A 48,273-nucleotide genomic window follows, 5' to 3' on the forward strand; every position below is an offset into this window, starting at 1 on the left:
TGGCGTCTTCCGAATCGCAGCGCTGCAACGCGGCGCCCAATTCTGCCGCCATCGTCGGGGTGAAGGCGTTCTGCTGGGCGGGCCGGTTGAGCGTGAGCACGGCGACGCCCCGGGAGACGTCGACGTGCAGTTCCGAACTCATGCCACAGGATGTTAGCCGACGCGCGCTGACCTGACCCGGGGCCGAAAGTCCTCCGCTATCCGCGCAGCACCTTGCGTCCGATGGCGTACTTGTGCACTTCGGTCGGCCCGTCGTAGAGACGGAAGGCGCGCATGTCGCGGAAGATCATCTCGACCACCGTCTCGTCGCTGATGCCGATGCCGCCGAGCACCTGCACGCACCGGTCGGCGACCTTGAACAGTTCCTCCGAGACGAACGATTTGGCGATCGAACTCTCGTGCCGCGCCTTCTCGCCGTTGTCCATCAGCCAGCACGCGTGCCAGATGGTCAGCCTGCACTGGTGCAGGGCGATCTCGTTGTCGGCCAGCATGAACGACACGCCTTCGTGCTCGCCGATCGGCTTGCCGAACGCGGTGCGGGTGCGCGCGTGCTCGACAGCGATGCTCTGGGCCCGCTCTGCCGCCCCGAGCCAGCGCATGCAGTGGGTGAGGCGGGCCGGAGCGAGCCGGAGCTGGGCGTAGCGCAACGCCTGGCCCGCCTCACCGAGCAGCGCCTCCCTGGGCAGGACCAGGTTGTCGAAGCGGACCACACCGTGTCCGGCGACGTAATTGCGGTCCATCGTGTTCATCGTGCGTTCGATGACGATGCCGGGCTGGTCGCCGTCGGCCAGGAACAGCGTGGGGCCTTCGGGCAGGTGCGGGTTGGCGGCAAGGCGCGCCATGATGATCCAGGTCTTCGCGCCGTTCGCCCCGGTGATCAGCCACTTGCGCCCGTTGATGGTGAAGTTCTCGCCGTCGAAGGTGGCGCCGGTGGACAGCTGGGCGGGGTCGGAGCCCGCGCCGTCGGGCTCGGTCATGGCGAAGACCGAGCGCTGATGGCCAGCGACCACGGGGGCCAGGTAACGCTGGACCTGGTCGGGATCGGCCACCTTGGACAGCAGGAACATGTTGCCCTCGTCGGGCGCCGCGCAGTTCATCGCGACCGGGCCGAGCGTGGACCAGCCCGCGGCCTCGTAGATCACCGCTTGCTCGATGTGGGTCAGCCCGCGTCCGCCGAGCGACTCGGGGGCCTGCACGGTGAGCAGCTTCTCGGCGCGTGCGAGTTCGACGAGTTCCTGCCGCAGCTCGTCGGTGGGGCCGTGCGCGGTCAGGCGCGGGTCGCGCTCGTAGGGGACGATCTTGTCGATGACGAAGCGGCGCACTCGGTCGCGTTCGGCGGCGAGGTCGGCGGGAATCGCGAAGTCGATCATCGTTGGTCACCATTCGTTCGGGGGCGCGATGGGTCGAGCATACGAAAGCATCCTGGTATGACTGAAGGCGGCTGCCATCACTGGCTCGGTGAAACCGGGGTGAGTCCTGAGCTGGGCCGACATCCGCTGGTCTCGGCGTCGCCGGAGAGGGTGTAAGGGCCGCCGCGAGAATTTCCCCTCACACTGAAGGATTCCCCCTGGGGCACTGTCCGCCGGATACCCAGGAGTGCGGGACGTGGCCAGCCCCCAGCCGAGGGGTGCGCGCCGACTCTCAGGACGACTCTCCATAGCGGGCGGCGATCGCGGCGGCGCGATCTCGGAGGGAGGTGCGCAACCACTGTGGGGCCAGGGCTTCCGCATCCGTGGCGAGCTCCCAGAGCGCCCATTCGGCATGTCGCGCATCCTGGAAGGTCACCTCCAGCCGCAGTCGGCCGTCGGCGTCGGATTCTTCGGCACGGACGGTGAGCGCGGTGCTCACCAGCGCATCGCGCCGAGCCGGGTCGACCCGTACCAGCACCGTGACTTGGTCGCCGCCCATCCGGAACCGCGTGCTGTGTTCCTGCCAGGCCCGGTCCAAGTCGACCCGGTCCGGTCGCTGCGCGGGTTCGGGGAGTTCCTCGGCGGCCAGCACCCGCGACAGCCGGTAGGTGCGGTCGGCGCCGGATCTCATGGCCAGCAAGTAGCCCTGGCCGCGCGCGGTGACCAGGCCGATCGGATCCACCGTGCGCCACATCGGGGTCTGGTCCACAGCCGCGTAGTGGATGCGCAGCTTGTGGCCGGCGAACACCGCGCGCCGGATCTCGGTCACGATGGCGTCGGGCACCTCCTCGGCAACCAGCCGGCGCGACAGGAGGTCGGTCTCGGGGTCGATGAGCAACCGCTGCGCCGCGTCGCTCGCGATGGCCCGATGGCTTTCGGGCAGTGCGTCGACCACCTTCAGCATGGCCGAGGCGAGCGCCGAGCCGAGGCCGAATGTCCGCGCGCCGCGCCGTGTTCCGGCGATCAGCAGGGCGAGGGCCTCGTCGTGGTTCAGGCCGGTGAGTTCGGTCTGGAACCCGGGCAACAACGCGAAGCCGCCGTGCCGCCCGCGTTCGGCGTAGACCGGGACGCCGGCAGCGGACAGGGCTTCGATGTCGCGCAGCACCGTGCGGGTGGATACCTCCAGCTCGTGGGCGAGCGCGTCCGCGGTCAACCGACCGCGTTGACGCAGCAGCAGCACCAGCGAGACCAAGCGGTCGGCGCGCATGCGAAAAACCTACCGGAATACCTGACCGAGGATGTCGTGATTTGTTGGGAGGCTCAGGGGCGTACGAATTCGCGATGGATCGATGGGAGCTGATGTGGCAGTGGAACGAACGGCGGTCAACCCGGTGACGTGGGCGGCGGAGATGGGTTTCCACCAGGGTGAGGTCGTCTCCGGGCACACCCGGACGCTGTACTGCTCCGGGCAGACCGCGATGAGCCGCGACGGCAAGCCCCAGCACGACGGTGACATGGCGGCGCAGTTGGCCCTGAGCCTCGACAACTTGGAGGCCGTGCTCGCCGAGGCGGGCATGTCGCTGGCGAATCTCGTTCGGCTCAACGTCTACACCACCGACGTCGATCTGCTGTTCCCGCACTACGGTGTGCTGGCGTCGCGGCTGGGCGCCGCCGGAGTGGCACCGCCCACCACGATGCTCGGGGTGACGCGGCTGGCGATCCCCGGCCAGATGGTCGAACTCGAGGGCACCGCCGTCGCGTGACGCGGCCTCGCCGCTCCTCGTGCCGAGCGGACCGGCACGAGGGGCGGGAAGGTGGATGTTGCCAGGTGACCTGGTGTCACGACCCGGACGATGGGTATGTGGCGCTCAGCGGACGCGGGCGAGTTCGCGATTGCGGGTGCCGAGCAGGCGGCAGGCGAGGTAGATCAGGAACGAGATCGTGGTGACGAACGTCGAGACGGGGACGCCCGGCGCGAGCGACAACAGGATGCCGCCCACGGCGGCGAGTTCGGCGAACACCACCGCGAGCACGGTCGCCCGGATCGGGTCCGCGGTGAGCTGTGCGGCCGCGGCGGCCGGGGTGATCAGCAGGGCGAGGACCAGCAGGGCGCCGACGATCTGCACGCCGAACGCCGCCGTGATGCCGAGCAGGACGGCGAACACGATGGACAGCGCCCGCACCGGAACACCGCGGGCCACGGCCACTTCCGGATCGGAACTGGCGAACAGCAGCGGCCGGTAGACGAAGGCGAGCACCGCGATCACCCCGGCGGTGCAGACGGCGAGCAGGCCGAGCCCGTTGTTGCCGACGCTGACCACCTGACCGGTCAGCAGCGAGAATTTCGATCCGGCGCGATCCGGGCCCAGCCACAGGAAAAGCACCGAGAGTCCCAAACCGAACGAGAGCACCACGGCGATCACGGAATCGCGTTCGCGCGCCCGGGCCCCGAGCAGGCCGAACAACACCGCCGCCACCACCGACCCCGCGATGGCGCCGAGGCCGACGCCGACACCGGCCAGCAGCGCGGCGGCGGCGCCGGTCAGCGAAAGCTCGCTGGTGCCGTGCACGGCGAACGACATCTGCCTGCTGATGATCAGTGGGCCGATCACACCGGACAGCAGCCCCAGCAGAGCCGCGGCGAGCAACGCCTGCTGGACGAAACCGTAGGACAGCAGGTTCGCCGTGGTGCCGAAGTCCAGCATCTTGCCGAGGACGCCGGTGAGCTTGTCGGTCACGAAGGCACTCCGCTCTGCTCGGGCTCCGTGGACGGCCGGTCGCCGTCGCCCTGCGCATGGTCCCCCGAAGCATGGGATGCCGAGGCCGTGCCCTTGCCGTGGATCGAGCGGTCGGACACCACATCGCCGGTGGCAGTGTCGCCGTTCGCCGAGATGGCCGATGTCTCCGCGGCGGCTGCCAGGCTGCTGGGTGTCGGCTCAGGCGAAGCAGCCTCATGCGTCGCCGGTTCGAGCAGCGGCGAGTCGTGGCCGGTCACATTGGCGTGAGAGGAGCGGCGCATGGCGGTCGTCGAGGCCGTCGGGGTCGGTTCGGCTGGCGCGTCGTCGTTGCCTATCGGGGGGCGGCGCGTGCTGGCTTCCGACTTGCCGTTCGCCGGGATGGCCGGTGGCGGCTCGGGCGAGGGCGCTTCATGCGTCGTCGGTTCGAGGGGCGAGTCGTGGCTCGGCACGTCGGGGTCGGAGGACTGGCCGGTCGCGGTTGGCGACGCTGCCGGTGTCGGTTCGGCCGGTGCGTCGCCGTTGCGTGCCGGGTGAGCTGTCGACCGGTCGCTCTGAGTGCTGGTTCCCGAGGCGGAGGAGGTCGCGGGGGGAGTGGTGAGGTCGGTATGCGCCGAGGTCGGTGCGGCGGGGAGCGGCTCCGCCGCGGATGTGGCGGACGAGGTGGCTGCGTCGTCCACCGTTGCCGGGTCGCCGTGGGGGAACTCGTCGCCGGCCGGGCCGTGGCAGTGGCCGCCCGCTGTGCCCAGCGCGTCCATGGTGTCGCCGGTGCCGACGACCACCAGGCGCCCGCGGACCCGCAGCACATCCACCTGGGTGCGGTACAGCTCCGACAGCACCGCCGAGGTCATCACCTCTTCCGGTGTCCCGATCCGGAACCGGCCGTCGACCAGGTACAGCACGCGGTCCACCAAGGGCAGGATCGGGTTGATCTCGTGCGTCACGAAGAGCACCGCGGTGTCGTGGGTGCGCCTGCGGCGATCGATGAGCTCGGCGACCAGCCGTTGATTCGCCAGGTCCAGGCTCAGCAACGGTTCGTCGCACAGCAAGACCTTCGGATCACCGACCAGCGCCTGCGCCACCCGCAGGCGCTGCTGCTCGCCGCCGGACATGGACTCCAGCGGCGCGTGGGCGAAACGCTCCGCGCCCACGTCGGCGATGGCGGCGGCCACCTTGCGCTTGCGTTCGGCGCGGGAGCGCAGCCCGAGCCCCCAGCGATGCCCGTCGACGCCGAGCCCGACCAGGTCGACGCCGCGCAACTGCACCCCGGCGTCGATCGTCTTCTGCTGCGGTATGTAGCCGATGTCGTGATTGCCCGCGCGGGCGGGAGAGCCCGCGATCCGCGCCGTGCCCGCCGTCAGGCCGACCTGGCCCAGCAGCACCTTCAGCAGCGAGGTCTTGCCCGATCCGTTCGGCCCGAGGACCGCGACGAATTCACCGGGCGCGACGGTGAGATCCAGTCCCTCCCAGAGCGTTCGGTCGCCGAACGACAAGCGGGCGTCCGCCAGGCGCACCGCGGCCGCGTCGTCGCCGATGGTCGATCGCCGTTCCACCCCGTCGGCGTGCTCGGTCAGCGCGGCTCCCTTGTTCATCTGCTCAGCCCAGCGCGGCGGCCAGCGCCTGCGCGTTCTTCGTCTGCCACTGAATGTAATCCACGCCGTCGGGCAGGGTCTCGGTCACCTCGACGACGGCGACGCCCGCGTGCTGCGCGGTGCCGCGCAGGTCCTTGGTGATCTTGTCCTCGGTCTGCACGTTGTAGATCAGGGCGCGGACCCGCTTGCCGGTGAGCAGGTCCTGAGTCGCCGCGACGGCCGCGGGGGCCGGGTCGGTTTCCTGCTCGATGGCTTCCTGGAACTCGTGCGGCGTCAGGTCGTCGGCTCCGGCGGCGGCCACGAGGTAGTGCGCCAGGGGTTCGGTCTGCAGCACCGGCGTTCTCGGGTGCTCGGCGGCGAGCTTGCCGGTGATGGCGGTGACCGCGGCGAGCCGGTTCTTGAACGTCGTCGCGCGTTCGGCGTAGGCCGCGGCCTTGTCCGGGTCCAGTTCGCCGAGCTGGGCGGCGATCCGGTCGGCGACCACGTCGACGGTGCGCACGTCGTACCAGACGTGTTCGTTGTCGTCGCCTTGGTCCGCTCGCAGGGCGAACGCGTCCACGGTGCGCTTGCCGGTGCCCGCCACCGCCTTCTCGGCGAACTCGTCGTAACCGCCGCCGTTGTAGACCACTAGGTCGGCATCGCTGAGCGCGGCCGATTCGACGGCGGAGGTCTCGTGCGAGTGCGGGTCGGCGGAGGGGTCGGTGATCAGCGCGCGAACGGCGGCGTCGGGTCCCGCGACGGCGGCGGCGATATCGCCCCAGACGTCGGTGGACGCGACGACCGAAGGCCGCCCGTCGTCGTTCGAGCCGGAGCAGGCGCTCAGCGTCAGGGCGGAGACGACCCCCACGGCGATGCCTGCGCAACTGATGGCGAATCGGGTTCTCACGTGGGGGTACTCCTGGCCGTGCTCTAGATCATAATGGAAATCGTTCCCGTTTAACTCTAGCAGGGCCCGTCAAACGACCGGATGCGACGCTCGCGCGGGAGCCGAACGCGAAGGGCCCGTGAACGATTCCTCGTTCGCGGGCCCTCGCCTTGCGTGCGGTCAGACCAGCGCGGCTTCCACCGGCTGTCCGAGCAGCTGCGCGCAGCGCAACAGACCGAGATGGCTGTAGGCCTGCGGGTGGTTGCCCAGCGACCGTTCGGCCACCGGGTCGTACTCCTCGCTGAGCAGCCCGGTGGGGCCGGCCACGTCGACCAGCTGGGCGAACAGCGCCTCGGCGTCGGAGCGCTTCCCGATCAGCAGGTACGCCTCCACCAGCCAGGCCGCGCAGAGGTGGAACCCGCCTTCGCCGCCGGGCAGGCCGTCGTCGTGGTGGTAGCGGTACACCGTCGAGCCGCTGCGCAGCTCGGCCTCGGTCGCCACGACCGTCGCCGCGAAGCGCGGGTCGGACGGGTCGATCAGCCCGCTCAGCCCGATGTGCAGCGTCGCCGCGTCCAGGTCGGTGCCGTCGTAGGCCGCGGTGTAGGACTGCACCTCGTCGTTCCAGCCCTTGGCCTTCACCTCGTCGGCGATGGTGTCGCGCAGCAGCGGCCAGGACGGGTCGGCCTCGCGATCGAACTTCTGCGCCAGGGTGAGCGCCCGGTCGACGGTCAGCCAGCCCATCACCTTGGAGTACACGTGGTGGCGCGGGTTGCCGCGGATCTCCCAGATGCCGTGGTCGGGCTCCTGCCAGCGCCGCTGCACCGCCGAGACCATGGCGCACACCAGCTCCCAGTCGGCGTCGGGCAGCACGTCGGCCGGATCGGTGACGCCGCGCAGTTCCCTCGCGTGCGCCAGGGTGGCGATGAGGTCGACGATCGGACCGAAGACGTCCAGTTGGACCTGCATGTTGGCCGCGTTGCCGACGCGCACCGGGCGGGAGCCCGCGTAGCCGGGTAGCTGGTCGATCGAGGCCTCCGGCGGCAGCGTCTCGCCGTACAGCGTGTACAGCGGGTGCAGCCGCTCGGGGCCGGGCAACGTCTCCAGCACCCGGTGCACCCAGCCGAGGTAGTTCTCGGCCTCGTCGAGCGAGCCCAGCGAGACCAGCGACTGCGCGGTCAGCGCCGCGTCGCGCAGCCAGCAGTAGCGGTAGTCCCAGTTGCGCACGCCGCCGATGTCCTCGGGCAGCGAGGTGGTGGCGGCCGCGAGGATCGAGCCGGACGGCGCGTGCACCAGTCCGCGCAGGGTCAGCGCGGAGCGCTTCATCAGGTCGGGCTTGAGCGGCGGCAGCGTGAGCGTGCTCGCCCAGTCCGACCAGTACCGCTCCGCCTCCCGGCGCCGGTCCGCCTCACTGGTCGGGGAGGGGTCGAGATCAGCGGTGCCGCAGCGCAACTCGAGCACGACCGGACCCTTGGACGGATCGACGACGGCCCGTGCCGACTCGTGGGTGCCATCCGAGACGATCTCCCACCGCACGCCGGGGGAGCGCAGCACGATCGGGTCGTTGGTGCCGTACACCCGCAGCCCGCCCTCTTGGGCTTCGAGGTTCACCGGCACTTGGCCGAACTCGGGACGGGGGGCGAAGGTGACCACGGCCTTCGCGTCGCCGGTGATCACCCGGGTGAGGTCGGTGCGGGTGGGGGCCACGTCGTGCGGCAGGTAGTCGGTGACTTGCAGCTTCGCCCAACGGGTTTCGACGGTCATCGTGCCGTCGACGTAGCGCTGCGACAGCGGCAGGCCCGGTCGCTCCGGCTCGATGGTGAAGTGCCCGCCCTGCGGACCGCCGAGCAGGTGCGCGAACACCGCGGCCGAATCGGGCTCGGGGTGGCAGAACCAGGTCACCGTGGCGTCCGGGGTGAGTAGCGCGACCGAGCGCGGGCTGGCCAGCATGGTCAGCCGCTCGATGCGCGGCGCGCTCGCGCCGGCCAGCCAGGTGCGGCGCTCCTCCAGCAGGTAGGCCAGCGCGCAGGCGACGGCCTCGGTGCTGTCCACCCGGAACTTGGCCAGGCTCTCGCCGTCGCCGACCTTGATGCCGACGTCAGGGCCCGACAGCACGCGGAACGCCTTCTCGTCGGTGACGTCGTCACCGAAGAACACCGCCGCCGAGGCCCCCGCCTGATGCCGGACGGTGTCGAGCGCGGTGCCCTTGTCGGTCTGCACCACGGCCAGTTCGATGACGGCCTTGCCCTCGGTGACCTGCACGCCGAACCAGCACGCCGGACCGAGCCGGACCTGCGACAGCGCGCGATGACCGATCTCGGGGCTGGCGTTGCGCACGTGCAACGCGACGCTGGCCGGTTTGATCTCGACGGTGACGCCGGGGTTGTCCGCGGCGATCTGATTCAGCGACGTCTGCACCTCTTGGAGCAGATGCTTGGCGTCGTTGTCGATCGCGTGCACGAAGCCCACGTCGAATTCCGAGCCGTGGCTGCCGATCAGTTGCACCTCGACGGGCAGACGGGACAGCGCCGCGAGATCTCGCAGCGCGCGGCCGGAGATCACGGCGGCAGTGGTCCCGGTCAGGCCGGCGAGGGCTCGTAACGCGCTCACCGATTCCCGATGGGGGAAGGCTTTGGTCGGGTCGGACACGATGGGCGCGAGTGTCCCGTCGTAGTCCGATGCGACCAGCAGCCGTGGCACGCGCGCGACCGTCGACAGTGCACGGCGAAGTTCCAGTGGCAGATCCTGTGCGCTCACGCATCCAACCTAGTGATCGGAGGAGTTTTTTCAGGGGGCGGGCAAAACAATACTGTGTTGAATTTGCCGCACAGAAGCGCGCCGGTTCGCGTGCGAACGATAACGCACGACCTGAACCGGTGTCCGGTAGATCTGCCCAGCTAACGGCAACGGTATCCGAGCGGGTGAGCTTCGTCGCAGCCCAGCGGGCCTTTCGCGCCCGGTTGGTGGCCGGGCGCGCAAGAGTCTACTGGTTGCGTTCGCCCAGCAGGAGGTCGACGGTCAGTTCCAGGCGTTCGGTGACGTCGGTGGCCGACGCGCGCCGGGTCAGCCAGGCGACCAGGTTCGACAGCCAGACGTCGCTGATCACCCGGGCGATGGCCAGCTGGCGTTCGGTGGGCTCGCCGTCGTTCATGGCGCGGGCGAAGACCCGGTCCATCACCTTGCCGACGCGGTCGACCTCGGCGGCGGCCGAGGCGTCGGCGAACATGAACGCCCTGGTCATGGCCTCGGTGAGCAGCGGGTCGCGCTGCATCATCCGGGTGATCTGGGTGAGCAGCAGGTGCATGCGCTCCTGCGGGGACTGCCCGGCAAGCGGCTTGCGTTTGCCCTCGATCTGCTCGAACTCGCGCGAGAGCGCGGAGACCAGGAGGTGGACCTTCGACGGGAAGTAGCGGTACAGCGTGCCGACCGCGACGTCGGCGCGTTCGGCCACCGCCCGCATCTGCACCGCGTCGTAACCGCCTTTGGACGCGAGCGCCAAGGTGGCGTCCAAGATCCGCTTACGCCGTTCGCGCTGCGCCGCCGAACTCAGCTCGTCCTCGCTGAGCGTGGTGACCGGCCTGGCCGCGCTCGGGTCGGCTGGCTGCGATCGGGACGGACTGGCCATTGATGAAAGTCCTTTCCGGAAACGTCGTTTGGTCGGCTACGTGCGCGGTGCGGCCGCGGCGGCGATGGTGTCTTGACTTCCGCCCGGCTAGGATATTAGAACATGTTCTAGGTGTGGGAGTCACGCCGGAAAGGCGGTATGGAGTGTGACCATCGCCACCACTGACGAGCATAAAGCCGTTCAGGAGTCGATGCGCGGGTGGGCCGCCTCGGTCCGTCCGATTGCAACAATGCGGGCCGGCGCGGCCGACTTCTGGCGCGCCTACTGGCCCGCGCTCGCCGAGATCGGGATCTTCCGGGTAGCGGTGGACGAGGACGCGGGCGGCGCGGGCGGGTCGGTCTCCGATCTGGCCGTGCTGGTGGAGCAGGCGGCGCACGATCTGGTCGGCGGCCCTGTGCTCGCGACGGCTCTGGCCAATCTGATCACCGCGGGACAGCTCGACGAGGACCTGCCGTGCGGTGTCGCGCTCGACTTCGTCGTCGGTTCGACGGTGAGCGTACCCGCCGCAAGCGACGGCGTGTTGCTCACGGGTACCTGGGATTCCGTCCTCGGCGCAGCCCCCGGCACCGCCGTGCTGCTGCCGATCGACCAACCGCAGGGGCAGCGGTGGTGCCTGGTCCCGCCCGACGCCGATGGCCTGCGAGTGGAAGCGCTCGCGCCGCTCGACCCGAGCACGCCGCTGGCGCGGGTGCACTGCGCCGACCTGCGCGTGCCCGCAGAACGCGTCTTCGTCGCGCCGCATGCGGCGGCGGACCTGCTCGTCGCGCTGGTCACCGCCGAACTGTCCGGCCTCGCGGGCTGGTGCCTGGAGACCGCCGTCGAGTACGCAAAGGTGCGCGAGCAGTTCGGCCGCAAAATCGGTTCGTTCCAGGCGGTCAAGCACATCTGCGCGTGGATGCTGTGCCGCACCGAACTCATCCGCGCGGTGGCGGCCGACACCGCCGCTGCCGTGGACGACGGCGGCGCCGAACTGCCGATCGCCGCCGCCATCGCGGCCGCCATCGCCCTGGACGCGGCGGTGGAGACCGCCAAGGACTGCATCCAGGTGCTCGGCGGCATCGGCTTCACCTGGGAGCACGACGCGCACCTGTATCTGCGCCGCGCCACGGCCTTGCGCCAACTGCTCGGCGGTTCGGCGCGCTGGCGGGCCAGGGTCACCGAGCTGACCCGCAGGGGCCTGCGGCGGACCACCGGCGCCGACCGGGTCTTCGCCGAGGAGGGCGTGGCCGCCGTGGACGGCGACAGCGCGCACGAACTGGCCGCCGAGGTCGCGCGGATCGCGGCGCTGCCCGCCGATCGCCAGCGCGCCGCGCTGGTCGACGCGGGCCTGGTCATGCCGCATTGGCCCCGGCCGTACGGACGCGCCGCCGACCCGATGACCGGCCTGATGATCTCCGAGGAGTTGCGCCGCGCCGGGCTCACCGCGCCGGACCTGGCCATCGGCGGCTGGGCGATCCCCACGCTGTTGCAGCACGGGACGCGGGAGCAGATCGAGCGCTTCGCCTGGCCGACCTTGCGCGGCGAGGTGGTCTGGTGCCAGCTGTTCAGCGAACCGGAGGCGGGCTCCGACCTGGCTGCGCTGCGCACCACCGCGAAAAGAGCCGACGGCGGCTGGGTGCTGCGCGGGCAGAAGGTGTGGACTTCCCTTGGCGACAAGGCGAACTGGGCGATCTGCCTGGCGCGCACCGATCCGGACGCGCCCAAACATCGCGGCATCACGTACTTCTTGGTCGACATGCGCAGCGCCGGGCTCGAGGTGCGCCCGCTGGTGCAGATCACCGGTGAGGCGCGGTTCAGCGAGGTCTTCCTCGACGATGTGTTCGTGCCGGACGACTGCGTGGTCGGCGCGCTGAACAACGGATGGAAGATCGCCCGCTCCACCTTGTCGACGGAGCGGGTCGCCATGGGCGGCAACGGCATCGGTCCCGTGCTCGAAGAGCTGATCGCGAAATCGCCCGCCACCGGCCCCGGCACGGAGCTGGTGAACGACCGGCTCGGTGGCTTCGTGGCCGAGGCGATCGCGGGCCTGCTGCTCGAGCAGCGCGCCGCGGTGAAGATGCTCGCGGGCGGGGATCCCGGCGCGCAGAGCAGCGTGCGCAAGCTGGTCGGCGTGCGCCACCGACAGGCGGTCGCGGAATTCGCCGCGGAGGCGGCGGGCCCGCTCGGCGCGCAGGACTGCGAGGTGACCACGGAGTTCCTGCTCACCCGCTGCCTGTCGATCGCGGGCGGAACCGAGCAGATCCTGCTCACCGTGGCCGCTGAGCGCATTCTGGGGCTGCCGCGTGACGCGAACAGCTAGCCCTACAGTCGATCGGGAGACGAGCGTGGACTTCACCAGGGACGAGGGCCAGGACGCGGTGGCCGAGGTCGTCGTGAGCTTGCTGGAGCGCGAACCGGCGCGCGACATGGGATTGTGGCCGAAGCTGGCCGACTCCGGCCTGCTCGTGGTCGCGTTGCCGGAACAGTTCGGCGGCGACGGCATGGGGCTGCTCGAGGTGTCGGCGCTGCTCACCGAGCTGGCCACCGACGCGGTCGCGGTGCCCGCGCTGCCGACGCTCGGTTTCGGTGTGCTGCCGCTGGTGGCCTGCGCGCCGGAGCACGTGCAGTCGCTCGTGCTGCCGGGCGTCGCCGAGGGTGCGGTGCTCACCGCGGCGCTGAGCGAACCGGCGGCGCCGTTCACGCCCGAGCCGAAGACCACCGCCGTGCTCAGCGGCGACACGGTGCGCCTCACCGGGCACAAGGTGGCGGTGCCGTACGCGGAGCAGGCGAGCTGGCTGCTCGTGCCGACCGACGCCGGTATCGCCGTCGTCGACGCGCACGCCGCGGGCCTGACCCGCACGCCGACGCCCGTTTCCGGCGGCATCCCGGAGTACACGGTCCGGCTGGACCAGGTGGAGATCCCGGCCGATCAGCTGTGGCCGGTCGGTCTTCCGGATCTGCACCGGCTGGCGCTCGCTTCGATCGGATCGGTGGCCGACGGACTGCTGAAGGGGGCGATCACGCTCACCGCCGAGCATCTGCGCACCCGGCATCAGTTCGGCAGGCCGCTGGCGGAGTTCCAGGCGGTGGCCCAGCAGATCGCGGACCTGTACGTCGTCTCGCGGACCCTGCACGTGGCCGCGGTGTCGGCGAACTGGGCGCTGGCGCAGGACGACCCGAGCCGGGAGCACCGCGAGCGCACCGACGACGACCTGGAGATCCTCGCCTACACCGTCACCGCGGAACTGCCGGCGGCCATGCAGAAGTGCCACCACCTGCACGGCGGCCTCGGCGTCGACGTGACCCACCCGATGCATCGCTACTACTCACAAGCCAAGGACATCGCTCGCTGGCTCGGCGGCGCGTCGTTCCGGCTCGACCGATTGGGGGCCAGATGTTCATCGACCTGACCACCGAGCAGCGCAGGCTGCGCGACGAATTGCGCGCCTACTTCGCCGACCTCGTGACTCCCGAGGAGGAGGCCGAGATGGCGGTGAACCGGCACGGCGACGCCTACCGCGCCGTGGTGCGCCGGATGGGTCGTGACGGCTGGCTCGGCGTCGGCTGGCCCAAGGAGTACGGCGGCCAGGGTTTCGGGCCGGTCGAGCAGCAGATCTTCTTCAACGAGGCGGTGCGGGCCGACGTCCCGCTCCCGCTGGTGACGCTGCTGACCGTCGGACCCACCTTGCAGCAGTTCGGCACCGACGAGCAGAAGCAGCGGTTCCTGCCCGGAATCCTCTCCGGCGACATTCATTTCGCGATCGGCTACTCCGAGCCGGAGGCGGGCACCGATCTGGCCGCGCTGCGCACATCGGCGGTGCGCGACGAGTCCGGGGACTGGATCGTCAACGGGCAGAAGATCTTCACCACGGGCGCGCACGAGGCCGACTTCGTCTGGCTGGCCTGCCGCACCGGCTCCACCGAGTCGCGCCACCGCGGCATCACGATCCTGATCGTGGACACGACCGACCCGGGCTACTCGTGGACGCCGATCATCACCTGCGACGGCGCCCACCACACCAACGCGACCTATTTCGACAACGTGCGCGTCCCGGCGAACATGCTGGTCGGCGAGGAGAACCGGGGCTGGAAGCTGATCACCACGCAGCTCAACCACGAGCGGGTGAGCCTGGGCCCCTCCGGCAAGATCGAGCAGCTCTACGACCGGGTGCGCGACTGGGCGCAGCCGCGCGGCGTGCTCGCCGAACCGGACGTGCGCCGCGCGCTCGGCCGCATCCGCGCCATGGTGCGACTGAACGAACTGCTGAACTGGCAGGTCGCCGCCGCGTCTGATGGGCGGCGGTCGCAGGGCCCTGCGTGGTCACGCTCCGCTACCGCCTCCGGGCCCGGCGCTCCCGCCGCCGGTGTGGACGGCGATCAGGCCCAGGTGATCGCCGACGCGTCCGCGACGAAGGTCTACTCCACCGAATCGCTCCAGGAGGCGGGCAGGCTCGCCGAGGAGATCGTCGGCCGCTACGGCGACCCGGCCGACCCGGCCACCGGCGAGCTGCTGACCTGGCTGGACCGCAGGACCAAGCAGAACCTCGTGGTCACCTTCGGCGGTGGCGTCAACGAGGTGATGCGCGAGCTGGTCGCCTCCTCCGGTCTGCGGTTGCCGCGAGTACCCCGATAACGAGTGAAGGAGCCGCGCGTGCCGGAAACCACTACTCCGGAAGCGATCGTCGCCGCAGCAGAAGCCATCAAGGCGGCGGGTGCGAGCGCCCCCCGTTTCGGGCGTGATCCGGTGAACCAGCCGATGATCAACAACTGGGTCGAGGCGCTCGGCGATGCCAACCCGATCTATGTCGACGAGGAGGCGGCGCGCGCCGCGGGACATCCCGGCATCGTCGCGCCGCCCGCCATGGCCCAGGTGTGGACCATGTTCGGGCTCAACGGGTCCCGTCCCGCCGACGATCCGATGGGCGCGGCCACGGAGCTGCTCGACGCCGCCGGATACACCTCCGTGGTCGCGACGGATTGCCGGCAGACCTACCACCGTTACCTCCGGGTCGGTGAGCAGGTATCGGTCACCAGCACACTGGCGGACATCCGCGGCCCGAAGCGCACAGCCCTGGGCGAGGGGTGGTTCGTCACCTTCCAGACCACCTGGCGTGTGGGTGACGAGGTGGTCGCCGAAATGCTGTTCCGGCTGTTGAAATTCGCTCCGGGCACCGCCGCGCCGAAAGCCGCCGAAGGTGCGCGGGTCAAGCCGCTGGTCTCCTGGGATACCGAATTCTTCTGGGAGGGAACGAAAGCGGGCGAACTGCGCATCCAGCGGCTGCCGGACGGCTCGCTGCGGCACCCGCCCATTCCGGCCATCTGGCAGGACAAATCGAAACCGACCGACTACGTCGTCGCCTCCGGGCGCGGCACCGTGTTCAGTTACGTCGTGCACCACGCGCCGAAGGTGCCGGGGCGGCGGCTGCCGTTCGTGGTGGCGCTGGTCGAATTGGAGGAAGGCGTGCGCATGCTCGGTGAACTGCGCGGCATCGACCCCGCCGAAGTGCGGATCGGCCTGCCGGTCGAAGTGGGCTTCGAGAAGCTCGACGACGAGGCCACGCTGCCGGTGTGGCAGGTGGTCTCGTGAGCGCCACCGTGGAACCGGATGCCGTTCGCGTCGGCACGGTGCTGCCCGAGCTGGCGATCCACGCCGATCCCACGTTCGTGATCAGCACCGCCCTGGCCACCAGGGATTTCCAGGACGTGCACCACGACAGGGACAAGGCCGTGGCCCGCGGCTCGAAGGACATCTTCGTCAACATCCTCACCGACACGGGCCTGGTACAGCGTTTCGTCACCGACTGGGCGGGCCCGCGCGCCGTCGTCAAGTCGATCGCGCTGCGCCTGGGCGTGCCGCTGTACGCGGGGGACACGCTGACGCTGACCGGCACGGTGACCGCGCTGGACGGCGAGGACATCCACATCGACGTCGTCGGCAAGGACAGCCTCGGCGACCACATCACGGCCACGGCCGTCATCGCGTTGCGGAGGGCCGATGTCTGAGCACCCGATTTCCGGTCGCGCGGCCATCGTCGGCATCGGCGCCACCGATTTCTCCAAGGACTCCGGGCGCAGCGAACTGCGCCTGGCCGCCGAGGCGGTCACCGCGGCACTGGCCGACGCGGGCCTGACGCCCGCCGACGTGGACGGCCTGACCACGTTCACCATGGACACCAACACCCAGGCCGCCGTGGCCAGGGCGGTCGGCATTCCGCAGCTGACGTTCTTCAGCCACATCGGCTACGGCGGCGGTGCGGCGTGCGCAACGATCCAGCAGGCCGCCATGGCGGTGGCGACCGGGGTCGCGGACGTGGTGGTGGCCTATCGCGCGTTCAACGAGCGGTCGGTGTCGCGGTTCGGGCAGTTCTCCACGGCACTGGCCACCGCGCCCACCTCATCGGGCATCGATGCGGGTTGGTCCTATCCGCAAGGGCTTGGCACACCGGCCGCGCAGGTCGCCATGGTCGCCCGGCGTTACATGCACGTCTACGGGGCCACCAGCGAGGATTTCGGCCGCGTGGCCGTCGCCGACCGCAAGCATGCCGCGGTGAACCCGGCCGCGTTCTTCTACGGCAAGCCGATCACGCTGGAGGACCATCAGAACTCCCGGTGGATCGCCGAGCCGCTGCATCTGCTGGATTGCTGCCAGGAGTCCGACGGCGGCGTCGCGATCGTGGTGACCAGCGTCGAGCGGGCTCGCGACCTGCCGCAGCGGCCCGCCGTGATCGCCGCGGCCGCGCAGGGTTCCGGCGCCGACCAGTACGTGATGACCAGCTACTACCGCGACGCCATGACCGGTCTGCCGGAGATGGGCCTGGTCGGCGAGCAACTGTGGGCGCAGAGCGGGTTGCGTCCGCAGGACATGCAGGCCGCGATCCTGTACGATCACTTCACTCCGTTCGTCCTCATGCAGCTGGAGGAACTCGGGTTCTGCGGTCGGGGTGAGGCGAAGGACTTCATCGCCGACGGCGCCATCGAGGTCGGCGGGCGCCTGCCGCTCAACACGCACGGCGGCCAGCTGGGCGAGGCGTACATCCACGGGATGAACGGCATCGCCGAAGCCGTGCGCCAGATCCGCGGCGCCTCGGTCAACCCGGTCTCCGGCCTGACCAACATCCTGGTCACCGCGGGCACCGGCGTGCCGACCTCGGGGCTCGTCCTCACCGCCTGAGGCCGGTCATGCACCCTCGCGTCCGCCCTTCGCGCCCGTCACGGCGAGTGCGAAGGGCGGACGGGTGTGCTTCCGGTGTGCGAGGTGGCGCGTAGCTTGGGGCAGGTGGTGGCCCGACATGTGGTGGATGTGCACGTGTTGCTGCTGCGCGGCGCGGATCTGTTGCTGAGCAGGCGGCGCAGCGCGGACGAGTTCGACGGGTTGTGGCATCTGCCCGCCGGGAAGCTGGAGGCGGGCGAGTCGGTGCTCGCCGCGGTGGTCCGCGAAGCGCGCGAGGAGGTCGGCGTGGTGATCGATCCGGCGGATCTGCGGCACGTCCATTCCGCGCATGTCGTCGAGCCCGGGCGAGAGGCAAGGGTCGGGTTGTTCTTCCGGACGCGCCGCTGGTCGGGCGAGCCGGTCAACCGCGAGCCCGACAAGTCCTACGAGCTGCGGTGGTTCCCGCTCGGGAACCTCCCCGAAACGCTCATCCCGTATCCGGCGGCGGGCATCGACGGCTATCTCACCGGCGTGACCTACAGCCAGCGGGGCTGGCCGAGCTGATCACACCCGCAACTGCGTCGCGAGGACGCGGGCGAGTTGCCGGACGCTCTCGGGTGTGCCCGGCCGCAAGCGGGAGCGGTTGCCCGCGAAGCGGTCGAAGACGGCTCCCTCGATGACGGCGACGAAATCCTCGGCCCTGGTGTCCGGATCGGGCGCGCCCATGGCGTGGAACAGCTCGCGGGCGCGGGCGATGGAGAACAAGCTGTGCACCAGCCGCGGATGCAGGTCGGGATCGTCGAGCAGATCGATCAGCAGAGCATGTCGAGCGATCAGGTGAGCGCGCCGTTGCGCCAGTAGCCGGTCCAGCCAGGCGGCGATCGCGTCCGCGGCCGGTTGCGCCGCGGCGGTCGGGGTCAGTGCGGCGGCGGCGAAATCGTCGCGGGAGCGGGTGGTGATCCGGTCCACGACGGCCTCGATCAGCGCGCGTTTGGTGCGGAAGTAGTAGGACGCCGACCCGGCGGGCAGGCCCAGTTCCGTGTCCAGCGCGCGGTGGGTCAGCGCGCGCAGGCCACGGGTCGCGATCAGTTCGATGGCCGTGTCGGCGAGGAGCGCGCGCCGGTCGTCTGTGGACATGATCACCCTTCCTGGCTGTCGGCCTACTGATCCTCTACAAATGTAGAGGATCAGGAGGTGCCATGGAAATCCGGTGGGATGCCGACCAAGCACGGGCGGCGGCGCGGCTGCGCGAATTGGTCGATCGGCGCGGCAGGCCGGTCCGGCGTCACCGGGGCGTCTATCTCCACGGCAGACCCGGGCGCGGCAAGACCATGCTCATGAACCGGTTCTTCGCCGAGGTGGCATCGCGACGCAAGCGCCGCTATCACTTTCACCAGTTCTTCGCGAGCCTGCACGCCGCGGCGCACGCGTCCGGCTCGATCGATGCCGCGGTGGACGCGCTGCTCGGTGACGCGGTACTGGTCTGCTTCGACGAGTTCCACGTGCACGACATCGGCGACGCGATGCTGATCGCCCGGTTGCTCGACGCGCTGTTCGCCCGCCGCGTCACGCTGGTGGTGACATCGAACTACCCGCCCGCCGAGTTGTTGCCGAACCCGTTGTTCCACGACAGGTTCGTGCCGGCCATCGAGCGAATCCTCGCTGACTTGGACGTCGTGGCCGTGGACGGCGCGACCGACTATCGCGCCATCAATAACCATAGAGCTGCAACTGGATTCGCCTCAGGGCGGTACGTCGTGGCGCCCCCGTGTCACACGGCAGCCAGCGTTCCATGGGCTTCCGCAGCCCAGAATAAAGCTGCGACACAACGGGAAACCGAGCCGATTGTCGAGATATCAGAGGGTGCTCGAAGTTTGCGCGCCATTGCGGCCGATGGTGGAACGCTCGTCATCGACTTCGCCGTATTGTGCGGGACTCCAACTTCCGCCGCGGATTATGTTGCCCTGGCCCAACGATTTCCGTGCTGGGAAATCCGAGATGTGCCGCCGCTGCGTTCAGTTCCCCCCGACTGGGTGATGCGTTTCGTCAACGCCGTCGACGTGCTCTCCGACGCTGATCGGGCACTCACCGTCATCGCGTCTTCGACGCTCGGCGAGCTGGTGCGGGACGTACGGGAAGTGCCGGATATGTCACGTTTGACGAGCCGGCTTTGTGCTTTGTCCCAATCCCCGCCCGATATCGCCCGGTAGTCACCGTGGCGTCGGCCGGCCCGTCGCCTCCCCATCCAGTTGCGGTTCAAGAGGAAGGACTGCGAAGTATTCCATTCCATCCCGAGCGGACCGCCCGGCATGTAACTATGTGGCTGTTTTGTGGAGTACTCAGATTTGGTGGTAACGCAGTGGTCCGGGCGCGAGCGCCGATATCGCGCGTGATCGTGCTGATCACGCTGCTGGCTTTTGCCGCAATCGCCCTGCACGGATACATCCCAGGAATCAGCGAGACCGAGTCCCGCAGGCAGGTTCCGTCGGCTTTGTCGGTCGCGCTCATGCCGGTGTTGCTGACCGTGTCGATCGTGATCCTGCTGGCGGGCGTCATCGCGAGCCAGCACCGGTTGCCGCTGGCCATGCCGGAGCCCGAACGCGCGGACGAGCGCAGGCAGTGGCGGCTGGGGCGCACGGGTTTGGCGCTGCTTGGCGCGCTCGCGCTGCTCGGCGTTCTGGTCGCGGCGGCGTCGGCCATCTACTTCATCGGCGCGGGCACGCCGAGCGAGCCGGCGCGCCCGGCCGCGCCCGCCACCACCACGGGCGCCGCCCCGGTGCAGGGGACCCCGCCGCCCCCCGAAACCGAGCCGAGGTCGGCGGAGTTGACCGGCACGGCGCTGGTGCTGGCCGGAATCGCGGCCGCGGGCCTGGTGACGGTGGCGATGACCGGTCTGGTCGTGGTCGCGGTGTCGTCCCGGCGCAGGCCCGCCCCGGCGCCGGCGCAGGCCGCCGCGCCGACCCCCACCGTGGCGGACTCGCTGGCCCGCGCGGCGGAGATGGGCTTGGCCGCGATGAACGCACCCGGCCAGGACCCACGCACCGCGATCATCGCCTGCTACGTCGCCATGGAACGCGGCCTCGCCTCCGACCGCGCCGCCGCCCCGCTCGCCTCGGACACCCCGATGGAAGTGCTGGCCCGCGCGTTCGAACGCGGCGCGCTGCACGACGCGTCCGCCCGTGAGCTGGTCGCCCTGTTCGAGGAGGCCAGGTTCAGCCCGCACGCCATGCTCGAATGGCAGCGCATGCGCGCCGAGCAACTGCTGCGCATCGTGCTCGCCGATCTGCAAGGGGAGGTGCCCGCGTGACCGGCCGGGTGAGAAAGGACGTCGCGTGAATCGGATGGGGGTGGTGATCACCTGCGTGATCGTCATCGCGGTGATCGAGCTGGTCGCTGTCGAGCGCGCCCGCGGGCTGCTGCTGATCGTCGCCGGTATCCCGGTCGCGGTGGCGCTGGGCTGGCTGATCTGGTCGTTGCTCGAGCGCGCCGAGGCCGGGGAGGCCGACGCGATCGACGACATGGACAACGGCCCGGCGGAGATGTTGCGGCGCTGGCACGCCAGGGCGCAGATGCTCGCCGACCGCGCGGACGGCAGCCGTGCCGATTGGGACCGGCACCTGCGCCCGCTGCTGGCCAAGGAGTTCGAGCTGTCCAGCGGCCAGCGGGTGGCGAAGAACCGCAGAGCGGTCGAGGCGGCGGGCATCCACCAGTTCGGGCCTGAGCTGTGGCGCTGGGTGGACCCGGCCAATTCGGCCCTTCGTGATCAAGCCGGCAGGGCACCGGGACGTGCGGCGCTGGACGAGATCCTGAGCCGCCTGCAGAGAATGTGAAATGGGTTGAGGCAAGTGCGGGTACACACATGACCATGCCGATGGACGTGACCATCCAGCGCAGCGAGGCCGTGCTCCGGGAATTGTCCCGGGTCGTGGTCGGCAAGCAGGACGAGTTGCAGTTGATCATGATCGCGGTGCTGTCCGGTGGGCATGTGCTGATCGAGGACTTACCCGGCCTCGGCAAGACGCTCATCGCGAGATCGTTCGCCTCCGCGCTCGGGTTGCAGTTCACCCGGGTGCAGTTCACCCCGGACCTGCTGCCGGCGGATCTGCTCGGTTCCACGATCTACGACATGTCCTCGGGCCGGTTCACCTTCCGTCGAGGGCCGGTGTTCACCAACGTGCTGCTGGCCGACGAGGTCAACCGCACCCCGCCGAAGACGCAGGCCGCGCTGCTGGAGGCGATGGCGGAAGGACAGGTCAGCATAGACGGCGAGACGTTCGTGCTGCCGCAACCGTTCATCGTGCTGGCCACCGACAACCCGATCGAGTACGAGGGCACCTATCCGCTACCGGAAGCCCAGCTCGACCGCTTCGCCATCCAGCTGCGGCTGGGCTACCTTTCCGAGCACGACGAGACGCAGATGATCCGCCGCAGGCTCGAGCGCGGGGCGCAGCAGCCGCAGGTCAACCAGGTCGTCGATGCCAACGGCCTGCTGGAGATGCGGCAATCCGTCGAATACGTGACCGTGCACCCGGACGTGGTGAGCTACGTCGTCGCGCTGGCGTCGGCGACCAGAGGGCACCCCCAGGTCGAGGTCGGCGCGAGCCCCCGCGCGGAACTGGATCTGGTGCAGATGTCGCGGGCACGGGCGCTGCTGCTCGGCCGCGACTACGTGATCCCCGAAGACGTCAAGGCGCTCGCGGTGCCGGCCATGGCGCACCGGATCACGCTGCGGCCGGAGATGTGGGTGCGCCGCATCCGCGGCGAGGACGTCATCACCGAACTGCTGCGCCGTCTGCCGGTCCCGCGCGCCACCGTGACATGAGGCACCGCGACGCCAGCTCCGCCGTCGACGCCGAATTGCGGTGGCGACCCGCGCCGCTGGTCTTCATGCTCGCCGGATGCGCCGCGGCGGCGTTGGTGCTCGCGGTGGTGCTCGGCCGGTGGCAACTGCTCGTGTTCGCCGCGCCGCTGCTCGGCGTGCTCGCCACCGCGCCGTGGCAGCAGTCCTCGACCAGGATCCAGGTCGACGGCGGCGGCACGCTGCGCTGTTTCGAGACCGAGGAGGTGACGCTCACCGTCGCCGCCTTCGTGGAGAAGGGGCACGCGCTGCTGCGCCTGAAACCGGAGCACTCGAGCGGGCTGGAAATGCAGGTCGAGGAGGCCAGCGATTCCGGCATCGCGCCGGCCGGGTTGCGGCTCGCGCTCTCGGCGGGCAGGTGGGGGCGCTATCCGATCTCGGTTCGGGTATCGGCGCTCAGCCCCGCCGGGCTGGCCGTCGCCACCGCGGTGCTGCCCGCGGGGCAGCTGTTCGTGTATCCGATCACCGATCCGCAGCGGATGCGCCTGCCCCGGACCGAGCTGCCCGAGCGGCTCGGCACCCACCTGACCCGCAGGCACGGTCCCGGCGTCGAGTACGCCGACATCCGCGCCTACGCCCCCGGCGACCAGTTGCGCATCGTCAACTGGCCGGTGAGCGCGCGGCGCGGGCGGCTGTATGTCACCGAACGGCTGACCAACCGATCCGCCGACGTCGTGGTGCTGGTGGACACCTCGCAGCAGGCGCCGGGACCGGCGACCGATTCGCTGGAGCTGTCGGTGCGCGGCGCGGCGCAGGTGGTGCAGTCGACGTTGCAGGCGGGCGACCGGACCGCGGTGGTGTGCCTGGGCCAGGCGCCGCGCTGGCTGCGGCCGGACATCGGCCGCCGCCAGTTCTACCGCATCGTGGACACCGTGCTCGACGTCGGCGACGAGCACATCCCGACCACCGGCACCCTCGCGCCGCACGCGGCCGTGCCGCTCGGGGCGATCGTCGTGGCCTTCTCCACGCTGCTGGACACCCAGTTCGCCCTCGCGCTGATCGATCTGCGCAAGCGCGGGCACGTGGTGGTCGTGGTGGACGTGCTGCGCGGCACGCCGTTCCGGGAGGATCTCGATCCGATCCTGGCCAAGATGTGGCAGCTCGAGCGCGCGGCGATGTACCGGGACATGGGCACCGTCGGCGTCGACATCGTGGCGTGGCCGGAAGACACGCGCCTGGACCAGATCATGCGGGTGCTGCCCGAGCACCGCAGGACCGTACGGGTGCGCCGATGACCAGATTCCTCGCCGTTCTCTCCGGCGTGCTGCTGGTGGCGTCGGTGGCGCTGCTGGAGCCGTGGATCGCCATCCCCGCCATGGTCTTCGTGGCGCTCGGCTGGTGGCTGCGGCCGCTGGCGGTCTGCGCGGTGCTGCTCGCGCTGGCCGTGCTCGCGATCGCCGACGCCGGTGTGCTCGCCTCCGCCGCAACGGGTTTGGTGGCCACCACCTACTTGCTCAACGCCGCGACGGTGACCGCGCCGCACGGCGTGGTGCCGACCACGATCCCGTCGGTGACCGGCGCGGTCGGCTTCACGGCGGTCGCCGTCGTCGCCGCTCTCGTCCCACTGCGCCTGGCCTGGGCTCCGCTGGCCGCACCGGTGCTCGTGCTGCTGCTGTACGCCCTGGTGATTCAGGGCGCGGCCGCCCGGCGCGGGCGCGGCGACCGCGAACTTCCGGCGTCGGGCGAAGTCTGACGCCGAGGCGACAGCCCTCGGAGACGAGACCATGGCCGAAACCGTGCCGGTATGAACCGCGAAGGCCGCACGGACGTGCGCGTACCGTTCGGTAGTGCGAGGGCGGCCCCGACGGCCGAGGTCGCCCCCCGCTGAGGCTCCGCAGGCGTGATCGAGGAGATGGACAACCGCGGGAGGTCTTATGACGTTCGCCGAGTTCGATCGAACGACCACCACGTCAACGACCTTCCGCGGGTCGCGTCGGTCGCCTGATGGCGCAGCGCCGCGGGCTTGGCGCGGGAGCGGCTCGTGGTGACATTGGACCGGCTGGCGAATGTGCTGAGTGGCTACGGAATCCGCTTGAGGTTGGGTTCGGTGCCCCGGTCCACCCGACTGCGCAGCGTGGTGATCCACGGGGCCGATGAGGACCCCATGGAAGCGGGCGACGTACTGCTGGGAATCGGGGCGCGCTCGGTGCCGGAGGTGCTGGAATGGGCGGTGTCGGCGGGTGCTGTCGTCGCGCTCTTTCGTGGGGGTGCGGAGACCGAGCACGAGCCGGATATCGATGGCGTGGCGGTGCTCGTGGTCGATCCCGCGGTGGCATGGAGCGAGCTGGCCGCGGTGGTCTACGGGTTGGTGCTGGAAGGACGCGAGACCGAGGCCGGTCGCGGCCCGACCGATTTGTTCGCCTTGGCCGACAGCGTGGCCGACGCTGTCGGGGGTGCGGTGACGATCGAGGACCGGCGGTCTCGGGTGCTGGCGTATTCGAAGCCGAAGCAGCACCTCGATCCCGCCCGCGTCGAGACGATCCTCGGTAGGGAGATGCCGCCGTGGTTGCGGGCACTGTTCGACGCGCGCGGCGTCTTCGCGCATTTGGCCGCCTCGGACGAGCCGTTGTTCGTCGCCCCGGACGTCGAACGCGGTGTGACGGGGCGGATGGTGGTGGCCGTGCGCGTGGGCAGGCAACTGCTGGGGTCGGTATGGGTGTCGTGCCCGGCGCCGTTGCGCGGGGCCCGGCGCGCGGCCTTGGCCGACGGTGCGCGCACGGTGGCCTTGCACCTGTTGCGGTCGCGGGCCAGCGCGGACCTCGAGCGTCAGGTGGAAGCCGATCTGGTCATCCGTCTACTGGAGGGCGCGGCGGACGCGGCGACGGTGGCCAGCAGACTCGGGCTGGCGCCGGAGAACCTGCGGGTGATCGCGCTGCGGGATCGAAGCGCGGACGAGCGGCACGCCGCGCTGCTGTTGATCTTCGAGCGAGCGACGACCGGATTCGGCTGGTCCCGTTCGACCCGCAGCGCCTTGGTCGGCGACACCGTCTACACCGTGCTCCCCGCTGATTCCGCTGCGGCGGCACGCCGCTGGGTCGGTGAGTTACAGGACGCGCTGCCCGTGGGGATGACATTGGCGGCCGGCGTCAGCGGTCTCGCGCGGGCCACGGAATTGGCGTCGGCGCGCCGAGAAGCCGACGAGTGCATGGCGCTGCACGAGGCCCGGCCCGCGGCGGCCGCGCCTCCCGCCTACGACGAGTCGTGGGATGAAATCCTGCTACAGCGATTGCGCACCGCGGGACTTTCCGGACGCACCCCGGCGCGGGGGCCGGTGTCGGAATTACGGCGCCACGATCGCGTGCACTCCACCCAGTACGTGGCTACGCTGCGCGCCTGGTTGCAGGCGCAGGGCGACTCCGCCCAGGCGAGCGCGCAGCTCGGCGTGCACGAGAACACCGTCCGCAACCGGTTGCGGAAGATGGCGGAGGTGACCGACCTCGGCTTGGACGATCCCCGCAAACGTCTCGCCATGATGATCGAACTCGCCGTCGCCGACACCGACTGACCCGGCCCGCTGTGCCTGCGCCACAAATCTCCGCCCTCCGATTGTCCGATCAGCGCAACCGATCGCCTCGCCGCCACGCCACCATGGGGTTGAGCCAGGAAGGAGGTATCGGAGTGAGGAACATGCAGGTACGTGAGGTGATGCGGAGACCGGTCACCACCGTCCGGCGCGAGGACACGGCGCGCGAGGCGGCGCTGATGCTCGCCGAACTGCGGTACGCGGCGCTGCCCGTGCTCGACGGAGACGACCGCCTCATCGGAATGCTCACCAGCGGCGACCTCTTGCGGTCCGGGGAACTCGACGACGCGGTCGGCGCGGTGATGACTACGCCGGCGGTGTCCCTGCCCCAGAACGCGGCACTGGCCGAGGTGATGAGCAGGCTGGTGACCCACGGACTACGCAGTCTGCCGGTCGTCGACGCCGAGGACCGCGTGGTCGGCATGTTCAGCCGCGGCGACGCGCTTCGGCTCATGCTCACCCCGGACGACGCGCTCGCGGCCGATGCGCAGCGCCTGCTCGATCAATACCGCGGCGCGCGGCGCTGGCAGGTCACCGTCGACGACGGCGACGCCACCGTCTCCGGCCGGTTCGCCGACGAATCCGAACGACGCATCGCCGTCGCCCTGACCCGCACCGTGCCCGGCATCCGTACCGCGAGCATCGCGCTCACACCCGCTGCGGCTGAGCATTGACCCCCACCAACCAGCTCTGGAGTCGACGATGACCCACGCATACCCCGTTCAACGCGCGAGCCTCAGCGAACACCTACCCGTGCTGCGCGCCGCACTCGAGCAGCAACGCCGCTTCCGCCTGCAACAGCTGGCCGAACTCGAAGCCGAGCTCGACCGCGCAGGTGAACCCGCCGACGCGGCTGACGCGGCCAGACACGAGGTCGACGGCAAACTGGCCGCGGCGGCGCGGCAAGCGCTGGCCGATATCGAGGCCGCTCTCCTGCTCATCACCGCCGGACGTTACGGCCGCTGCCGACGCTGTCACGCCGAGATCCCGATCCGGCTGCTGCGCGCCATTCCCACTACACAGTGGTGCTTGCGGTGCCATCGGCATCTCTCGTCCGCCGACGGGTCCCGTGATACGGGGGCAGCGGCCTGGGCGCCGCTCCCGATCGCCGCGCCGCGGCCTGCAGGCGAAACGAGAGACGCTCGCATTCCGTTGACCGTCGATGCGCCGGGACCGGCCCGGAGTCGCCCGCACCGGCACCTTGGCGCCGCGTTTGCCGTTCGGGTCGGACGCGGCCCGGCTGGGAGCCGCTCGGGTGCAGCTGTGTAGTGATCCTCAGGCGGGCCGGAACCGCAGTTCGACATCGTTCAGGACCGGTGCGTCGTCGCGTTCGACCACGGTCGCGGCGATGACGAGCCGATCGTCCTCGCGCCAGATCCGGACGCGGATCGTCTCGCCCGGGTACAGCACACCGGCGAACCGGGCGCGGAAGCCGGTGACGCGGCTGGCGTCGGAGTCGAGCACGATGTCGGTCGCGGTCTTGCACACCATGCCGTAGGTGCACAACCCGTGCAGGATGGGGGCGGGGAACCCGGCGGCGCGGGCGAATTCGGGATCGGAGTGCAGGGGGTTGCGGTCGCCGGACATCCGGTAGAGCAACGCCTGCTGCGGCAGCGTCGGCGTGGTGACGTCGAAATCCGGTGTGCGATCCGGCAATTCGGTCTTGGGGCTCGGCCCGCGCTCGCCGCCGAAACCGCCCTCGCCCTTGGCGAAGATCGAGGAGCGCTCGGTCCACAGCGGCGCGCCGTCGGAGCCGGTGACGGTGTGCTCCTGCACGATGACCGCGGCCGAGCCCTTGTCCCAGATCTCGGCGATCCGGCTGGTTTTGGTCGCCTTGCCCGCCGCCGGGATCGGCCGGTGCACCTCGACCTCCTGATGTCCGTGCACCACCTTCGCCAGGTCGATCTCGACGCCGGGGAAGCTCACCCTGGGCGGCTCGGTCTCGTGCACGGTCGCCGCCACGGTGGCGAAGGTCGGCAGCACCTGCGGTTCCCGATCGTCGAGATAGCGCAGCTCGGCCGGGTCGGTCCAGCGCGCGCCCGCGCCGAGGCCAAGCTGATACAGCTGCACGTCCGACGCGGTCCAGGCGAACTCCCGGCTCGGCAGTTGCGCGCCGAGCGCGATCTTCGGGTCGATGGGCATCAGTTCTCCTTGTGCATGAATGTGGATCGATTCGGATCTACCGCGCCGCGAGGGAGGCCGCGCCCGAAATCGATGCGCCTTCGGTCCGATCCTGCTCGGCGCGACCGCGGCTCGCCAGCGCGCCGTCCGATCGGTGGGATGGGCGCGTGGATCGCGGTGTGGCTCGTGTTCGGGCGCGCCCCGCACTTCGTTCTCGTGACCGAGACCCCAGTCGTAGCGGAAGGCGTTCCTTTCGCCGCAGCGGCAGGCTTTCGTTCGGCGAGACGGACGGCGGAGCGGGTCGCGTCCAGCGCGACCCACACCGCGATCCGACCATCAGGCCTCCGCCGCGGCGGCCGCGGGCTGCTGCTTCTTGCGCTCGACGATGTCCAGCACCGCGAGGTACCCGAAGGCGATCGCGGGGCCGATGGTCGCGCCGGGCCCGGCGTAGGTGTGGCCCATCACCGGTGTGGAGCAGTTGCCGGAGGCGTACAAACCCTCGATGACACTGCCGTCCTCGCGCAGCACCCGTCCTGCGGTGTCGGCCACCAGCCCGCCCTTGGTGCCCAGGTCGCCGGGAACGATCTTGGCGGCGTAGTACGGGCCCTGCACCAGCGCGGCCAGGCACGGGTTGGGTCGCACGGTCGGATCGCCGTAGTACCGGTCGTAGTGGCTGTCGCCGCGGCCGAAGTCTTCGTCCTTGCCGGTCTCGGCGAAGCCGTTGAACCGGGTGACGGTCGCGGCCAGCGCGTCGGCGGGCACGCCGATCCGGCCCGCCAATTCCTCGATGCTGTCGGCCTTGACGATGAAGTCGTTTTCCATCCACCGGGACGGAAAGCGCTGACCGGGCTGTAGCCCCGCGAAGATGTAGCGGTTCCGGTAGCGCTGGTCGAACACCAGCCACGCGGGGATGTTCTCGCCCGGTCCCTCACCCTGCCCGTACTCGCCGCCGTACATGGTGTGCACCGCCTCGACGTAAGGAGCGGACTCATTTCCGAATCGCTTGCCGTCGGCGTTCACCATGATGCTGCCGGGCAGGTTCCGTTCGGCCAGCGCGAACCACGGCTTGCCGCCCTTGAAGATGGTCGGCCCCCACCACGCGTCCTCCATGAAACCGATGGCCGCGCCCGCCGCCATGCCCGCTTGGATGCCGTCGCCGGTATTGGCGGCCGCGCCGGTGGTCCACTCGGTGGTGATGGGCTGGCGCTGGTATTTGGTGCGCATTTCCGCGTTGTGCTCGAAACCGCCGCTGCCGAGCACGACGCCGTAGCGGGCGGTGAAGGTGACCGGCTCGCCCTCGTGCAGCGCTTGGACGCCGGTGACCACGCCATCGGTCACGACGAGGTCGGTCATCGGGGTGTTCAGCAGAAGCGGCACGTTCGCGTCCATGAGCCCCTTGCGCATGCCCGCGATGACGGCCTGCCCCATGCCGACGATGTGTTTGCGAGTGAACTTGGCCCAGTAGGTGCGCGCGCCGACGCGCATCGCCCGCAGCATGCCCTTCGGATGACGCCGGATCAGATTGAGCCGGACGAAGTCCGCCTGCATGACCACGACGTTCAGCGGAGCCTTCGCGTACGGCGGCTCCAGGTTGAACCGTTCATCGCCCAGGATCTTCGTGTCGAACGGCTTGGGCTCGCACGAGCGTCCCTCGGGCCGCCCGCCCGGCGCCTCCGGATGGTAATCGGAGTAGCCCGGCACCCAGGTCATCTTCAGCGGCGAATGATCGAGCACGAAATCCAGCGCTTCGGCCCCGCGGTCGATGAAGGTGTCGATCCGTTCGGCGGGTACGACGTCGCCGATGATGCTGTGCAGGTAGGTCCGTGCGTCCTCGCGGTCGTCGGGCCGACCGGACGCGCGCAGCGCCTTGTTGCCCGGGATCCACACGCCGCCGCCGGAGCGCGCGGTCGACCCGCCGTAGTGCGCGGCCTTCTCGATGACCACCACGCTCAGGCCGTTGTGGGCCGCGGTGAGGGCGGCGGTCATGCCGGCGGCGCCGCTGCCGACCACCACCACGTCGTATTCCCGATCAGTCATGTAGAACACGTTATAGAATGGACGCGCCATTGGTCTATGTTGTGTGGCAGAAGACTTGCTCGACGTTCCGTTTGTCGAGGAAACTTGTTTCAGTTTCGGACCGGAGTTAAGAACATGGGCCTCGAATGGGACCTGACCACCGACGTTGTCGTGGTCGGATACGGCGCCGCGGGGGCCGCGGCCGCGCTGGAAGCGACCGCGGCGGGCGCGCAGGTGCTCGTCCTCGAACGCTTCACCGGCGGCGGCACGTCGGCGCTGTCCGGCGGCATCATCTACGCGGGCGGCGGCACCTCCGTGCAGCGCGAGGCGGGTGTCGAGGACACCCCCGAGGCCATGTACGCCTACCTCGAGCGCGAGGTCGGCGACGCGGTCGCCCCCGAGACGCTGCGCCGGTTCGTCGACGAGAGCCCGGAGCTGATCGAGTGGCTGAAGGCGCACGGCGTCCCGTTCGAGGCCTCGCTGTGCCCGTACAAGACCTCCTACCCCAACGACCGCTACTACCTGTACTACTCGGGCAGCGAGATCTCCGGCGCGTTCCGCGACATCCCCGCCGCCCAGCGCGGACACCGGGTGAAGGGCCGGGGCACTTCGGGCAAGAAACTCACCGGCCCGCTCGCCGCCGCAGCGTCGAGGGCGGGCGTGCGCGTGGAAACGCTCACCCGGGTGACCCGATTGATCACCGACGCCGCGGGTGCGGTGATCGGCGTGGAATGCCACACCCTGCGCGACGCGCCCGGCCGGGTCCGCGACCGCTACACCCGCATGGCGAAGGTCGCGGCCAAGCCTGGCATCTACTACCCGCCGCTGCGGCGAGCGCTGGAACAGCGGCTGGACGCGCTGGAACGCCGGTACGGCAGCACGATCAGGGTCCTCGCCCGGCGCGCGGTGGTGCTCAGCGCGGGCGGGTTCATCGCCAATCGCGATCTGGTGCGGCAGCACGCGCCCGCGTTCCACGGCGGTCTCGCCCTCGGCACCACCGCCGACGACGGCAGCGGCATCCTGATGGCCCAGCAGGTCGGCGCGGCCGTCGACCACATGGACAACGTCTCCGCGTGGCGGTTCCTGCTGCCGCCCAGCGCCTTCACCGCGGCGCTTCTGGTCGACGCCGATGGCCGCAGGGTGATCGACGAGACCCGCTACGGCGCCGCCGTCGGCAACAAGCTGATCACCGAGCACGGCGGCAAGGGATGGCTGCTGGCCGACGACCCGCTGATGCGCACCGCGATCGGCCAGATCGGCAAGCAGGGCGCGTGGTTCCAGCGCGGGCAGTTCGAGACCATGCGGCGCACCGCGATTCGCGGCGCGACGCTGGAGCAAGCCGCGGCGAAGGCGGGCATCGACCCGGCCGGGCTGCGCGCGACGGTGGACGCGCACAACACCGCGATCGAGACCGGCGCGCCCGATCCGGTCGGAAAGCCTGCCGAGTTCACCGAACCGGTCCGCACCGGTCCGTTCTGGTTGTTGGATGTGGGCATCAAACCGAGCCTGACCAACCCGTGCCCCATGCTCACCCTCGGCGGCGTCGTCGTGGACGAGCGCACCGGCGCGGTCGAGACGGTCGATGGCCGTGACATCCCCGGCCTCTTCGCCGCCGGCCGCACCGCGGTCGGCGTCTGCTCCGAGTCCTATGTCAGCGGGCTGTCGCTGGCCGACTGCATCTTCTCCGGTCGCAGGGCAGGCCGGTCCGCCGCGGGCGAGCAGGTCTCGGCGCTGGAAAACGCAACTGTGGAAGGGAACTAGCGTGCTGTCCGACGCGGTACGAACCGAACTGGCCGACGAACTCGAGCGCGCCGAGCGCGACCGGGTGGCGATCGATCCGCTGATCGCCCGCCACCCCGATATCGACGTGGTCGACGCCTACGAGATCCAGCTGATCAACATCCGGCGCAGGCTCGACGCGGGCGCGCGCGTGGTCGGGCACAAGGTGGGCCTGTCCTCGAAGGCCATGCAGCAGATGATGGGCGTCGACGAGCCCGACTACGGTCACCTGCTCGCGGAAATGGAAGTCTACGAGGACGTTCCGGTGGAAGCGGGCCGCTACCTGTTCCCCCGGGTGGAGGTGGAGGTCGGGTTCGTGCTCGGCGCCGACCTGCCCGGCGCGGAGTGCACCGAGGATGACGTGCTCGCCGCCACGGTCGCCTTCGCGCCCGCGATCGAGCTGATCGACTCGCGGATCAAGGACTGGAACATCGGCCTGGCCGACACCATTTCCGACAACGCGTCTTCGGCCGGCTTCGTGCTCGGCGCGCAGCGGGTCGCGCCGAAGGACATCGACATCAAGGCCATCGACGCGGTGCTCACCCGCAACGGCGATGTGGTCGCCGAAGGCCGCAGCGACGCGGTGCTGGGCGATCCGGTGATCGCGGTGGCCTGGCTGGCGCGCAAGGTCGCGAGCTTCGGGGTGCGGTTGAAGGCCGGTGACATCGTGCTGCCCGGCTCCTGCACCCGCGCCATCGACGCCCGTCCGGGCGATGAGTTCCACGCCGAGTTCGCCGGACTCGGCTCTGTCCGTCTGCAATTCACCTAGGGAGGCTGTCGTGTCCGTGAACGGGACCGTCACCGCCGCGATCGTCGGGTCCGGCAACATCAGTACCGATCTGCTCTACAAACTGCTGCGCTCGCAGAAGATCCAGCCGCGCTGGATGATCGGAATCGACCCGGACAGCGAGGGCCTGAAGCGGGCGCGCGGTCTGGGGCTGGAGACCTCGCACGAGGGCGTGGACTGGCTGCTCGCGCAATCCGAACTGCCCGATCTGATCTTCGAGGCGACCTCGGCGTACGTGCACCGCGCCGCCGCCCCGCGCTACGCCGAGGCGGGCATCCGCGCCGTCGACCTCACCCCGGCGGCCGTCGGGCCCGCCGTGGTGCCGCCGGTGAACCTGGGCGCGAACCTCGACGCGCCGAACGTCAACATGATCACCTGCGGCGGTCAGGCGACGATCCCGATCGTCGCCGCGGTTTCGCGGGTCGTCCCGGTGCCGTACGCGGAGATCGTCGCCTCCGTGTCGTCGGTCTCCGCCGGTCCCGGCACCCGCGCCAACATCGATGAGTTCACCAAGACCACCAGCAGGGGCGTGGAGACCATCGGCGGGGCACAGCGCGGCAAGGCGATCATCATCCTGAACCCCGCCGAGCCGCCGATGATCATGCGCGACACCATTTTCTGCGCCATCCCCGAGGACGCCGACACCGACGCGATCGCCGACTCGATCCACCGGATGGTCGCCGATATCCAGCAGTACGTGCCCGGCTACCGGTTGCTGAACGAGCCGCAGTTCGACGAGCCGTCGGTGGTCTCCGGCGGCATGGCGAAGGTGTCGGTGTTCGTGGAGGTGGAGGGCGCGGGCGACTTCCTGCCCCCGTACGCGGGCAACCTCGACATCATGACCGCCGCCGCGACGCAGGTCGGCGAGGTCATCGCCGAACAGATCGTCACGGCCCGGGTGTAAGGAGCTTTCGACATGGCCTACTCAGCAGAACTCGACATCCGCGTCACCGACACCTCGCTGCGCGACGGATCCCACCACAAGCGTCACCAGTTCACCGCGACGGAGGTCCGCGACATCGTCGCCGCCCTCGACGGCGCGGGTGTCCCCGTGATCGAGGTGACCCACGGCGACGGTCTCGGCGGCTCGTCGTTCAACTACGGCTTCTCCAAGACGCCCGAGCAGGAACTGGTCGCCATCGCCGCCGAGACGGCGAAGCGGGCGAAGATCGCCGTGCTGATGCTGCCCGGCGTCGGGGTGAAGGAAGACATCAAGGTCTCGCAGGACAACGGCGCGTCGATCTGCCGGATCGCCACGCACTGCACCGAGGCCGACGTGTCGATCCAGCACTTCGGTCTGGCGCGGGAACTCGGGCTGGAGACGGTCGGGTTCCTGATGATGTCGCACACCCAGCCGCCGGAGGTGCTGGCCAAACAGGCGCGCATCATGGCCGACGCCGGCTGCCAGTGCGTCTACATCGTCGACTCGGCCGGGGCGCTGGTGCTCGAGCAGGTCTCCGACCGGGTCGCGGCGCTGGTGGCCGAACTCGGCGACGACGCGCAGGTCGGCTTCCACGGTCACGAGAACTTGGATCTGGCCGTCGCCAACTCGATCTACGCCATCCGCGCCGGCGCCAAGCAGATCGACGGCAGCGCGCGGCGTTTCGGCGCGGGCGCGGGCAACACGCCGGTCGAGGCGCTGGTCGGTGTGTGCGACAAGCTGGGCGTGAAGACGGGCATCGATTTCTTCGCCATCGCCGACGCCGCCGAAGACGTCGTCCGCCCCGCGATGCCGCAGGAATGCCTGCTCGACCGCCAGGCCCTGATGATGGGCTACGCGGGCGTCTACTCCAGCTTCCTCAAGCACGCCGAACGGCAAGCCGAACGCTACGGGGTCTCCGCCGCCGAAATGCTCGTACGAGCGGGCAAGCGCAAACTGGTCGGCGGCCAAGAGGACCAGCTCATCGACATCGCGCTGGAATTGCAACGGGAGAAGGCGACGGTCACCGCCTGACCGGTAAGCCACAGCGGGGTCGCGAACGAACGTTCGCGACCCCGTTCGTCTGCCGGGACCACTATCGAGCAAGTCTCCGCTGGTCGAAGGGTGGTCGATCACGCGTCTCCCAGTACCCGGAAGTCCAGTCCATTCGGCGAGGCAGCAGCAACGATCCCGCGTCCCCAAGGCAAAGGGAGCGGGAAGGGGATAGCTCCCGACGCGCGTGATCGAACGCGGCGCGATCGGTTCCGCTGGTCCATACCGACCGAGGAGTCATGTCGGCGAGTGCGGAATACCACCCGGGCAATTCGTGTGCGCGACGGTACTGCTCGGCGCTCGTGCGCAGCGTGACGCGCCGCCGCAAGCTCCGTTCGAACGCGGCGTACTCAGCACTGCGCAACATCCAGCCGCGGTAGACAGCCACCCCGCTGGAACGGACGCGTCGAACGGCATCCTCCGCGCCGTCGGCGCGGGTCAACGCGTCGTGATCGACCACGGCGATGTCCAAACCGGCGGCACGAGCCGCGTCCGCCTCCGGGGCGAAATGCTCGTCGACGCGTTGGGGGCGAAGTACATCGGCCGGAACAAGAAGCAGCACAACGCATATCGTCGCGTCGGCACACGCGATTCCCAACCGATTTCCGCCTCGCCGCTATCGGTGATCATCGTTGCCGCAGTCGACTTGGAACTACGCCGCTGACTGGATCAACTCCTCGCACATGCGCCGCAGCTGTCCAGCCCGTTCGCCGGAACTCCGCGTCTTCATCAACCGCAGGAAGTACGCGTACTGCGCGGTGCGATCAAGCTGCTCGAATCTCTCCCGTGCGGGTGGACTCGCACTGAGCGCTTCGAGCAGGTCGGCCGGGCAGGTGGCGGTCCGCTGGCATTCGTAGGCGGCCGCCCAGCGTCCATCGGACTGCGCGGCGGCAATGGCCGCGAAACCGGGAGCCCGCATGCGACCTGCGGCGATGAGCGCTTCGGCTTTCGCGACATTGATCTGCGACCACGGACTCTTCGGCCGGCGCGGCGAGTACCGCTGCAGATAGTGCTCGGCGTCCATGCCGCGGCGATGGCTGTCGATCCACCCGAAGCAGAGCGCGCCGTCGAGCGCCTCGCCGTTGCTGATGCTCCTGCCCGCCACCCCTTTCTTGCCGATCTTCAGCCAGACATCAGCGGCCTCGTCGTGATCGGCCGCGAGCCACCCCTCCCACTGCGCAAGGTCCGCAAAGGTCAGGATCCTCGTCCCATCGAACCGACCCATAGTGCCTCCCTAGATCCGGTGCCCTCATCGCACCCATCCTCCACCCCAAAGTGCTCACCATCTGAGCACTTCACGAGTGGCACATGAGCGTGTGGCGCTCTCGCGTTTCGCCGCGCTCATGTGCCACTCGCGAAGCCGACGGCAGCGACAGTCGCCTCCGGCTGACACGGCACCGCCGCCGGTAGGTTGATCCATGGCAGCGGTGATCGCGAGGTCGCTCCGACGCGGGCTTCTTCGCAACAGTCGAGAGGAGAAACGAATGACCATCGATATTCGCAAGGTGACCGTGCTGGGCACCGGGGTGCTGGGTTCGCAGATCGCCTTTCAGACCGCCTTCCACGGTTTCGAGGTGACGGCTTACGACATCGATGACAAGGCGCTGGCCGCGGCCAGGGAACGACTCGACAAGCTCGTGCCGGTCTACCGCGAGCAGGTGCCCGGTGGCGGGGACGGCAAGGCGGAGCAGACGGCGGCGGGCATCGCGCTGACTTCCGACCTGGCACACGCGGTGCAGGACGCGGACCTGGTCATCGAGGCCATCCCCGAGGTGCTGAGCATCAAGCAGCAGACCTACGAGCAGCTCGGCCGGGTCGCACCGGAGCGCACGATCTTCGCCACCAACTCCTCCACCCTGCTGCCCAGCGCCATGAAAGACTTCACCGGCCGTCCGGACCGGTTCCTCGCGCTGCACTTCGCCAATCAGGTGTGGCACTTCAACACGGCCGAGATCATGGGCACCGCCGACACCGACCCGAACGTATACCAGGCCGTGGTCGACTTCGCCTCGAAGATCGGCATGGTGCCGATCGAAATCCACAAGGAGAAGGCCGGTTACGTCCTGAACTCGCTGCTGGTGCCGTTGCTCAACGCGGGCATGAGCCTGGCGGCCGGCGGCTACGCCGATCCCGAGGCGGTGGACAAGACCTGGCAGATCGGCACCGGCGCACCGGCCGGACCGTTCCGCATCCTCGACATCATCGGCCTGACCACGCCGTACAACATCCTGGTCAACAACGAGGACGAGGACTCCCAACGGCTGGCCAAGTGGTTGAAGGAGAACTACATCGACAAGGGCAAGCTCGGCATCGCCACCGGGGAGGGCTTCTACAAGTACTGACCGCCGAGCGCGGTGAGTTCGGGATTCGCCGCGCCCAGGCACCACTCGTGGAGCGAGGGCGGCTGATCGAGGCCTAGTCCTTCATGCGCTACACGGCGACGATCTCGAGCATGCTTTCCAGCCCGCGGAAATCCGCGCTGTTGCGGGTGTACAGCGGTAACCCACGTGCCGACGCGATTGCCGCGACGAGCAAATCCATCCGGCGCGGCCGCGGGTCGCGTTTCGCCGCCAGAGTGAGTGCTACGAGGGTGCCGTAGCGTGTCGCGGCGTCCTCGTCGAAGGGCAACGGATCGAAATCCACGATGGCGGCACCGAGTTGCTCGGATCGTGCGGCCCGAGTGACAGTGTCTTTCGCCATGGCGACGCCTTGGTGCAATTCGGCCAACGTGATCGCTGTTATCTCACACAACTCCGGCAAAAAAGTGGGATCCAGCGTACCCAGGTCGATGTAGGCGCAAGTGTCCAATACGCCCGATGTATGCCGCTCGGTCATGACCGCGATCCCCACGCATCGTCGTCGCCGACTCGATCTTCCGTTCCGAAGAATTCGTCGGCCTCTTGCCGCATGCCGGCGAAGTCGACACGAGGTAGTCTGCGATGCCGTTCCACGAGCTCTTCCGTCGTCAGGCGGCGCTTTCGGCTGACCGGCCGTACTTCGGCGACTTCGACCCCATTTCGGGTTACGCGGAACGTCTCCCCGGCCTCGACCGCATCCATGACCGCCGCTGAGTGGTTGCGGAACTCGCGCTGCGTGATCACTTTCATAGCCTGATTGTAGCCCCCTGTAGCGCGCGGGGCTACGAGTGCTGGTCGCGTCCTACAACCAGGTGTCCAACGTCGTCGTCGTGAGGAAGTGCTCCAGGTCGGCACGCCAAGGTGCCGGGGTGGTCTTCTCCGGTTCGATGGCGGTGTACTGGCCCCGATAGAACAGCAGGGGGCGGCCGGTGGTGGTCGTCTCGGAGAGGGCTTGGACGCGGCCGATCACGATGTAGTGGTCGCCGCCGTCGACGACGGTCTCGACCTCGCACTGGATGGTGGCCAGCGCTTCGTCCAGCACCGGGAGTTCCAGGTCGGAGGTGTGCCAGGCGGCGCCGGCGAACTTGTCGGGTTCGCGGGAGCCGAAGCGGGCGCACAGTTCGCGCTGCTGTTCGGCGAGAACGTTCACGCAGAAACGCCCGGATTTCTCGATCGCCGCCCAGGAGCGGGACGCCTTGGTGGGGCAGAACAGCACCAGCGGCGGTTCGAGGGAGAGGGCGGCGAAGGATTGGCACGCGAAGCCGATCGGAACCCCGTCGTCGTCGAAGGTGGTGATCACGGTGATGCCGGTGCAGAACTGTCCCAGCACGTTCCGGAACTGCCGTGGATCGATCTCGGATCCGTCCGCGGTCATCGTTTCGCTCGCCCTCTCGGTCACTGCTGCCGTTGCCCGACGGTGAAGTCGTGGCCCCACAGGCTCACCGCGGTGGATTCCCGCGCGATCCAGTCGTGGTCGTCCACTTCCAGGCCCTCGCAACCGAATTCGACGTCGAACCCGCCCGGCGTCTTCATGTAGAAGGAGAGCATCTTGTCGTTGACGTGCCGTCCCAGCGTCGCCGACATCTTGACCTTCTTGCGCAGCGCGCGGTCCAGGGTCAGGCCGACGTCGTCGGCGTTCTCCACCTCGAGCATCAAGTGCACGATGCCGCTCGGCGTCGGCATGGGCAGGAACGCCAGCGAGTGGTGGCGCGGGTTGCAGCCGAAGAAGCGCAGCCACGCGGGCTCGCCGTCGGCCGGGCGTCCCACCATCTGCGGTGGCAGCCGCATCGAGTCGCGCAGCCGGAAGCCGAGCACGTCGCGGTAGAACTCCAGCGCCGCCTTGTCGTCCTTGGTGCTGAGCACCACGTGCCCGAGCCCCTGCTCCTCGGTGACGAATTTGTGCCCGTAGGGACTGACCACCCGGCGATGCTCCAGCGCCGCGCCGTGGAACGCCTCGAGCGTGTTGCCCGAGGGATCTTCGAACGCGATCAGCTCGTAGACCCGGCGATCGGCCAGTTCCGCCGCGGTGCCCTCCTTGTAGGGCACGCCCGCCGCGTCCAGCCGGTTGCGGATGTCCTGCAACTCCTCGGCGTTGGCCGTCTCCCAGCCCGAGACCTGTAGCCGGTCCTTCTCGCCCGGGACGATCACCAGCCGGGCCGGGAACTCGTCCATGCGCAGATAGAGGGCTTCGGGGTCGGCGCCCTTGCCCTCGACCATGCCGAGGACCTTCAGGCCGTACTCCCGCCAGGCGGCCATGTCGGTCGCCTCGATACGCAGATATCCCAGTGAACGGATGCCCATCACTTCTCCTTGACGCCCGCGAGGAAATCGATCGCGAGCCGGTTGAATTCGTGGAACTTCTCCAGTTGCGCCCAGTGCCCGCAGCCGCCGAAGACGTGCAGTTGCGCGCGCGGGATCAGTTTGGTCGCCACCAGCGCGCCGTCGAGCGGGTTGACCCGGTCCTCGCGGCCCCAGATCAGCAGCACCGGCTGACGCAGCTTGTAGGCGTCGCGCCAGAGCATGCCCTTCTCGAAGTCGGCGCTCGCGAACGACTTGCCCATCGCCCTGGTCGCGGCCAGCGCCTCCGGCGTGCTCGCCGAGGCGAACCGCTCATCGATCAGCTCGTCGGTGACCAGCGACTGGTCGAAGACCATGATGCGCAGGAACGCCTCCAGGTTCTCCCTGGTCGGCTCGTAGTTGAACTTGGAGAGCAGCTTCACGCCCTCCGTCGGGTCGGGCGCGAACAGATTGGTGCTCAGCCCGCCGGGCCCCATCAGGATCAGTTTTCCGGCGCGGTCGGGATAGTCCAGCGCGAACCGGACCGCAGCGCCGCCGCCGAGCGAATTGCCCAGCAGGTGCACCCGGGTGGTGATCTCCAGGTGGTCGAGCAGATCCTTCAGCGCCGAGGCGCTGTGCACGAAGTACTGCGGATGCTCGGTGGGCTTGTCCGAGCGACCGTAGCCGGGCTGGTCCACCGCGAGCACGTGGAAGTGCTCGGCCAGCACCGGGATGTTGCGCGCGAAGTTCGACCAGGAGGACGCGCCGGGCCCGCCGCCGTGCAGCAGGACGATCGTCGGCCCGTTGCCGACGCCCGCCTCGTGGTAGTGCAGCCGCAGATCGGGCCGCACCTGCGCGTAGCGCGAGGTCGATTCGGCGGTGAGTTCCGCGGTCGATGTCACGGTCAGCCCTCCTAGACCATGCCGTCGGTGACGGGCAGGCCGAACTCGTGCGTGCCGTACATCAGGTACGCGCGCTCGGGATCGTTGGCCGCGTGCACCCGGCCCGCGTGCGCGTCGCGCCAGAAGCGTTGCAGCGGCGTGCCGTTGGCCAGCGCGGTGGCGCCGGAGCTCTCGAACAGCTTGTCGATCGCCGCGATCGAGCGACCGGTGGCGCGCACCTGGTCGCGCCGGGCCCGCACGCGCAGGTCGAACGGGATCTCCTTGCCCGCAGCCAGCAGCGCGTACTCGTCGGCCACGTTGCCAGAAAGCTGCCGCCACGCGGCGTCGATGTCGCTGGCGGCCTCCGCGATGCGCACTTTGGCGAACGGATCCTCCTTTTCCTTCTCGCCGGCGTAGGCCGCGCGCACCCGCTTGCCCTGGTGCTCGACATGCGCCGCGTACGCGCCGTAGGCCATGCCGACGATCGGCGTGGAGATCGTGGTGGGATGGATTGTGCCCCAAGGCATCTTGTAGACCGGATCGGTATTCTGCTCCAGACCGGGCGATTTCAGTTCGCTCATGGCACGGAAGCTGAGGAACCGGTGCGAGGGCACGAAGACGTCCTTCACCACGACGGTGTTGGAGCCGGTGCCGCGCAGGCCGACCACGTTCCACACGTCGTCGATGCGGTAGTCGTCGCGGGGGATGAGGAAGCTGCCGAAGTCCACCGGCTTGCCGTCCTTGATCACCGGGCCGCCGAGCACCGCCCAGGTGGCGTGATCGCAGCCCGACGACCAGGCCCACGCGCCGTTGACGAGGTAGCCGCCGTCGACCACCGTGCCCGCGCCCATGGGCGCGTAGGAGGAGGAGATCCGCACTTCGGTGTCCTCGCCCCAGACGTCCTCCTGCGCCTGCTGCGCGAACAGCGCGAGGTGCCAATTGTGCACGCCGACAATGCCCGCCACCCAGCCGGTGGAGCCGCACGCGCTGGCGATCTTGCGCACGGTGTCGTAGAAGACCACCGGATCGGCGGCGTGACCGCCCCACTGCTTGGGCTGGAGCAACCGGAAGAAGCCGGTCTCCTGCAACGCCTTCATGCTTTCGTCGGGGATGCGCCGCAGGTCCTCGGCCTCCTGTGCGCGTTCGCGCAACGTCGGCAACAGCGCTTCGACCCGTTCGGTCACTTCTTGCGTCATCTCGGGACCTGCTCCTGCCTGGTCGGTTGATGTCGGGAATCTCATTTGTCTCTGAGACTAGAACAGGTTCCTATTTCTGTCGAGAACCGGTGTTCACCCCTCGTCGGACATGCGCTCATGCAGGAAGTGAGGTGAATCGCTGGCGTCGAGGACGCCAGTTTTGTAACGTGTTCTAGTACAGATGGAGGAGGAAACGCGATGGCAGTTACCCCACCGCCGCCGAGCGACGGGCCCGGAGGCGGCAGCGTGCGTCACCAAGGAGGGCCCCGGGAGGCGGCTCAAACGACGCGGAGCGGCGCGAAGGTCCGGGAGCTGGATGTCGGCACCGCACCGACCCGCTATGCGCGGGGATGGCATTGCCTGGGTCTGGCCAAGACGTTCCGGGACGGCAAGCCGCACGCGGTGAACGTCTTCGGCACCAAGCTCGTCGTCTGGGCCGACAGCAACGGTGAACTGCGGGTGCTCGACGCCTACTGCAGGCACATGGGCGGCGACCTGAGCATGGGCGAGGTCAAGGGCGACGACATCGCCTGCCCGTTCCACGACTGGCGCTGGTCGGGGACCAACGGCAAGTGCACCGCGATTCCGTACGCGCGGCGGGTGCCGCCGCTGGCGCGCACGAGGAAGTGGACCACGCTGGAGCGCAACGGCCAGCTGTTCGTCTGGCACGACCACGAGGGCAGCCAGCCGCCGCCCGAGGTCACGATCCCGCACATCAAGGGCCCTTACACCGACGCCGACGGCAACCCGAGCGAGCAACTCGACAGCGGGTGGACCGAATGGACCTGGAACTCGATGCTGATCGAGGGCGCCAACTGCCGCGAGATCATCGACAACGTGGTGGACATGGCCCACTTCTTCTACATCCATTTCGCCTTCCCGACGTACTTCAAGAACGTCTTCGAGGGCCACATCGCCACCCAGTTCCTGGAGACCAAGGGCAGGCCGGACATCGGCATGGCCTCCAAGTACGGCGGTGACACGCTGCTGAAGTCGGAGGCCTCGTACTTCGGCCCCTCGTACATGATCAACCCGCTGATCAACATCTACAGCGGTTACGAGGTCAAAAGCGTCCTGATCAACTGCCACTACCCGGTCACCCAGGACTCCTTCGTCCTGCAATGGGGCATCACGCTGGAGAAGCCGAAGGGCGTCGAGGGCGAGATGGCGACCAAGCTGGCGGAGAAGATGACCGAGGGCATCAGCGTCGGCTTCCTGCAGGACGTCGAGATCTGGAAGCACAAGTCCAAGGTCGAGAACCCGCTGCTGTGCGAGGAGGACGGGCCGGTCTACCAGCTGCGTCGCTGGTACGAGCAGTTCTACGTCGACCTGGCCGACGTCACCGAGAAGATGACCCAGCGCTTCGAGTTCGAGGTGGACACCACCAAGGCGAACGAGGCGTGGGAGGCCGAGGTCGCCGAGAACCTGCGGCGCAAGCGCGAGTCCGAGGAAGCCGAGGCGAGCGTCTGATGGCGGCCACCTGGGCGAAGGCACCCGATTTCGCCGATCAGCCCGCTCGGCGAGCCGAAGTGCGCGCCCAGACGGTGGCCGACAAACAGCGGTATCTGGAGGACGGCCTGACGCCACTGCGGTGCCGGGCCTGCCAGAGCCACGTGCTGGTGCGCAAGAGCAGCACCCACCAGACGTCGGTGCAGTGGACCGGGAATCCGGCCGAGCACTGCCCGGTCTTCGCGAAACTGAGCGAGACCGGCCACGGGCCGGGTCGCCCCGACTCGTGTCCGGATCTCGAACGCACCATCGCCTGGGCCGTGGACGAGGGCGTGCTCGAGATTCCGGAGTGAACCGGCCGTTCGGCGACGGCGGGCGGTGATCGATTCGCCCGCCGATCACCGCGGTGGTGACCGCGCTGTCGCGGCCGAGTCGCGCTCCGACTACGTTGACGGGAACAAAAGAGACCTTCGTGCCGAAACGGATCGAGTCCGATTCGGCGCCGTAGGAGGGAGTTTCCGCGATGCTGGTGCGGCATCTGGACTGCGCGACCATGTGCCCGGTCGGCGGGCGAGCGCTGCTCGGCAGCGGTGGGCTGCTGACCGGCGGGCTGGTCGGCCACTGCCTGCTCGTCGAGTCCGATGACGGGCTGGTGCTGGTCGACACGGGCTTCGGCATGGCCGACGTGCTCGATCGAAGCAGGCTGGGTTTCGGCACCGGGCGATTGCTGCGGCCCCGGTTGCGCCCGGAACTCACCGCGCTGCACCAGATCCGCGGGCTCGGCTATCGGCGCGAGGATGTCCGGCACATCGTGCTCACCCATCTCGATCTCGATCACGCCGGCGGGCTGTCGGACTTCCCCGACGCCACCGTGCACGTCTTCGCCGACGAACTCGACGCGGCGACCCAGCGCCCGACCCTCGGGGAGAAACTGCGCTACCAGCCGCGTCAGTGGGAGCACGGACCTCGCTGGCTGGCCCACGAGACCGGCGCGGACACCTGGTTCGGATTCACCGCCGTCCCGGTGCTCGAGGACATCATGCTGATCCCGCTGGTCGGCCACACGCGCGGGCACAGCGGCGTCGCGGTCCGGCAGAGCGACGGATGGTTGCTGCACTGCGGCGACGCCTATTTCCACCACCGGCAGCTGGAGGTGGGCAAGGCGCGTCCGCCCGTCGGCCTGGGCGTGTTCGAGGTGCTCGCGAGCACGCTCGGCCGCGAGCGGGTGGAGAACCTGGAACGGCTGCGCACGCTGCACAACGACCACGGCGACCGGGTGCGAATGTTCTGTGCCCACGATCCGCACGAACTCGAGCGATTCGCCGCCGTGCCGGTGCGCTGATCCAGGTCAGTCCAACCGGAAGTCCGCGAAGTCGAATCCCGGCGCGACGATGCAGCTGACCAGCACGTATTCCGCGCCGGCAGGTCGCGCCGATTGGCTGACCCCACCCGGCACCACCGCTTGGAGCACCTGGCCGTGCTCCAGGTCGGGGCCGAGGATCACCTGCTCGCCGCCGATGTCCAGCGCCAGCGGCCCGCCGCGGTGCCAGAGCCACAGCTCGTCGGAGCGCACCGTGTGCGGGGCGGACCGCTCGCCCGGCAGCAGCAGGAAATAGATCGCCGTGGCGGCGGCGCGCGGGCCGGGGTAGCCCTCCGGCGTGAATTCCGCCGGGCTGCGCCAGGTCTGGCGGTACCAGCCGCCTTCGGGATGCGGCACGAGATCGAGTGCGACGGCGAGCGGCGGTCGGTTGTCGGTCATCGTTCGACTATGCCCGATCCTGCCCTGCCGCTCAGCTCTCCTCGATCCGCCAGGTGATTCCGAACGGCGCCAGCGCATCCAGGAAATCGGCGGGATCGAACGCCTCGGCCGGCGCGAGCGCTCCCGGAGCCGTAGCGCCCTCGGCCAAGCGGACGGCCGTCTCCACCGCCATCAATGCCGAATCGCGGTAGGAGTCCACGCCGCTGAGCACGCCGCGGACCCGGCGTCCGTCCGCGCCGAACGCGTCGACGACGAGGTCGTAGCGCAGGTCGGCGCCGGGCGCGTCGGGCAGTGCGTCGATGAGTTCGGCGGTGAACCCGCTGAGCGTGTCGAGGATCGAGGTGGCGAGGACGCCTTCGACGTAGGAGACATCCGAGTGCCGGGGGATGGTGAGAACCGGGGGCTGCGGGAATTTCGCGACAGTGGTCGGCTCGATGTCACCGGGGAAGGTCATCTTCTGGTGACGTGCCGCCGCGCCGGTGCGCAATTCGCCGTCGGCGTAGTGCCAGCCGCCGCCGCGGAACCAGTCCAGACTGGCGAACACCGTCTTGGCGCTGCCTTTGGAACCGTTTCCGCCGCTCTTGCTGAGGTGGCTGAGCACCACCTCGGCGGGGCCGGGCACCCGGCGGGTGATGAGATGGGCGAGCAGATCTCCGGGGAGATTGTTGTCGGTCACGCCGGAAACCACGGTGACGCCCGCCGCCGCAGCGCGCGTTCCGTACTCGTCGAGAACGCGCTTCAGGAATAGTTGCTCGCCGGACATGTCTGTGTAGTGCGCGCCCGCGTCGATGGCCGCGTCGAGCACCGCAGAGCCGTGCTGGACGTAGGCGGGCAAGCTGCTGATCACCACGTCGGCGCCGGTGAACGCTCGGACGAGGGCCGCGCGGTCGGGCAGGTCTGCTACTCGTATGTCGGCGCCGGGCATGGCCGCCGCGTCGGCGGCGGCGCGGATGCGCTCGGCATTGCGCCCCACCAGGATCGGGGTGAGGCCGCGACGGCGCAGTTCGGCGAGCAGGTAGCCGCCGGTGTGTCCGGTCGCGCCGTAGACGGCGATGGTCGCAGGGCGTTCGGTTGATGTCATGGGAAGAAACATATTGCTCTCATACGACTAAACCAATGCCTGTAAGGCTCGATTTTTTGTCCCAAACGCTCATATCCAGAGTGTTATGGTGAATGAGTGGACATTCTCAGCGAGGCCATCGCGGCGATCCGCACCGGCAGTCCCGCCTCCGGCCTGTTCATCCGGCACGCCCCGTGGGGCCGGCGGTATCCCGTGGTGCCGGGGGCGGGTTTCCATGTGGTGTTGCAGGGCTCTTGCTGGGTGGTGCCGCCGGACGGCGAACCCATGGCGCTCGGCGTGGGGGACGTGTTGTTCATGCCGCGAGGCGCCGACCACGACCTGGTCGACAGCTTGGACACTCCCGTCACCGAGACCGCGTTGCCCGGTGAGCCGAGGGAGATCGTGGGGCCCGGCGTCCGGACCGCCTTGCTCTGTGGCGCTTACGAACTCGGCCGCGGTCGCACCCATCCGATCCTCGACGAGCTGCCCGAGTTCATCCATCTGCCCGCGCGTCCGGGGCGTCATCCCGCGCTGCGCGGCGCGGTCGATCTGCTGGCCGCGGAGATCGCCGAGCCGCGGCAGGGGAGCGACGCGGCCGTGCCCGCGATCCTCGAGACGCTGCTGCTGTTCATCCTGCGCGCCTGGTTCGACGAGCAGGCCGACCTGCGTTCCTCCGGCTGGGCCGGCGCCTTCGCCGATCCCGCCGTGGCGGCGGTGCTACGCGCGGTGCACGAGAAACCCGCGCGCGCCTGGACCGTCGCCGATCTCGGTGACATCGCGGGCGTTTCCCGCGCGACCCTCGCCCGCCGCTTTCTCGCGACGGTCGGCGAGCCGCCGCTGGCCTATGTGACCCGCTGGCGCATGCTGACCGCCGCCCGCCTGCTGCGCGACACCGACAGCAGTCTTGCCGCCGTGGCCCGCCGCGTCGGCTACACCTCGGAGTTCGCCTTCGCGAAGGCGTTCAAACGCGAATACGGGCTTGCGCCAGGCGGATACCGCCGTGCGGCCGACAACGCGCCTGTGGTGGCGGTTTGAGGGCCCGGGTTCGGAACCGCCTTGTCGGCACCGGCGTCAGGTGTCGTAGTACTCGTCTTCGTACTCGTCGTCGGGGAGGTACTCGACATCCGAAGCCACGTCGGCGGCCGGCTCGCGCAGGCTCGGAGCGCCCGGTAACAGTTCGGCGAGTTCGGGCATGCTGCCCACGATGTCGCTGATCGGGGTGATCGTCTCGGTCACTTGGTGATGTGCGAGACGCGCTGCGGCCCGCGCTGTTTCGGTCACGATCGCGGCGAGACGTTCGGAGGGAGTGCGCAGCGCGGCCGGATCCAATCGCACCTCGGTGACCGCGCCGGTGAAATCCACCGCCACCGTCACGTATCCGTCGGGAGAACGGGCCTCGCCGCGCACGTCGTGCACTTGTTCTCGAATAGCGGCCAGTTCCGTGAGTTGCTGCTCGTACCGCTCGTCCATCACTGGCCGTTCGCGTCGAGCAATGCCTGGGCTTCGGCGCCGTGCTTGCGCATCATCGGAATGATCCACGCGCGCAGATCGCGTGGGAAATCACGATTCGCGAGCTGAGCGAGCAGCCATTCCGAGTCCTGCTGGTCGAGACGATCGACGGCGAAGAGGAGTATGTCGTCGTCGAACCAGTGCGGGTTGTCATCCGGATTGATCTCGCCGGTCAGGAATTTGGTCACCGCATCGCGCGCCGCCGCGATCTTGTCGTGGTTGTTCATGTCGACCTCCGCGGTTGATCAGGGTGCTCGTCCGGTTGGTTGAGATGAGGATGTTCGGGATCGACACCCTTTTCGGCGAGTGCCGCGAGTGCTCGTTCTCGGAACATCGCGAAATCGCCGTTCTCGCTCCGGGTGGATTGCAGCGCCTGGTAGATGGCCTGGGACCGTTCGGAGCCGAAACTAGAATTGGCGGCCCGTGGTTCGGCGCCGATACCGACGCCCTCCATAACTTGGTGTGTCATCGCGGGAGCGTCCCATAGGAACGCATCGGGTTGCCGCGCCTGATACTCGCGAAGCCAGTCGACAACCCGATGGGCATCGGCAAGATCCTTCGTATAGATCACCATCGCGTCCGACCGAACCGAATGGGGGCCGACGACTTTCGCGCTGTAGATACCGGGGAATCGATCGGGGCTGTCCACGATTTCGTGGACCACACCACGCATCAGGTCGGGCACCGCGTCAGCGCGTGCGTTCACATACACACGATAGCCGACGTCCGAGACCGCATTCGCTCGGTGGTAATGGACGAAACTGATCGATCCGGTATCGATCTCCGACGCGTTCGAGGCGTCGAGAATTCTGGCCCCTCGCCCTTGGACCAAGGCTATACGCGATTCCGGTCCTCGGGCGGCGAGTATATCCGCGAGTTGCATGACATAGCCGCGTGGATCCGTGACCAGATTCGTCTCGGTAGCCGCGCCGTACTCGCTGTACACGCCCCATTCGCTGGTTATCCGGTCTCCGTTGTTCCAGATCCGTTCCAGGAATCCGTTGAGATTCTCGAGCGACAGATCCGGCGCATCCAACCCGTGCTGCTGGTAGGAGAAATCGCGCACCGCCATCACATCGTCGAACGACATGTCATGGCTCAGGCGCTCCCGCAGTTCGGCGAGTGTGCGTGGCTCGTCGAATACCGAGGGGAACTCCGCTACGGCACGATCGAGTGCCGCCGCATCCGGATGCCATGCGTACGGGGACGTGCCGTGCTGTTCTCCCGGGGGTGAGGTCTCGTCGGCTTCCCGCGACGCATCCGGGTCAGCCGCGTCCTCGTCGCGGTCCGGATGCTGCGGGGGTGGTGTCTCTTCGTCGGGCTTGGGTGTGGTGGGTTCGGGTTCGTCGGGCTTGGGTGTGGTGGGTTCGGGTTCGTCGGGCTTGGGTGTGGTGGGTTCGGGTTCGTCGGGCTTGGGTGTGGTGGGTTCGGGTTCGT

50 protein-coding genes and 1 pseudogene (1 of these 51 running past the window's edge) are annotated in these 48,273 nt (G+C 69.1%); 27 read left to right on the forward strand and 24 right to left on the reverse strand.

From position 1 onward, the window contains the following. The 3 genes from ACH49X_RS31540 to ACH49X_RS31550 all read right to left on the reverse strand — a co-directional run. Window positions 1-142, reverse strand: partial view of an enoyl-CoA hydratase/isomerase family protein gene (locus ACH49X_RS31540; RefSeq protein WP_195078040.1) — the 5' end (the start) only. Its footprint begins 665 nt before the window's first position; the window shows 142 of its 807 coding nt (coding positions 1-142); the start codon lies at window positions 140-142; its stop codon lies off the left edge, out of view. Between the two features lie 55 nt (window positions 143-197). Then, a complete protein-coding gene (locus ACH49X_RS31545) occupies window positions 198-1,370 on the reverse strand; it encodes an acyl-CoA dehydrogenase family protein (RefSeq protein ID WP_195078041.1) in 1,173 nt (390 codons plus the stop codon). Between the two features lie 271 nt (window positions 1,371-1,641). Then, the gene (locus tag ACH49X_RS31550) at window positions 1,642-2,616 is read right to left on the reverse strand and encodes a WYL domain-containing protein (RefSeq protein WP_357209275.1); all 975 of its coding nucleotides are present in this window, start codon (window positions 2,614-2,616) and stop codon (window positions 1,642-1,644) included. A gap of 100 nt (window positions 2,617-2,716) precedes the next feature. Between ACH49X_RS31550 and ACH49X_RS31555 the strand changes: the two genes are divergently transcribed. Continuing rightward, entirely contained in the window at window positions 2,717-3,112 is a 396-nt protein-coding gene (locus tag ACH49X_RS31555) for a RidA family protein (RefSeq protein ID WP_195078403.1), read from the forward strand. Between the two features lie 105 nt (window positions 3,113-3,217). Here ACH49X_RS31555 and ACH49X_RS31560 read toward each other — a convergent pair whose 3' ends face one another. From ACH49X_RS31560 to kstR, 5 genes and pseudogenes are all read right to left on the reverse strand, one after another. Beyond that, window positions 3,218-4,054 carry a metal ABC transporter permease gene (locus ACH49X_RS31560; protein ID WP_397071654.1) on the reverse strand — a complete coding sequence of 279 codons (837 nt, stop codon included), beginning with the start codon at window positions 4,052-4,054 and terminating at the stop codon, window positions 3,218-3,220. Between the two features lie 761 nt (window positions 4,055-4,815). Continuing rightward, a pseudogene (locus ACH49X_RS31565) lies at window positions 4,816-5,676 on the reverse strand (metal ABC transporter ATP-binding protein); the annotation flags it as partial. 4 nt (window positions 5,677-5,680) lie between these two features. After that, window positions 5,681-6,562, reverse strand: a complete 882-nt coding sequence (locus ACH49X_RS31570) for a metal ABC transporter solute-binding protein, Zn/Mn family (RefSeq protein ID WP_195078044.1) — start codon at window positions 6,560-6,562, stop codon at window positions 5,681-5,683. Between the two features lie 159 nt (window positions 6,563-6,721). Next, window positions 6,722-9,295, reverse strand: a complete 2,574-nt coding sequence (otsB, locus tag ACH49X_RS31575) for a trehalose-phosphatase (protein ID WP_195078045.1) — start codon at window positions 9,293-9,295, stop codon at window positions 6,722-6,724. A 226-nt stretch (window positions 9,296-9,521) separates the two neighbouring features. Next, entirely contained in the window at window positions 9,522-10,163 is a 642-nt protein-coding gene (gene kstR, locus ACH49X_RS31580; protein ID WP_195078046.1) for a cholesterol catabolism transcriptional regulator KstR, read from the reverse strand. Window positions 10,164-10,308: 145 nt separating this feature from the next. On the opposite strand from kstR, the gene ACH49X_RS31585 reads away from it, so the two are divergent. The 7 genes from ACH49X_RS31585 to ACH49X_RS31615 all read left to right on the forward strand — a co-directional run bounded on the left by ACH49X_RS31585 (window position 10,309) and on the right by ACH49X_RS31615 (window position 17,856). Beyond that, entirely contained in the window at window positions 10,309-12,462 is a 2,154-nt protein-coding gene (locus tag ACH49X_RS31585) for an acyl-CoA dehydrogenase (RefSeq protein WP_357209276.1), read from the forward strand. Window positions 12,463-12,487: 25 nt separating this feature from the next. Beyond that, the gene (locus ACH49X_RS31590; protein WP_357111138.1) at window positions 12,488-13,552 is read left to right on the forward strand and encodes an acyl-CoA dehydrogenase family protein; all 1,065 of its coding nucleotides are present in this window, start codon (window positions 12,488-12,490) and stop codon (window positions 13,550-13,552) included. Then, the gene (locus tag ACH49X_RS31595) at window positions 13,537-14,775 is read left to right on the forward strand and encodes an acyl-CoA dehydrogenase family protein (protein ID WP_195078049.1); all 1,239 of its coding nucleotides are present in this window, start codon (window positions 13,537-13,539) and stop codon (window positions 14,773-14,775) included. Before ACH49X_RS31590 ends, ACH49X_RS31595 begins: the two co-directional genes overlap by 16 nt. Before the next feature lie 18 nt (window positions 14,776-14,793). Then, entirely contained in the window at window positions 14,794-15,729 is a 936-nt protein-coding gene (locus ACH49X_RS31600; RefSeq protein WP_195078050.1) for a bifunctional MaoC family dehydratase N-terminal/OB-fold nucleic acid binding domain-containing protein, read from the forward strand. Beyond that, complete coding sequence (locus ACH49X_RS31605; RefSeq protein ID WP_195078051.1) at window positions 15,726-16,145, forward strand: MaoC family dehydratase; 420 nt, start codon at window positions 15,726-15,728, stop codon at window positions 16,143-16,145. The genes ACH49X_RS31600 and ACH49X_RS31605 overlap by 4 nt, the downstream gene beginning before the upstream one ends. After that, window positions 16,138-17,313 (forward strand): lipid-transfer protein, encoded by a 1,176-nt coding sequence (locus tag ACH49X_RS31610; RefSeq protein WP_195078052.1) that lies wholly within the window; start codon window positions 16,138-16,140, stop codon window positions 17,311-17,313. Before ACH49X_RS31605 ends, ACH49X_RS31610 begins: the two co-directional genes overlap by 8 nt. 105 nt (window positions 17,314-17,418) lie before the next feature. Continuing rightward, a complete protein-coding gene (locus ACH49X_RS31615; RefSeq protein ID WP_195078404.1) occupies window positions 17,419-17,856 on the forward strand; it encodes an NUDIX domain-containing protein in 438 nt (145 codons plus the stop codon). On the opposite strand, the gene ACH49X_RS31620 is transcribed toward ACH49X_RS31615, so the two are convergent. Further along, window positions 17,857-18,429, reverse strand: a complete 573-nt coding sequence (locus ACH49X_RS31620; protein ID WP_357111143.1) for a TetR family transcriptional regulator — start codon at window positions 18,427-18,429, stop codon at window positions 17,857-17,859. A 62-nt stretch (window positions 18,430-18,491) separates the two neighbouring features. Here ACH49X_RS31620 and zapE point away from each other — a divergent pair, with 62 nt between their 5' ends. From zapE to ACH49X_RS31660, 8 genes are all read left to right on the forward strand, one after another. Further along, on the forward strand, window positions 18,492-19,502 hold the full coding sequence (gene zapE / locus ACH49X_RS31625) for a cell division protein ZapE (RefSeq protein ID WP_357111146.1): 1,011 nt from the start codon (window positions 18,492-18,494) through the stop codon (window positions 19,500-19,502). Between the two features lie 179 nt (window positions 19,503-19,681). Further along, window positions 19,682-20,599 (forward strand): DUF4129 domain-containing protein, encoded by a 918-nt coding sequence (locus ACH49X_RS31630; protein WP_323124582.1) that lies wholly within the window; start codon window positions 19,682-19,684, stop codon window positions 20,597-20,599. Window positions 20,600-20,633: 34 nt separating this feature from the next. Further along, window positions 20,634-21,122 (forward strand): hypothetical protein, encoded by a 489-nt coding sequence (locus ACH49X_RS31635; RefSeq protein WP_357111225.1) that lies wholly within the window; start codon window positions 20,634-20,636, stop codon window positions 21,120-21,122. A 29-nt stretch (window positions 21,123-21,151) separates the two neighbouring features. Beyond that, window positions 21,152-22,114 (forward strand): MoxR family ATPase, encoded by a 963-nt coding sequence (locus ACH49X_RS31640; protein ID WP_195078056.1) that lies wholly within the window; start codon window positions 21,152-21,154, stop codon window positions 22,112-22,114. Continuing rightward, on the forward strand, window positions 22,111-23,385 hold the full coding sequence (locus tag ACH49X_RS31645) for a DUF58 domain-containing protein (RefSeq protein ID WP_195078057.1): 1,275 nt from the start codon (window positions 22,111-22,113) through the stop codon (window positions 23,383-23,385). Before ACH49X_RS31640 ends, ACH49X_RS31645 begins: the two co-directional genes overlap by 4 nt. Then, a complete protein-coding gene (locus tag ACH49X_RS31650) occupies window positions 23,382-23,843 on the forward strand; it encodes a hypothetical protein (protein ID WP_195078058.1) in 462 nt (153 codons plus the stop codon). The genes ACH49X_RS31645 and ACH49X_RS31650 overlap by 4 nt, the downstream gene beginning before the upstream one ends. Window positions 23,844-24,131: 288 nt before the next feature. After that, a complete protein-coding gene (locus ACH49X_RS31655) occupies window positions 24,132-25,655 on the forward strand; it encodes a CdaR family transcriptional regulator (protein ID WP_195078059.1) in 1,524 nt (507 codons plus the stop codon). Window positions 25,656-25,777: 122 nt separating this feature from the next. Continuing rightward, the gene (locus ACH49X_RS31660) at window positions 25,778-26,347 is read left to right on the forward strand and encodes a CBS domain-containing protein (RefSeq protein ID WP_195078406.1); all 570 of its coding nucleotides are present in this window, start codon (window positions 25,778-25,780) and stop codon (window positions 26,345-26,347) included. A 73-nt stretch (window positions 26,348-26,420) separates the two neighbouring features. Here ACH49X_RS31660 and ACH49X_RS31665 read toward each other — a convergent pair whose 3' ends face one another. Continuing rightward, on the reverse strand, window positions 26,421-26,714 hold the full coding sequence (locus ACH49X_RS31665; RefSeq protein WP_357111237.1) for a hypothetical protein: 294 nt from the start codon (window positions 26,712-26,714) through the stop codon (window positions 26,421-26,423). Here ACH49X_RS31665 and ACH49X_RS31670 point away from each other — a divergent pair. After that, entirely contained in the window at window positions 26,664-26,942 is a 279-nt protein-coding gene (locus tag ACH49X_RS31670; RefSeq protein ID WP_357111228.1) for a hypothetical protein, read from the forward strand. The genes ACH49X_RS31665 and ACH49X_RS31670 overlap by 51 nt on opposite strands. Window positions 26,943-26,948: 6 nt before the next feature. On the opposite strand, the gene ACH49X_RS31675 is transcribed toward ACH49X_RS31670, so the two are convergent. Both ACH49X_RS31675 and kstD read right to left on the reverse strand, forming a co-directional pair. Beyond that, a complete protein-coding gene (locus tag ACH49X_RS31675; protein WP_357111152.1) occupies window positions 26,949-27,815 on the reverse strand; it encodes a MaoC/PaaZ C-terminal domain-containing protein in 867 nt (288 codons plus the stop codon). A 315-nt stretch (window positions 27,816-28,130) separates the two neighbouring features. Next, a complete protein-coding gene (kstD, locus tag ACH49X_RS31680) occupies window positions 28,131-29,840 on the reverse strand; it encodes a 3-oxosteroid 1-dehydrogenase (protein ID WP_195078062.1) in 1,710 nt (569 codons plus the stop codon). A 105-nt stretch (window positions 29,841-29,945) separates the two neighbouring features. On the opposite strand from kstD, the gene ACH49X_RS31685 reads away from it, so the two are divergent. From ACH49X_RS31685 to ACH49X_RS31705, 5 genes are all read left to right on the forward strand, one after another. Further along, entirely contained in the window at window positions 29,946-31,571 is a 1,626-nt protein-coding gene (locus tag ACH49X_RS31685) for an FAD-binding protein (RefSeq protein WP_357111156.1), read from the forward strand. 1 nt (window position 31,572) lies between these two features. Then, window positions 31,573-32,358, forward strand: a complete 786-nt coding sequence (locus ACH49X_RS31690) for a 2-keto-4-pentenoate hydratase (RefSeq protein ID WP_357209277.1) — start codon at window positions 31,573-31,575, stop codon at window positions 32,356-32,358. A gap of 16 nt (window positions 32,359-32,374) precedes the next feature. Beyond that, window positions 32,375-33,280: an acetaldehyde dehydrogenase (acetylating) gene (locus tag ACH49X_RS31695; RefSeq protein ID WP_195078407.1), complete on the forward strand. Its 906-nt coding sequence runs from the start codon at window positions 32,375-32,377 to the stop codon at window positions 33,278-33,280. Window positions 33,281-33,292: 12 nt separating this feature from the next. Further along, entirely contained in the window at window positions 33,293-34,330 is a 1,038-nt protein-coding gene (gene dmpG, locus ACH49X_RS31700) for a 4-hydroxy-2-oxovalerate aldolase (RefSeq protein ID WP_357209278.1), read from the forward strand. A 292-nt stretch (window positions 34,331-34,622) separates the two neighbouring features. Continuing rightward, the gene (locus ACH49X_RS31705; RefSeq protein ID WP_357209279.1) at window positions 34,623-35,012 is read left to right on the forward strand and encodes a hypothetical protein; all 390 of its coding nucleotides are present in this window, start codon (window positions 34,623-34,625) and stop codon (window positions 35,010-35,012) included. Here the strand turns inward: ACH49X_RS31705 and ACH49X_RS31710 are convergent. After that, window positions 35,001-35,573 carry a YdeI/OmpD-associated family protein gene (locus ACH49X_RS31710; protein WP_357209281.1) on the reverse strand — a complete coding sequence of 191 codons (573 nt, stop codon included), beginning with the start codon at window positions 35,571-35,573 and terminating at the stop codon, window positions 35,001-35,003. The two genes, ACH49X_RS31705 and ACH49X_RS31710, sit on opposite strands and share 12 nt — an antisense overlap. A 259-nt stretch (window positions 35,574-35,832) precedes the next feature. Here ACH49X_RS31710 and ACH49X_RS31715 point away from each other — a divergent pair, with 259 nt between their 5' ends. Further along, complete coding sequence (locus tag ACH49X_RS31715) at window positions 35,833-36,690, forward strand: 3-hydroxyacyl-CoA dehydrogenase (RefSeq protein ID WP_195078067.1); 858 nt, start codon at window positions 35,833-35,835, stop codon at window positions 36,688-36,690. 88 nt (window positions 36,691-36,778) lie between these two features. On the opposite strand, the gene ACH49X_RS31720 is transcribed toward ACH49X_RS31715, so the two are convergent. Genes ACH49X_RS31720 through hsaA form a run of 6 tightly spaced genes read right to left on the reverse strand, consistent with a single transcriptional unit; the run spans window position 36,779 to window position 41,059 of the window. After that, window positions 36,779-37,183, reverse strand: coding sequence for a type II toxin-antitoxin system VapC family toxin (locus ACH49X_RS31720; protein ID WP_357209283.1), 405 nt, complete (start codon window positions 37,181-37,183; stop codon window positions 36,779-36,781). After that, on the reverse strand, window positions 37,180-37,455 hold the full coding sequence (locus tag ACH49X_RS31725) for a type II toxin-antitoxin system Phd/YefM family antitoxin (protein ID WP_195078069.1): 276 nt from the start codon (window positions 37,453-37,455) through the stop codon (window positions 37,180-37,182). Before ACH49X_RS31725 ends, ACH49X_RS31720 begins: the two co-directional genes overlap by 4 nt. 52 nt (window positions 37,456-37,507) lie before the next feature. Continuing rightward, window positions 37,508-38,080 carry a 3-hydroxy-9,10-secoandrosta-1,3,5(10)-triene-9,17-dione monooxygenase reductase subunit gene (hsaB, locus tag ACH49X_RS31730; protein WP_357209284.1) on the reverse strand — a complete coding sequence of 191 codons (573 nt, stop codon included), beginning with the start codon at window positions 38,078-38,080 and terminating at the stop codon, window positions 37,508-37,510. 20 nt (window positions 38,081-38,100) lie between these two features. Further along, on the reverse strand, window positions 38,101-39,006 hold the full coding sequence (hsaC, locus tag ACH49X_RS31735; protein WP_195078071.1) for an iron-dependent extradiol dioxygenase HsaC: 906 nt from the start codon (window positions 39,004-39,006) through the stop codon (window positions 38,101-38,103). Then, on the reverse strand, window positions 39,006-39,884 hold the full coding sequence (gene hsaD, locus ACH49X_RS31740; RefSeq protein WP_195044478.1) for a 4,5:9,10-diseco-3-hydroxy-5,9,17-trioxoandrosta-1(10),2-diene-4-oate hydrolase: 879 nt from the start codon (window positions 39,882-39,884) through the stop codon (window positions 39,006-39,008). The genes hsaC and hsaD overlap by 1 nt, the downstream gene beginning before the upstream one ends. Window positions 39,885-39,895: 11 nt before the next feature. Continuing rightward, the gene (gene hsaA / locus ACH49X_RS31745; RefSeq protein ID WP_357209286.1) at window positions 39,896-41,059 is read right to left on the reverse strand and encodes a 3-hydroxy-9,10-secoandrosta-1,3,5(10)-triene-9,17-dione monooxygenase oxygenase subunit; all 1,164 of its coding nucleotides are present in this window, start codon (window positions 41,057-41,059) and stop codon (window positions 39,896-39,898) included. 198 nt (window positions 41,060-41,257) lie between these two features. Here hsaA and ACH49X_RS31750 point away from each other — a divergent pair, with 198 nt between their 5' ends. The 3 genes from ACH49X_RS31750 to ACH49X_RS31760 all read left to right on the forward strand — a co-directional run bounded on the left by ACH49X_RS31750 (window position 41,258) and on the right by ACH49X_RS31760 (window position 43,850). After that, window positions 41,258-42,529, forward strand: coding sequence for a Rieske 2Fe-2S domain-containing protein (locus tag ACH49X_RS31750; RefSeq protein WP_323124583.1), 1,272 nt, complete (start codon window positions 41,258-41,260; stop codon window positions 42,527-42,529). Beyond that, on the forward strand, window positions 42,529-42,861 hold the full coding sequence (locus ACH49X_RS31755; RefSeq protein ID WP_195078073.1) for a hypothetical protein: 333 nt from the start codon (window positions 42,529-42,531) through the stop codon (window positions 42,859-42,861). The genes ACH49X_RS31750 and ACH49X_RS31755 overlap by 1 nt, the downstream gene beginning before the upstream one ends. Window positions 42,862-43,031: 170 nt before the next feature. Then, window positions 43,032-43,850 (forward strand): MBL fold metallo-hydrolase, encoded by an 819-nt coding sequence (locus tag ACH49X_RS31760; RefSeq protein ID WP_195078074.1) that lies wholly within the window; start codon window positions 43,032-43,034, stop codon window positions 43,848-43,850. A 6-nt stretch (window positions 43,851-43,856) separates the two neighbouring features. On the opposite strand, the gene ACH49X_RS31765 is transcribed toward ACH49X_RS31760, so the two are convergent. Then, the gene (locus ACH49X_RS31765) at window positions 43,857-44,267 is read right to left on the reverse strand and encodes a cupin domain-containing protein (protein WP_357111173.1); all 411 of its coding nucleotides are present in this window, start codon (window positions 44,265-44,267) and stop codon (window positions 43,857-43,859) included. Window positions 44,268-44,298: 31 nt separating this feature from the next. Beyond that, window positions 44,299-45,348 (reverse strand): saccharopine dehydrogenase NADP-binding domain-containing protein, encoded by a 1,050-nt coding sequence (locus tag ACH49X_RS31770; RefSeq protein WP_357111176.1) that lies wholly within the window; start codon window positions 45,346-45,348, stop codon window positions 44,299-44,301. A gap of 96 nt (window positions 45,349-45,444) precedes the next feature. Between ACH49X_RS31770 and ACH49X_RS31775 the strand changes: the two genes are divergently transcribed. Next, window positions 45,445-46,362 (forward strand): AraC family transcriptional regulator, encoded by a 918-nt coding sequence (locus ACH49X_RS31775; protein ID WP_357209287.1) that lies wholly within the window; start codon window positions 45,445-45,447, stop codon window positions 46,360-46,362. A gap of 36 nt (window positions 46,363-46,398) precedes the next feature. On the opposite strand, the gene ACH49X_RS31780 is transcribed toward ACH49X_RS31775, so the two are convergent. From ACH49X_RS31780 to ACH49X_RS31790, 3 genes are all read right to left on the reverse strand, one after another. After that, window positions 46,399-46,797 (reverse strand): YbaB/EbfC family nucleoid-associated protein, encoded by a 399-nt coding sequence (locus ACH49X_RS31780; RefSeq protein WP_195078078.1) that lies wholly within the window; start codon window positions 46,795-46,797, stop codon window positions 46,399-46,401. After that, window positions 46,797-47,063, reverse strand: a complete 267-nt coding sequence (locus ACH49X_RS31785) for a hypothetical protein (RefSeq protein ID WP_195078079.1) — start codon at window positions 47,061-47,063, stop codon at window positions 46,797-46,799. The genes ACH49X_RS31780 and ACH49X_RS31785 overlap by 1 nt, the downstream gene beginning before the upstream one ends. Beyond that, the coding region (locus ACH49X_RS31790; RefSeq protein ID WP_397071642.1) for a T3SS effector HopA1 family protein at window positions 47,060-48,273 on the reverse strand (1,214 nt) is incomplete at its 5' end. The genes ACH49X_RS31790 and ACH49X_RS31785, both read right to left, overlap by 4 nt.

The organism is Nocardia sp. NPDC019323, assembly GCF_044389845.1.
GTDB lineage: Bacteria > Actinomycetota > Actinomycetes > Mycobacteriales > Mycobacteriaceae > Nocardia > Nocardia implantans.

Bases quoted from the DNA above. Each gene is read 5' to 3' on its own strand.
- ACH49X_RS31650 (WP_195078058.1), top strand. From the start codon at position 23,382: ATGACCAGATTCCTCGCCGTTCTCTCCGGCGTGCTGCTGGTGGCGTCG.
- ACH49X_RS31715 (WP_195078067.1), top strand. From the start codon at position 35,833: ATGACCATCGATATTCGCAAGGTGACCGTGCTGGGCACCGGGGTGCTG.
- hsaB (WP_357209284.1), bottom strand. From the start codon at position 38,080: ATGACCGCGGACGGATCCGAGATCGATCCACGGCAGTTCCGGAACGTG.
- ACH49X_RS31660 (WP_195078406.1), top strand. From the start codon at position 25,778: ATGCAGGTACGTGAGGTGATGCGGAGACCGGTCACCACCGTCCGGCGC.
- ACH49X_RS31550 (WP_357209275.1), bottom strand. From the start codon at position 2,616: ATGCGCGCCGACCGCTTGGTCTCGCTGGTGCTGCTGCTGCGTCAACGC.
- ACH49X_RS31780 (WP_195078078.1), bottom strand. From the start codon at position 46,797: ATGGACGAGCGGTACGAGCAGCAACTCACGGAACTGGCCGCTATTCGA.
- ACH49X_RS31750 (WP_323124583.1), top strand. From the start codon at position 41,258: ATGGCAGTTACCCCACCGCCGCCGAGCGACGGGCCCGGAGGCGGCAGC.
- ACH49X_RS31635 (WP_357111225.1), top strand. From the start codon at position 20,634: ATGGGGGTGGTGATCACCTGCGTGATCGTCATCGCGGTGATCGAGCTG.
- ACH49X_RS31645 (WP_195078057.1), top strand. From the start codon at position 22,111: ATGAGGCACCGCGACGCCAGCTCCGCCGTCGACGCCGAATTGCGGTGG.
- ACH49X_RS31725 (WP_195078069.1), bottom strand. From the start codon at position 37,455: ATGAAAGTGATCACGCAGCGCGAGTTCCGCAACCACTCAGCGGCGGTC.
- ACH49X_RS31685 (WP_357111156.1), top strand. From the start codon at position 29,946: ATGGGCCTCGAATGGGACCTGACCACCGACGTTGTCGTGGTCGGATAC.
- ACH49X_RS31720 (WP_357209283.1), bottom strand. From the start codon at position 37,183: ATGACCGAGCGGCATACATCGGGCGTATTGGACACTTGCGCCTACATC.
- ACH49X_RS31640 (WP_195078056.1), top strand. From the start codon at position 21,152: ATGACCATGCCGATGGACGTGACCATCCAGCGCAGCGAGGCCGTGCTC.
- ACH49X_RS31760 (WP_195078074.1), top strand. From the start codon at position 43,032: ATGCTGGTGCGGCATCTGGACTGCGCGACCATGTGCCCGGTCGGCGGG.
- dmpG (WP_357209278.1), top strand. From the start codon at position 33,293: ATGGCCTACTCAGCAGAACTCGACATCCGCGTCACCGACACCTCGCTG.
- kstR (WP_195078046.1), bottom strand. From the start codon at position 10,163: ATGGCCAGTCCGTCCCGATCGCAGCCAGCCGACCCGAGCGCGGCCAGG.
- hsaA (WP_357209286.1), bottom strand. From the start codon at position 41,059: ATGACGCAAGAAGTGACCGAACGGGTCGAAGCGCTGTTGCCGACGTTG.
- ACH49X_RS31675 (WP_357111152.1), bottom strand. From the start codon at position 27,815: ATGCCCATCGACCCGAAGATCGCGCTCGGCGCGCAACTGCCGAGCCGG.
- ACH49X_RS31665 (WP_357111237.1), bottom strand. From the start codon at position 26,714: ATGGCACCGCAAGCACCACTGTGTAGTGGGAATGGCGCGCAGCAGCCG.
- ACH49X_RS31545 (WP_195078041.1), bottom strand. From the start codon at position 1,370: ATGATCGACTTCGCGATTCCCGCCGACCTCGCCGCCGAACGCGACCGA.
- ACH49X_RS31765 (WP_357111173.1), bottom strand. From the start codon at position 44,267: ATGACCGACAACCGACCGCCGCTCGCCGTCGCACTCGATCTCGTGCCG.
- ACH49X_RS31620 (WP_357111143.1), bottom strand. From the start codon at position 18,429: ATGTCCACAGACGACCGGCGCGCGCTCCTCGCCGACACGGCCATCGAA.
- ACH49X_RS31710 (WP_357209281.1), bottom strand. From the start codon at position 35,573: ATGGGTCGGTTCGATGGGACGAGGATCCTGACCTTTGCGGACCTTGCG.
- ACH49X_RS31560 (WP_397071654.1), bottom strand. From the start codon at position 4,054: ATGCTGGACTTCGGCACCACGGCGAACCTGCTGTCCTACGGTTTCGTC.
- ACH49X_RS31755 (WP_195078073.1), top strand. From the start codon at position 42,529: ATGGCGGCCACCTGGGCGAAGGCACCCGATTTCGCCGATCAGCCCGCT.
- ACH49X_RS31785 (WP_195078079.1), bottom strand. From the start codon at position 47,063: ATGAACAACCACGACAAGATCGCGGCGGCGCGCGATGCGGTGACCAAA.
- hsaC (WP_195078071.1), bottom strand. From the start codon at position 39,006: ATGGGCATCCGTTCACTGGGATATCTGCGTATCGAGGCGACCGACATG.
- ACH49X_RS31610 (WP_195078052.1), top strand. From the start codon at position 16,138: ATGTCTGAGCACCCGATTTCCGGTCGCGCGGCCATCGTCGGCATCGGC.
- ACH49X_RS31770 (WP_357111176.1), bottom strand. From the start codon at position 45,348: ATGACATCAACCGAACGCCCTGCGACCATCGCCGTCTACGGCGCGACC.
- zapE (WP_357111146.1), top strand. From the start codon at position 18,492: ATGGAAATCCGGTGGGATGCCGACCAAGCACGGGCGGCGGCGCGGCTG.
- ACH49X_RS31595 (WP_195078049.1), top strand. From the start codon at position 13,537: ATGTTCATCGACCTGACCACCGAGCAGCGCAGGCTGCGCGACGAATTG.